At 59.2% G+C, this 56,353-nt stretch carries 53 protein-coding genes and 1 tRNA gene (2 of these 54 running past the window's edge); 27 read left to right on the top strand and 27 right to left on the bottom strand.

Annotated elements, in window-relative coordinates; all coding sequences use genetic code 11:
* The 5 genes from EQW76_RS23350 to EQW76_RS23330 form a co-directional block, all read right to left on the bottom strand.
* Positions 1 to 252, bottom strand: the beginning of a protein-coding gene (locus tag EQW76_RS23350) for a sll0787 family AIR synthase-like protein (RefSeq protein ID WP_142831569.1). It extends 723 nt beyond the left edge of the window; the window shows 252 of its 975 coding nt (coding positions 1-252); the start codon lies at positions 250 to 252; the stop codon falls past the left edge of the window.
* A gap of 2 nt (positions 253 to 254) precedes the next feature.
* Positions 255 to 797, bottom strand: a complete 543-nt coding sequence (locus EQW76_RS23345) for an MSMEG_0567/Sll0786 family nitrogen starvation N-acetyltransferase (RefSeq protein WP_142831559.1) — start codon at positions 795 to 797, stop codon at positions 255 to 257.
* Positions 794 to 1,912, bottom strand: a complete 1,119-nt coding sequence (locus tag EQW76_RS23340) for an MSMEG_0568 family radical SAM protein (protein WP_142831558.1) — start codon at positions 1,910 to 1,912, stop codon at positions 794 to 796. Before EQW76_RS23340 ends, EQW76_RS23345 begins: the two co-directional genes overlap by 4 nt.
* Entirely contained in the window at positions 1,839 to 2,882 is a 1,044-nt protein-coding gene (locus tag EQW76_RS23335) for a Nit6803 family nitrilase (RefSeq protein ID WP_142831557.1), read from the bottom strand. Before EQW76_RS23335 ends, EQW76_RS23340 begins: the two co-directional genes overlap by 74 nt.
* Before the next feature lie 83 nt (positions 2,883 to 2,965).
* Positions 2,966 to 3,448 (bottom strand): MSMEG_0572/Sll0783 family nitrogen starvation response protein, encoded by a 483-nt coding sequence (locus EQW76_RS23330; protein WP_142831556.1) that lies wholly within the window; start codon positions 3,446 to 3,448, stop codon positions 2,966 to 2,968.
* Positions 3,449 to 3,814: 366 nt separating this feature from the next.
* Here EQW76_RS23330 and EQW76_RS23325 point away from each other — a divergent pair, with 366 nt between their 5' ends.
* From EQW76_RS23325 to EQW76_RS23310, 4 genes are all read left to right on the top strand, one after another.
* Entirely contained in the window at positions 3,815 to 5,218 is a 1,404-nt protein-coding gene (locus EQW76_RS23325) for a PLP-dependent aminotransferase family protein (RefSeq protein ID WP_142831555.1), read from the top strand.
* Positions 5,219 to 5,365: 147 nt separating this feature from the next.
* Positions 5,366 to 7,087 carry a ubiquinone-dependent pyruvate dehydrogenase gene (poxB, locus tag EQW76_RS23320; RefSeq protein ID WP_142831554.1) on the top strand — a complete coding sequence of 574 codons (1,722 nt, stop codon included), beginning with the start codon at positions 5,366 to 5,368 and terminating at the stop codon, positions 7,085 to 7,087.
* 428 nt (positions 7,088 to 7,515) lie between these two features.
* Complete coding sequence (locus tag EQW76_RS23315) at positions 7,516 to 8,445, top strand: substrate-binding domain-containing protein (protein WP_142831553.1); 930 nt, start codon at positions 7,516 to 7,518, stop codon at positions 8,443 to 8,445.
* Between the two features lie 20 nt (positions 8,446 to 8,465).
* Positions 8,466 to 10,601, top strand: a complete 2,136-nt coding sequence (locus EQW76_RS23310; protein ID WP_143123268.1) for a methyl-accepting chemotaxis protein — start codon at positions 8,466 to 8,468, stop codon at positions 10,599 to 10,601.
* Between the two features lie 871 nt (positions 10,602 to 11,472).
* Here the strand turns inward: EQW76_RS23310 and EQW76_RS23305 are convergent.
* Complete coding sequence (locus tag EQW76_RS23305; protein ID WP_142831551.1) at positions 11,473 to 13,434, bottom strand: methyl-accepting chemotaxis protein; 1,962 nt, start codon at positions 13,432 to 13,434, stop codon at positions 11,473 to 11,475.
* A 965-nt stretch (positions 13,435 to 14,399) separates the two neighbouring features.
* Here EQW76_RS23305 and bcsA point away from each other — a divergent pair.
* The 4 genes from bcsA to EQW76_RS23285 are packed head-to-tail and all read left to right on the top strand — an operon-like array spanning position 14,400 to position 21,803.
* Positions 14,400 to 16,640 (top strand): UDP-forming cellulose synthase catalytic subunit, encoded by a 2,241-nt coding sequence (bcsA, locus tag EQW76_RS23300; protein WP_142831550.1) that lies wholly within the window; start codon positions 14,400 to 14,402, stop codon positions 16,638 to 16,640.
* Complete coding sequence (locus EQW76_RS23295) at positions 16,637 to 18,967, top strand: cellulose biosynthesis cyclic di-GMP-binding regulatory protein BcsB (protein WP_161991078.1); 2,331 nt, start codon at positions 16,637 to 16,639, stop codon at positions 18,965 to 18,967. The genes bcsA and EQW76_RS23295 overlap by 4 nt, the downstream gene beginning before the upstream one ends.
* A complete protein-coding gene (locus EQW76_RS23290) occupies positions 18,961 to 20,049 on the top strand; it encodes a glycosyl hydrolase family 8 (RefSeq protein WP_142831548.1) in 1,089 nt (362 codons plus the stop codon). The genes EQW76_RS23295 and EQW76_RS23290 overlap by 7 nt, the downstream gene beginning before the upstream one ends.
* A complete protein-coding gene (locus EQW76_RS23285; RefSeq protein WP_142831547.1) occupies positions 20,046 to 21,803 on the top strand; it encodes a hypothetical protein in 1,758 nt (585 codons plus the stop codon). The genes EQW76_RS23290 and EQW76_RS23285 overlap by 4 nt, the downstream gene beginning before the upstream one ends.
* Before the next feature lie 49 nt (positions 21,804 to 21,852).
* On the opposite strand, the gene EQW76_RS23280 is transcribed toward EQW76_RS23285, so the two are convergent.
* From EQW76_RS23280 to EQW76_RS23265, 4 genes are all read right to left on the bottom strand, one after another.
* Positions 21,853 to 22,644: a YdcF family protein gene (locus EQW76_RS23280; RefSeq protein WP_142831546.1), complete on the bottom strand. Its 792-nt coding sequence runs from the start codon at positions 22,642 to 22,644 to the stop codon at positions 21,853 to 21,855.
* 59 nt (positions 22,645 to 22,703) lie between these two features.
* Entirely contained in the window at positions 22,704 to 23,423 is a 720-nt protein-coding gene (locus EQW76_RS23275; protein WP_142831545.1) for a YoaK family protein, read from the bottom strand.
* 97 nt (positions 23,424 to 23,520) lie between these two features.
* Complete coding sequence (locus EQW76_RS23270; RefSeq protein WP_142831544.1) at positions 23,521 to 23,928, bottom strand: hypothetical protein; 408 nt, start codon at positions 23,926 to 23,928, stop codon at positions 23,521 to 23,523.
* Between the two features lie 272 nt (positions 23,929 to 24,200).
* A complete protein-coding gene (locus EQW76_RS23265; RefSeq protein WP_142831543.1) occupies positions 24,201 to 24,416 on the bottom strand; it encodes a hypothetical protein in 216 nt (71 codons plus the stop codon).
* A 256-nt stretch (positions 24,417 to 24,672) separates the two neighbouring features.
* Between EQW76_RS23265 and EQW76_RS23260 the strand changes: the two genes are divergently transcribed.
* The 3 genes from EQW76_RS23260 to EQW76_RS30175 all read left to right on the top strand — a co-directional run bounded on the left by EQW76_RS23260 (position 24,673) and on the right by EQW76_RS30175 (position 28,774).
* A complete protein-coding gene (locus EQW76_RS23260) occupies positions 24,673 to 25,257 on the top strand; it encodes a dual specificity protein phosphatase family protein (RefSeq protein ID WP_142831542.1) in 585 nt (194 codons plus the stop codon).
* A gap of 262 nt (positions 25,258 to 25,519) precedes the next feature.
* On the top strand, positions 25,520 to 26,926 hold the full coding sequence (locus tag EQW76_RS23255) for a glycosyltransferase family 39 protein (RefSeq protein WP_142831568.1): 1,407 nt from the start codon (positions 25,520 to 25,522) through the stop codon (positions 26,924 to 26,926).
* Between the two features lie 171 nt (positions 26,927 to 27,097).
* Positions 27,098 to 28,774: a flagellin gene (locus tag EQW76_RS30175; protein ID WP_142831541.1), complete on the top strand. Its 1,677-nt coding sequence runs from the start codon at positions 27,098 to 27,100 to the stop codon at positions 28,772 to 28,774.
* 299 nt (positions 28,775 to 29,073) lie between these two features.
* Here EQW76_RS30175 and EQW76_RS23245 read toward each other — a convergent pair whose 3' ends face one another.
* Both EQW76_RS23245 and EQW76_RS23240 read right to left on the bottom strand, forming a co-directional pair.
* The gene (locus EQW76_RS23245) at positions 29,074 to 29,487 is read right to left on the bottom strand and encodes a cupin domain-containing protein (protein ID WP_143123265.1); all 414 of its coding nucleotides are present in this window, start codon (positions 29,485 to 29,487) and stop codon (positions 29,074 to 29,076) included.
* A gap of 78 nt (positions 29,488 to 29,565) precedes the next feature.
* The gene (locus EQW76_RS23240; protein WP_142831539.1) at positions 29,566 to 30,528 is read right to left on the bottom strand and encodes a zinc-binding alcohol dehydrogenase family protein; all 963 of its coding nucleotides are present in this window, start codon (positions 30,526 to 30,528) and stop codon (positions 29,566 to 29,568) included.
* 236 nt (positions 30,529 to 30,764) lie between these two features.
* On the opposite strand from EQW76_RS23240, the gene EQW76_RS23235 reads away from it, so the two are divergent.
* Complete coding sequence (locus tag EQW76_RS23235) at positions 30,765 to 31,244, top strand: MarR family transcriptional regulator (RefSeq protein WP_142831567.1); 480 nt, start codon at positions 30,765 to 30,767, stop codon at positions 31,242 to 31,244.
* Between the two features lie 88 nt (positions 31,245 to 31,332).
* Here EQW76_RS23235 and EQW76_RS23230 read toward each other — a convergent pair.
* A tRNA-Ala gene (locus EQW76_RS23230) sits at positions 31,333 to 31,408 on the bottom strand.
* Between the two features lie 147 nt (positions 31,409 to 31,555).
* On the bottom strand, positions 31,556 to 31,945 hold the full coding sequence (locus tag EQW76_RS23225; protein WP_142831538.1) for a TIGR02300 family protein: 390 nt from the start codon (positions 31,943 to 31,945) through the stop codon (positions 31,556 to 31,558).
* 307 nt (positions 31,946 to 32,252) lie between these two features.
* On the opposite strand from EQW76_RS23225, the gene EQW76_RS23220 reads away from it, so the two are divergent.
* The 3 genes from EQW76_RS23220 to rpsA all read left to right on the top strand — a co-directional run bounded on the left by EQW76_RS23220 (position 32,253) and on the right by rpsA (position 35,430).
* Positions 32,253 to 32,897 (top strand): FMN-binding negative transcriptional regulator, encoded by a 645-nt coding sequence (locus EQW76_RS23220; protein WP_142831537.1) that lies wholly within the window; start codon positions 32,253 to 32,255, stop codon positions 32,895 to 32,897.
* Between the two features lie 26 nt (positions 32,898 to 32,923).
* Positions 32,924 to 33,556: a (d)CMP kinase gene (gene cmk / locus EQW76_RS23215; RefSeq protein ID WP_142831536.1), complete on the top strand. Its 633-nt coding sequence runs from the start codon at positions 32,924 to 32,926 to the stop codon at positions 33,554 to 33,556.
* 173 nt (positions 33,557 to 33,729) lie between these two features.
* Positions 33,730 to 35,430, top strand: coding sequence for a 30S ribosomal protein S1 (gene rpsA / locus EQW76_RS23210; protein WP_142831535.1), 1,701 nt, complete (start codon positions 33,730 to 33,732; stop codon positions 35,428 to 35,430).
* 102 nt (positions 35,431 to 35,532) lie between these two features.
* Here the strand turns inward: rpsA and EQW76_RS23205 are convergent, their stop codons facing one another.
* From EQW76_RS23205 to EQW76_RS23195, 3 genes are all read right to left on the bottom strand, one after another.
* Positions 35,533 to 37,146: a hypothetical protein gene (locus EQW76_RS23205; protein WP_142831534.1), complete on the bottom strand. Its 1,614-nt coding sequence runs from the start codon at positions 37,144 to 37,146 to the stop codon at positions 35,533 to 35,535.
* 232 nt (positions 37,147 to 37,378) lie between these two features.
* The gene (locus tag EQW76_RS23200) at positions 37,379 to 38,005 is read right to left on the bottom strand and encodes a ribonuclease D (RefSeq protein ID WP_142831533.1); all 627 of its coding nucleotides are present in this window, start codon (positions 38,003 to 38,005) and stop codon (positions 37,379 to 37,381) included.
* Between the two features lie 174 nt (positions 38,006 to 38,179).
* The gene (locus EQW76_RS23195) at positions 38,180 to 38,860 is read right to left on the bottom strand and encodes a sugar transferase (RefSeq protein WP_142831532.1); all 681 of its coding nucleotides are present in this window, start codon (positions 38,858 to 38,860) and stop codon (positions 38,180 to 38,182) included.
* 766 nt (positions 38,861 to 39,626) lie between these two features.
* Here EQW76_RS23195 and EQW76_RS23190 point away from each other — a divergent pair.
* Complete coding sequence (locus EQW76_RS23190; RefSeq protein ID WP_142831531.1) at positions 39,627 to 39,920, top strand: exopolysaccharide production repressor protein; 294 nt, start codon at positions 39,627 to 39,629, stop codon at positions 39,918 to 39,920.
* A 6-nt stretch (positions 39,921 to 39,926) separates the two neighbouring features.
* Here the strand turns inward: EQW76_RS23190 and EQW76_RS23185 are convergent, their stop codons facing one another.
* Positions 39,927 to 40,679: a metallophosphoesterase family protein gene (locus tag EQW76_RS23185; RefSeq protein WP_224129433.1), complete on the bottom strand. Its 753-nt coding sequence runs from the start codon at positions 40,677 to 40,679 to the stop codon at positions 39,927 to 39,929.
* Between the two features lie 306 nt (positions 40,680 to 40,985).
* Here EQW76_RS23185 and copC point away from each other — a divergent pair, with 306 nt between their 5' ends.
* Positions 40,986 to 41,354 (top strand): copper homeostasis periplasmic binding protein CopC, encoded by a 369-nt coding sequence (gene copC, locus EQW76_RS23180; RefSeq protein ID WP_142831529.1) that lies wholly within the window; start codon positions 40,986 to 40,988, stop codon positions 41,352 to 41,354.
* Entirely contained in the window at positions 41,351 to 42,238 is an 888-nt protein-coding gene (copD, locus tag EQW76_RS23175) for a copper homeostasis membrane protein CopD (RefSeq protein WP_142831528.1), read from the top strand. The genes copC and copD overlap by 4 nt, the downstream gene beginning before the upstream one ends.
* 11 nt (positions 42,239 to 42,249) lie before the next feature.
* Here the strand turns inward: copD and EQW76_RS23170 are convergent, their stop codons facing one another.
* The 4 genes from EQW76_RS23170 to EQW76_RS23155 form a co-directional block, all read right to left on the bottom strand.
* Positions 42,250 to 42,534 (bottom strand): hypothetical protein, encoded by a 285-nt coding sequence (locus EQW76_RS23170; protein ID WP_143123264.1) that lies wholly within the window; start codon positions 42,532 to 42,534, stop codon positions 42,250 to 42,252.
* A 287-nt stretch (positions 42,535 to 42,821) separates the two neighbouring features.
* Positions 42,822 to 44,939, bottom strand: coding sequence for a catalase (locus EQW76_RS23165; protein ID WP_142831526.1), 2,118 nt, complete (start codon positions 44,937 to 44,939; stop codon positions 42,822 to 42,824).
* A gap of 139 nt (positions 44,940 to 45,078) precedes the next feature.
* A complete protein-coding gene (locus EQW76_RS23160; RefSeq protein WP_142831525.1) occupies positions 45,079 to 45,693 on the bottom strand; it encodes a general stress protein in 615 nt (204 codons plus the stop codon).
* A gap of 40 nt (positions 45,694 to 45,733) precedes the next feature.
* Positions 45,734 to 46,051, bottom strand: a complete 318-nt coding sequence (locus EQW76_RS23155) for a PepSY domain-containing protein (protein WP_142831524.1) — start codon at positions 46,049 to 46,051, stop codon at positions 45,734 to 45,736.
* Positions 46,052 to 46,366: 315 nt separating this feature from the next.
* On the opposite strand from EQW76_RS23155, the gene EQW76_RS23150 reads away from it, so the two are divergent.
* Positions 46,367 to 46,948: a hypothetical protein gene (locus EQW76_RS23150; protein ID WP_142831523.1), complete on the top strand. Its 582-nt coding sequence runs from the start codon at positions 46,367 to 46,369 to the stop codon at positions 46,946 to 46,948.
* Between the two features lie 105 nt (positions 46,949 to 47,053).
* Here the strand turns inward: EQW76_RS23150 and tkt are convergent, their stop codons facing one another.
* Positions 47,054 to 49,099 carry a transketolase gene (gene tkt / locus EQW76_RS23145; protein WP_142831522.1) on the bottom strand — a complete coding sequence of 682 codons (2,046 nt, stop codon included), beginning with the start codon at positions 49,097 to 49,099 and terminating at the stop codon, positions 47,054 to 47,056.
* Positions 49,100 to 49,306: 207 nt separating this feature from the next.
* Between tkt and EQW76_RS29085 the strand changes: the two genes are divergently transcribed.
* From EQW76_RS29085 to EQW76_RS23130, 4 genes are all read left to right on the top strand, one after another.
* Positions 49,307 to 49,483, top strand: coding sequence for a hypothetical protein (locus tag EQW76_RS29085; RefSeq protein ID WP_153816513.1), 177 nt, complete (start codon positions 49,307 to 49,309; stop codon positions 49,481 to 49,483).
* 70 nt (positions 49,484 to 49,553) lie between these two features.
* Positions 49,554 to 49,760: a hypothetical protein gene (locus EQW76_RS23140; protein ID WP_111220849.1), complete on the top strand. Its 207-nt coding sequence runs from the start codon at positions 49,554 to 49,556 to the stop codon at positions 49,758 to 49,760.
* Between the two features lie 182 nt (positions 49,761 to 49,942).
* Positions 49,943 to 50,185 carry a DUF2188 domain-containing protein gene (locus EQW76_RS23135; RefSeq protein ID WP_111220850.1) on the top strand — a complete coding sequence of 81 codons (243 nt, stop codon included), beginning with the start codon at positions 49,943 to 49,945 and terminating at the stop codon, positions 50,183 to 50,185.
* A 158-nt stretch (positions 50,186 to 50,343) separates the two neighbouring features.
* Positions 50,344 to 51,018: a pentapeptide repeat-containing protein gene (locus EQW76_RS23130; protein WP_142831566.1), complete on the top strand. Its 675-nt coding sequence runs from the start codon at positions 50,344 to 50,346 to the stop codon at positions 51,016 to 51,018.
* A 29-nt stretch (positions 51,019 to 51,047) separates the two neighbouring features.
* On the opposite strand, the gene EQW76_RS23125 is transcribed toward EQW76_RS23130, so the two are convergent.
* Positions 51,048 to 51,524, bottom strand: coding sequence for a hypothetical protein (locus EQW76_RS23125; protein ID WP_142831521.1), 477 nt, complete (start codon positions 51,522 to 51,524; stop codon positions 51,048 to 51,050).
* A 136-nt stretch (positions 51,525 to 51,660) separates the two neighbouring features.
* On the opposite strand from EQW76_RS23125, the gene EQW76_RS23120 reads away from it, so the two are divergent.
* A complete protein-coding gene (locus EQW76_RS23120) occupies positions 51,661 to 52,296 on the top strand; it encodes a trimeric intracellular cation channel family protein (protein WP_142831520.1) in 636 nt (211 codons plus the stop codon).
* A 16-nt stretch (positions 52,297 to 52,312) separates the two neighbouring features.
* On the opposite strand, the gene irrA is transcribed toward EQW76_RS23120, so the two are convergent.
* Entirely contained in the window at positions 52,313 to 52,732 is a 420-nt protein-coding gene (gene irrA / locus EQW76_RS23115; protein WP_111220854.1) for an iron response transcriptional regulator IrrA, read from the bottom strand.
* Between the two features lie 298 nt (positions 52,733 to 53,030).
* Here irrA and fabA point away from each other — a divergent pair, with 298 nt between their 5' ends.
* From fabA to fabI, 3 genes are all read left to right on the top strand, one after another.
* Positions 53,031 to 53,546 (top strand): 3-hydroxyacyl-[acyl-carrier-protein] dehydratase FabA, encoded by a 516-nt coding sequence (fabA, locus tag EQW76_RS23110; protein ID WP_111220855.1) that lies wholly within the window; start codon positions 53,031 to 53,033, stop codon positions 53,544 to 53,546.
* Between the two features lie 67 nt (positions 53,547 to 53,613).
* A complete protein-coding gene (gene fabB / locus EQW76_RS23105; protein WP_142831519.1) occupies positions 53,614 to 54,837 on the top strand; it encodes a beta-ketoacyl-ACP synthase I in 1,224 nt (407 codons plus the stop codon).
* 4 nt (positions 54,838 to 54,841) lie between these two features.
* Positions 54,842 to 55,648: an enoyl-ACP reductase FabI gene (gene fabI, locus EQW76_RS23100; RefSeq protein ID WP_142831518.1), complete on the top strand. Its 807-nt coding sequence runs from the start codon at positions 54,842 to 54,844 to the stop codon at positions 55,646 to 55,648.
* Between the two features lie 49 nt (positions 55,649 to 55,697).
* Here the strand turns inward: fabI and EQW76_RS23095 are convergent, their stop codons facing one another.
* Together EQW76_RS23095 and EQW76_RS23090 are read right to left on the bottom strand one after the other, a co-directional pair.
* Positions 55,698 to 55,955: a helix-turn-helix transcriptional regulator gene (locus EQW76_RS23095; protein WP_142831517.1), complete on the bottom strand. Its 258-nt coding sequence runs from the start codon at positions 55,953 to 55,955 to the stop codon at positions 55,698 to 55,700.
* 185 nt (positions 55,956 to 56,140) lie between these two features.
* Positions 56,141 to 56,353: the final stretch of an AraC family transcriptional regulator gene (locus EQW76_RS23090; protein ID WP_142831516.1), read on the bottom strand. Its footprint extends 882 nt past the window's final position; only the last 213 of its 1,095 coding nucleotides appear in the window; its start codon lies beyond the right edge, outside the window — the gene reads right to left on this strand; it ends in the stop codon at positions 56,141 to 56,143.

Below are 56,353 nucleotides of genomic sequence, written 5' to 3'. Positions count from 1 at the left end.
CGATATATTGACCATGACGCCGCACCATCCTGCAAACCACGGATCGGCAGCGACGAAAGCGTTCATGAAGCCCTCGATGGCAAACAGCAGGTATTCGTTACCATCCGGCAAGGCCGCGCAGTCGTCGCCAACCGGGACGGATTGCGTCTTGACGCCGAGAGCCGCTGTGATGGCGTCGATATCGTGCTTGGCAGCGATGCCTTTGCTGGCCCCTAGTGTCTCGGCGATTGCCTTGAGATCGATGGCTGGCATCGTCACGCGGCCCTCTTTGCAAGAGCGACGAAACCGGCCTTTGGCGTCGTGCAAGGCGGATAGTAAGTGAGGTCCGCTTTCATGCGCAGATGCGGTTTTCCGTAAATTTCGAACTCCTCGACGACATCCCAGTGCAGGCGGCGGAAGAGCAGGCCGTTCTGGATCTGCACGTTGGCGAGAAACGTGTGGCAGCCCATGGCGTTGGCGGAGGATACGGCGAGCTTGATCAACGTTGCGCCCAGCGCGCCGATCCTGCGGAAATCTTCATGCACGGCAAGTCGCGAGCCCCACCAGAGGCCCGGTTCTGCCTGATGGATTCGCACCGACCCTACGAGCCGGTCGGCAGCTATGCCGAGCATCGACAGGGCGACGATGGAGATGGCGTGATTGTCGATCTCATCGCGATCGTCGCCATCGAAGAGTTTCTGCTCACGGCAGAAGACGTCGCGGCGAAGGGCATGGGCCTGGCGGCGCTCCCAGTCGGATGTCGCGAACTTCACCTGGAATTCACCGGTGCGGAAGGGTGCAAACGGTTCGATCATCATCTGGTCAGCATCCTTTCATAGGTCGAAAGAGCGGAGCAGGCGCCGCACTTGCCGCAGCCAGCCTTGATGTCGACCGCCTTTAGGCCGGTTTCGACGAGCATCTTCGACAGCGGCCCGAGGATCGAATGCATGAATTCCGGTTTCGGGGCAGGGTGGCTTTCGAGCGGCGTTCCGGAGATCGGCACGAAGGGCACGACAAAGGGATAGACACCGATCGCCACGAGCTCCCTGCAGATATCGAGGATCGCTTCGCGCGTGTCGCCGAGGCCCGCCAGGATATAGGTCGAGACCTGGCCGCGCCCGAAGACATCGACCGCTGCCTTGAACGAAGCCATGTATTTCCCGATGCTGACCTGCGCCTTGCCGGGCATGATCCGAGCCCGTAGCTCGGGTGTGACGACTTCCAGATGCATGCCGAGCGCATCGACGCCGGCGTCCTTCATGCGCGAAAACCAGATGTCGTCTTCCGGCGGTTCGCATTGAGCCTGGATCGGAATATCGACTGCGGCCTTGATGGCGCGGGCGCTTTCCGCAAGCACCGCAGCACCGCGGTCGTCGCCTTTCGGCGTGCCGGTCGTCATCACCATGTGCTTGACGCCATCGAGCTCGACGGCGGCCCTTGCGACCTCGGCCAGTTGCGCCGGGGTCTTGTGGGCGACGGTGCGGCCTGCCGCGAGTGACTGGCCAATGGCGCAGAACTGACAGGTTTTCGTCCGGCTCTGGTAGCGAATGCAGGTCTGCAGCACGGTTGTCGCCAGCACGTCGCGTCCATGAAGTACGGCGATCTGCGAGTAGGGGACGCCGTCTGCCGTCGACAAATCGTAGAAACGTGGACGCAGCGGAAAGGACACCTCGCCGATGACAACGCCATCGCGACTGATGCGGCTGTTTCCGGTCTCATCCGGCTTTTCCACGAGATAGGGGCTTTCGAACGCCGGCGCGGTGTGCACGGGGACCATCACCGTCATTCCGTCGATCGTCAGCGCCTTATGGTCGGAAGGACCGGCGCCACCGCGACGGCTTTCGTGACCGGCCTTCGGATCAACCAGCCTGGCGCCGAACGACTGCAGCTCGTTGATCAGGGTTTCCGTCGAAAGCTGAGGTGTGGTGTTCATCGATCGTGCTCCTTGCCGGTGCGGTTTCGAGAGAAAGATATGAGGTGACCATGGGGGAAGCGGGCCGATCGTCGATCACCAGATGCAGCAGCTCGGGGCGCGCGTAGTGACCGACCGAGTCCATCATTCGCTTGCGCTTGACGATCAGGCTCATGTCGAGATCGGCAATCAGGATGCCTTCACCCTCCGTAATCGGCGGAGCGAGGTGCTTGCCCTCGGGTGATATAATCGCCGTCATGCAGCCACCGCGCAGTGCTTTCTGCAGACCTTCGTCCGGTGTGATCGAGGCGATCTGTTCGTCTGACAGCCAGCCGGTGGAATTCACGACGAAACAGCCGCTTTCCAGCGCGTGGTGACGGATGGTCACCTCCATCTGGTCGGCAAAGATCGGGCCGACCATGGAACCCGGAAATTGCGCGATGTGAATTTCCTCGTGCTGGGCCATCAGCGCGTAGCGGGCGAGCGGATTGTAATGCTCCCAGCAGGCCAGCGCGCCAACACGACCGATGCTGCTGTCCACGACCTTCAGGCCGGACCCATCGCCTTGTCCCCATATCATCCGCTCGTGGAAGGTCGGGGTGATCTTGCGTCTCTTCAGAATGAGGGTGCCATCTGCGTCGAACACCAGCTGCGTATTGTAGAGCGTGCCCCGATCCCGCTCGTTGACGCCGAGAGCGACGACGATGCCGTGCTCGCGCGCGGCCGAGGCAACCGCATCCGTTGCGGGGCTCGGAACCGTAACGGCTTCCTCGTAGAGCCGGATATGCTCACGACCGGACAGGACTGGCGGTAGGACGAAGGAAAAATAGGGATACCAAGGGACGAACGTCTCGGGAAAGACGATCAGTTCGGCGCCCTTCGAGGCGGCATCGCGGATCGTTTCCAGCACGCGGGCGAGCGTCTTGTCCCGCGAGGTCAGGTCCGGTGCAATCTGCGCGGCTGCTGCCCGGACAGTTCTGCTTTTCTCCATGACGAATTCCTTGGATTGAGGGAAGGAGGCGAAGGCGATCCGCCTCCCGGGATGGACTGCCGAGATCGGCAGCGCTTGCTGGGTCAGAGCGTCCAGGTGTCGAGAATGACCGCGCCGGCGCGCCGGTGGATCAACATCAGGTCGAGCACATCCAGCGGACTGATGGGCGTGATCCCCGGGATCAGTGCCGGCTCTCCGTGGCCATAAAGGGCCTGCAGCGCGAAACGGCAGGCATAGACCTTGCCGCCTTCCTCGAGGAAGCCCTTGATCTGGTTATTGAAATTGAGGTGCCCCGGAAAAGCTTCGGCGCCGAGCTTGGGGAAGCCGCGCTGGATGCCGAGCGTCACGCCCGGGCCGTAGAGCAGAATGGACGTGTCGTAGCCCTTGCGCTTCAGGCGTTTGGCCTGCAGCAGGTTGACGAGGCCGATGGACCCTTCGAAGGCGACGGTGTGGAAGGTGACGAGCGCTTTTTCGCCCTCGTTGGCCTGGATGTCCTCAAAAACCTTCTCTTCGTAATCGACGAAAAAGTCTCCGTCGGCGTGGGCCGGTGCTGTGATTGCTGGCATGTTTGGCTCCTGTTTTGACGTCGGCCCTGCGATGGGCGCCATCTTTCATTTGCAAAGGACGTGCCAGTACGCTTTATGCCTAATATACGTTCAAAAGGGCCAAAATTGCAGTCAATAAACCAGTCAACTTGTCAATCCGAGCGATTGCCTCGTCATATCCAAGGCAATCGTCTGCCAAAAATCCGTGCTTATCGAACTACTTTTGGTGCAGTCAATATACAGTCACTAAAAGCTTGAGGCGTCGCGGGCGCGAGACTGGAAGGGCCTACGTGCGATATAATTACATTTTTACGTGGCTGGTGTGGTTGACACGGCGGATAGGGAAAGCAACAATCTGCAGTCAATCATGCAATACGACGAGCATCCATGAAAACCTGGCTTCCAGATCTCTCCCGCAGCAACGGTCCCCGCTATATGGTGATCGCCGACGTCATCGAAATGGATCTGAGGAGCGGCAAGCTTCTGGTCGGCGACAGGCTGCCTCCGCAACGCGAACTCGCAAAACAGCTTTCCATGGATTTCACGACGGTGGCGCGCGGTTATGTCGAGGCGCAGAAGCGCGGTCTTGTCACAACCCATGTGGGACGCGGGACCTTTGTGACGGGTGGACGGGAAAAAGAACGGCGCGGGTTCATCGCCGATGCCGCGCTCGATAGCCGGCGCACATCCGTCGTCGATTTCTCGATGAACATGCCGCCGGAGCCGGAAGATCCGGCTCTTCTCGCCCGCATGCAGGAAGGGCTTTCCGCTGTTGCCACCAACCTGATCCCGCTGTTGCGCTATCAAGGTTTCGGAGGTGCCGGGATCGACAAGGAAGCGGCGGCGTCTTGGCTTAGTCGGCGCGGTCTTGTGCCGTCCCAGGAGCGAATCTTCGTAACGCCCGGAGCACATCCGGCTCTTCTGGCGATTTTCGGGCTTCTCGCCAAGTCGGGCGAAACGGTGCTTTCGGAAAACATCACCTATCCCGGCATGCGTTCGATCGCAGCCCAGCTGCGCCTCAATCTGGTCGGCCTGCCAATGGACGAGCTGGGCATTATTCCTGCCGCATTCGCTGAGGTCTGCAAGACCGGCAAGCCGAAGGCGCTGTATCTCAATCCCACGCTGCAAAATCCGATGACGCTGACCATCCCCGAGAAGCGTCGGGAGGAAATCTGCGCGGTTGCTCGCAAATACCATGTCCCGATCGTCGAGGACGATGCCTACGGGTTCATTCCCCTGCACAGTCCGGCACCCCTTGCCGCCATGGCGCCGGATCTCACATGGCATATCGGCGGATTGGCAAAGTGCATCGGCGCCGGCCTTCGTCTTGCCTATGTCGTCGTGCCCGATACCAAGGCTGCCTGGCCCTTCGCCAGTGCCATGCGTGCCGCAAGCGTCATGGCGTCGCCGTTGTCTGCCGCCCTTGCCACACGCTGGATCGAGGACGGGACAGCCGACAGCATCCTTCGCTTCATCCGCAGCGAGGCCGCAGCCCGCCAGGCGCTTGTCGCGGAACTCCTGCCGCCTGGGAGCTACAAGAGCGATCCCATCAGTTTCAACATATGGCTTCCGCTCATCGGGGGATGGACACGTTCGACGTTCGGGACACATATGCGCTCGTCCGGCATCGGCGTCGTTGCCAGCGATGCATTCACCGTCGACGGTCCGGCCGAGGAAGCCGTTCGCGTCTGCCTCGGCGGCCCGATCCGTCGCGATACGCTGAAAGGCGCGCTGGAATTCATGGGGCATGCGCTCGAAGGCTCGCCCCAAACGGCCGGCGCTTTCTTCTGACCGACTTGCCGGCCGCAGCCCGGGCAAGCCTGAGCTTGGGGTTCCTGGCTATAATGCATCCCCGATATGCGTTTTACGCGCGTGCGAGCTGCCTTGCCGTCCAGCGGAACCCGCCTAGGTTATTTTGAAACCAGACAGGAGAGTTCGATGTCAAGAACGGTGGCCGATTACATCGCAGAGGCCCTCCAGCAGCAGGGGGTGAAGCGCATCTACGGCGTTGTCGGCGATTCCCTGAACGGCTTTACCGATTCTCTCAGGCGCCTGAAGACGATCGACTGGGTGCACGTCCGTCATGAGGAAGGTGCTGCATTCGCAGCCGGTGCCGAGGCGCATCTGACCGGCGAACTCGCCGTTTGCGCAGGCAGCTGCGGCCCCGGCAACTTGCACCTCATAAACGGCCTTTTCGACTGCCACCGCAGCGGGGTGCCGGTGCTCGCAATTGCAGCGCATATCCCGAGCTCGGAAATCGGTATCGATTACTTCCAGGCAACGCATCCCGAGCATCTGTTCAAGGAATGCAGCCACTATGTTGAGCTGGTATCGAATCCCGACCAGCTTCCGCAGATCCTTGCCCGGGCGATGAGGGTGGCGGTTGGCAGGAAAGGCGTGGCAGTCGTCGTCATTCCGGGGGACGTCGCCCTGAAGCAGACCAAGGCAGTCGTGCCGGCGTGGCTCACGCCGAAGATGCCGAAGGTGATCCCCGACGCGTCGGAGGTCGCCAAGCTCGTGGAAATCCTGAATTCCTCGAAAAAGGTGGCTTTGATGTGCGGCGCGGGGTGCGCCGGGCTGCATGACGAGGTCGTCGAGCTTGCAGCCCGGCTGAAAGCTCCGATCATCCACTCGCTCCGGGGCAAGGAATATCTGGAGTATGACAACCCCTACGATGTCGGCATGACCGGCCTCGTCGGCTTCTCCTCGGGCTACGCTGCGATGAAGGAGTGCGATGCATTGCTTCTGCTCGGCACCGATTTCCCCTACCGTCAGTTCTATCCCGAAAAGGCGCTGATCGCGCAGGTCGATGTCCGGCCGGAAGCGCTGGGCAACCGCTGCAGGCTGGATGTCGGCATACTGGGCGATGTCGCGTCGACCTTGAGGCTGCTGATGCCCCATCTGACGGAAAAGACCGACCGCCGCTTTCTCGACAATGCGCTTGCCCACTACGCGAAGGCGCGCAAGGAGCTCGATGCGCTGGCGGTGCCAGATCCGGAAAGCGGCACAATCCATCCGCAATATCTGACGCGGTTGGTCAGCGAACTGGCGGCTGAAGACGCCATTTTCACCTGCGACGTGGGAACCCCGATTGCCTGGACGGCTCGCTATCTCAAGATGAACGGCAAGCGCCGGCTGGTCGGCTCCTTCAACCACGGCTCGATGGCAAACGCCCTGCTGCATTCCATCGGTGCCCAGTCAGCTTTCCCAGAACGCCAGGTCATCTCGATGTCGGGGGATGGCGGCTTCACCATGATGATGGGCGACTTCATCACCCTTACCCAGATGCAGCTGCCTGTCAAAGTCATCGTCCTCAACAACGGTACGCTCGGCTTTGTCGAGATGGAAATGAAGGCGGGCGGGTTCCTCGATGTAGGCTGTGACCTCAAGAACCCCAACTTTGCGGCGATGGCTGAAGCCATGGGCATAAAGGGTATCCGGGTGGAGAGGCCGCTGGATCTCGAAGCAGCGTTGCGGGAGGCGCTGGCCCATGACGGTCCGGTGCTCGTCGACGTGGTCAGCGCCCGGCAGGAGCTTGTGATGCCACCGAAGACGACGTTCGGCGAGGCCTTCAATTTTGGTCTCTTCATGATGGCAGCCGTGCTGGACGGAAGAGCGAACCAGCTCGTGGACCTCGCCAAGGCCAACCTCAAACGATGATCGCCCCGGGTGCCTGCCGCAGACTATACCGTTTCAGGAGTGGAATGCGGCAGCCTGGTGTGAGCGCCGCAATCCGGTCTGCGTTATGCGCCGGATCTCTTTTGTTGTAGATATAGGCGCCGAAACACGAAGGCGCCCCAAATTTTGCAGATGATTTGACGCCTTTCCTGATGCTTACTGTAAGAGATAGTTAGTATCCGTCTTTATGTATTCAGTAATGAGTCTATGGAGGCGTATAATTTGTAATTTTTATAATTCTTCATGGTAATAATTCTCTTCAAAAATTGACTTTTATCATGAAACTACAACCACGAAGTCGTTTGTTATTTTTATAACATAAGTTTCAAGTTCGTTAAAAATTGAAATCAACATTTACTTAAATAATTTGAACCAGTGTGCGGAAAAGAACGTCGCAACTGGTGATTCACATGTGTAAAATTCGCCTCATCCTAACTATAGCTTGTCTCTATTCCAGTGCCGCCTCGGCTGAGACCATCGGTGTCTCCATGGCCAATATGGACAAGTTCCAGACTGCGCTTGCCGCCGGCATCACCGATCACGGTGCAAAGATCCCCGGGGTCAAGATCACGATGGAAAGCGCCGGTGGCGATGCCGCAAAGCAGATGGAAACCGTCAAAAAATTCGTCGCGGACAAGGTCGACGCGTTGATCGTCGGTCCCGCTGACGGTGACATGGGTGCCGAACTTTCCAAGATCGCCAGCGATGCAAAAATTCCGCTGGTCTACGTCAACAACGAGCCAGCCAACCTCGCCGAACTCCCGGAGAAGCAGACCCTCGTCGCCTCGGACGAGAAAGATTCCGGCACGCTCCAGACAAAGGAAGTGTGCCGGCAACTGCATGGCAAGGGCAATGTGGTCATCCTGATGGGGGAGCTGTTCCATGCGGCTGCTCGCAAGCGGACGGAAGATGTTGCCGAAGTGCTGGCGACGGATGACTGCAAGCAGATCCATGTCGTCGAGCGGCAGGCCGCAAACTGGTCGCCGCAGCTTGCCGAATTTCAAATGCAGGAATGGCTGACTGCCGGCGTCAAGTTCGATGCGGTGATTGCGAACAACGACGAGATGGCTCTGGGAGCAATCAAGGCCTTGAAGAAGGCCAACGTGCCGATGAACAAAGTGGTGGTCGCCGGGGTCGATGCCACCGATGACGCACTGGCCGCCATCGTGCGCGGTGATCTGGACGTTACGATCCTGCAAAACGCGGCAGGGCAGGGTTCAGGATCGGTGGACGCGGCGCTGAAACTGATAAAGGGCGAGAGCGTGCCGAAGACAATCTACATCCCGTTCGAACTCGTGACCGCCGACAACGTCGCCAAATATCTGCCTAAGAGCCAGTAAGAGAGCCAAGGATCAATCACATGAAAATCTGGAAAAAATTGGGTATCCGGACCCAAATTACCGTTGGCTTCCTGCCTCTTATCCTGCTGATGAGCGTATTGTCGCTGAGCGCGATCAACGGCATGAGCGGTCTCGCTTCGATGTTCACTTCCTACCGCGCCACCGCCGGACAGAGCGTCGCGGTCTCGGACTACAGCAACAGGCTGCACGAAATCCAGCTGGCCGCAGAAAGCTTCCGTACTAATCCCAGCGCCGACGTCGTCCAGTCTTTCAAGGAAGGCGTGAAGGCATTTTCGCTTGACGACCCGCGTCTGTCCGGCAACCAGGAACTGCAGCAGCAGATGGTCGAGATCCGCGCGGAGATCGGCACCTACAGCCAGGCCTTCGAAAAGATCGTCGCACTCCACACCAAGCGAGACGCGCTGATCGGCAAAGTCACCCAGTTCGGACCATGGACGAGCATAGCGCTGAACGACGTGATGCGCAGCGCGTGGAGACAGGGTGACGTCAGCACCCTTCATCTGGCGGGCGACGCTCTGGAGGCATTCAACCGAAGCCTCTATTTCTCCGAACGCTTCGTCCACGCCGACGATCTCCAGGCCTATGAAAGTGCACAGGCTGCGCTGAAGGAGGCGGTCGACCGCAATACGGCGCTCGGAAAAATCGCGCCCAACGAATTGCAGCAAAAGCGCATCGCCGGGGCAGCCCGCCTTATGCAAAACTACACCGCCCGTCTCGGCGACGTGAAGGATGTACTGCTCGCAAGCAACGCGATCCGGCAAAGCGAGCTCGATGTCCTTGCTCCGAAAATTGCCAGTGGTTTCAAAAGCCTGCAGTCAACGATCACCAACTCGCAAACGGCGCTGGACGGCTCGGTGGAAAGCACCGTGCAATCCGCCACGACGAAGACGCTGGTCATCAGCGCGATGCTCATTCTCGTTGGGTTGGTTCTCTCCTACGCCATCGGCCGCCTCATCTCTGCGGCAGTGCGCAGCATGGCGCTTGCCATGGAGAGGCTGGCACGCGGCGACGATACCATCGCCGTCGAAGGCACGGAATACCAGCACGAGCTAGGCGCCATGGCGCGATCGCTGAAAATCTTCCAGGAGACCGGCCGCGCCAAGCTGATCGCGGAAGCAAACGCCGAGCGCAGCCGCATTGCAGCGGAAGACGAAAGGCTCCGTCAGGAATCCGAGCGTCTGTCGGACGCACGCTCCATGGAGCACGCTTTCCAGCAGATTTCGGCCGGGCTCGACGCGCTGTCGCAAGGCGATCTGACTGTCCGCGTCGGCGCGGTGGATGCCCGCTACGAGACGATCCGCGACCATTTCAACAACTCCGTCGCATCTCTTGCAGAGGCAATCCAGTCGGTCATCCATGCCGTCAGCACGATCCGCTCCGGACTGAGCGAAATCTCCACGGCCTCGAATGATCTCGCACGGCGAACAGAGCAACAGGCAGCCTCGCTCGAGGAGACCGTTGCTGCACTCGGAGACGTGACGCGTGGCGTGAACGGAACTGCGGAGGGTGCAAGCCTTGCACAGACGACAGTTGCGACCGCCCGTATCAACGCCGAGAAGGGTGGCGAGATCGTCGCAAGCGCCATCGAGGCCATGACGGAAATCCAGGCTTCCTCGTCGAAGATCGGCAATATCATCAGCGTTATCGACGAAATCGCCTTCCAGACCAACCTGCTTGCGCTGAACGCCGGTGTCGAGGCAGCGCGCGCCGGTGAGGCCGGCAAGGGCTTTGCTGTCGTCGCACAGGAAGTCCGCGAGCTCGCCCAACGCTCCGCCAGCGCTGCAAAGGAGATCAAGACTTTGATTTCCGCCTCGTCGACGCAGGTGGCCACGGGTGTCAATCTCGTCAGCCAGTCCGGCGTTTCGCTTCGGGAAATCGTCCAGCAGGTCGTCGCGATGAGCGGAACCGTGGGTGAAATTGCGACGAGCGCACGCGAACAGGCCTCCAGCCTCCGCGAAGTTTCTGCCGCAGCGGACCAGATGGACAAGGTCACCCAGCAAAACGCCGCCATGGTGGAAGAAACGACCGCCGCAGCCCAAGGCCTGAGCCAGGAAACGGAAAATCTCGCCAACATGATCGGCCGCTTCCGCACCCAACGCTCCCACGGCCACCAACCCTTCGCCCTGGCATCGTAACCCCAGGCAGTCGCCCGGCTATCGAGGCCGGGCGAGCTTGCCCAGAGGTTATCGGGGAACAATTCCTTGCACGATCCGTGCTGCATTCTTCGAAGTAGATGGCCGACACTCGCCCGTCATCAAAAGTTCTTCAGCCGGGTGAATAGCATTTCAAGTGGTGAGCTCTGCGCCCACTTCCGCTACATGCAGCGCCAAAGCGCATCCGGAGCTTGGGTGACCGAGTTAACCAGCGGCACGCCTCAGGCAAAGCCGGGCTTGAAACCGATTGACCCTGCTCATGCCCGGTTAACCGCCGCTGCCGATGCCACCCTGAGAGCGTTCCGCTCGAAAAACCTAAACCTGCAAACATCGGCAGGACACTTGCTTCACTGCTCGCGGCACCACCAGGTCTCTCGACGTTATGGTGATAACTGCAGGCGATGCCGCGCCTCGGCTATCTCAACCTCGCTTCGGTCCTTCCCGGGCTTCTGGCTCGCCATGTCGTTATTTGCCGCGGTGCCCAACTAGCAGTCCCGCCGGCCGAGCATCGCCGGCAGAGCCGTTTCTGGCTTGGGGCCCTCATCACCAGTCCGTATTTATTCTACCATCGTCGTGACTGTCGCGTGGATCGGCTTGGCTGAAGGCGGCAGGCATTCGACTGCAACCTGAATGCCGCGCATTGCTGTCGTCGAGTGACGCGCTCGAGGGAGAGATCTTCCCGCACCCCAACAAGACGAAAGCAGCCCAAGGCTGCCGTGACTGCGATCAAAGCGGCTTTTGCGCACCGTAACACGACGCCTTTATGGTGGCGCGGGTGGAGAGATGAAACGCGAAGGGCCCGTATCGGTGATACGGGCCCTTCGGAGTGGCTGACATGCTCTTACGTTTGGGCTCAGAACTCTTCCCAGCTTTCGGCTTTGGCGGCGGTGTTGAGGCCGAAAGCTTTTGCGACCTGGCCTACCATGCGCCTTGCCGGGGAGGCCACAGGCTTCTGCCCTGCGTGGATCGGGGTTGGAGCATGGCTGGTGATTCTGCTTTTGGTGCTTGTCGTGGATGGAGCGCTGCGTCCGAGCTGGAACTGGCTGATCAACTGGCGAAGCTTGTCGGACTCGTCTGCTAGCGAGACGCTGGCCGCCGTGGCTTCCTCGACCATCGCCGCGTTTTGCTGGGTAACCTGGTCCATCTGGTTGACGGCCGTGTTGACTTCGGCAAGTCCGATCGACTGTTCCCGCGAGGACGTTGCGATAGCGTCGAGTTGGGTGTTGATCGAAATGACCTGGCCTTCGATGATCTTGAGGGCTTCGCCAGTGGCGGTCACCAGTTTGACGCCGCTTTCGACTTCGGTTGCCGAATTGCGGATCAGACCCTTGATTTCCTTTGCTGCCTGCGCTGAGCGTTGAGCCAGTTCACGCACTTCCTGCGCGACAACAGCAAAACCCTTGCCGGCCTCGCCGGCACGTGCGGCCTCGACGCCTGCATTCAGGGCGAGAAGGTTTGTCTGGAAGGCAATTTCGTCGATGACGCCGATGATGTTTGAGATCTGGGTGGAGGATTGCTCGATCCGCTGCATGGCATCGACAGCATTGGAGACAACCTCTCCGGATTGACGGGCTGACTGGTTGGCCTCGATTGCCACCGAGCGGGCTTCTTCGGCGCGCTTGGAGGAATTCGCGACATTGGTGGTGATCTGGTCGAGGGCTGCTGCAGTTTCTTCAAGGGCCGCAGCCTGCTGCTCGGTCCGCTTGGAAAGATCGTTGGCACTCTGGCTAAGCTCGCGGGAACCGCTGTCGATCGAGCCGGTTGCTTGGCTCACGGACGAAAGTGTCTCGCGGAGGCGTTCGACCGTGTTGTTGAAGTCCGACCGCAAGCCTTCGAAGGCAGCCGCAAACGGTTCGTTGAGCTGGAAGGTGAGGTCGCCGCTGGAGAGATGCTGCAAGCCTTCGCCAAGACCGGACGTAGCCTGAGCCATCTCGCTCGCACGCCTCTGGTCCGCCTCTGCAGTGCGGGCACGTTCGGCTTCGCTTGTGTTACGGACAGTGGCTGCTTCCTGCTCCAGCTGGAGGCTGCGCAGACCGTTGTCCTTGAAGACCTGAACGGCCTTAGCCATCGTTCCGACTTCGTCACGGCGCTCGGTACCGGCAACGTTCGCAGACAGATCGCCACCGGCGAGCGTCCCCATCGTCTCGGCGAGGCCCCGGATCGGCATCACAAGCCACGAACGGATTGCAAAGAAGCCAATCGTAAGGACAACCAGAAGTCCGCCGACAACACCGACGATGGTGAGAACTGCCGTGTGATTGGACGACACGGTGAGGTCGTCGCTGTTCTGGCTGCTTGCAGCAGAGATCGTGTCCACCATTTGCGTGAAACGCGGCAACAAGGTTGCGAAACCTGGCTGGCATTCCTTCAGGAATACTTCCTGGCTTGCCGAAATATCGTCCGCCGTCGTCGATTTCTTGGCGAGAGCAACCGTGTTGCCGCAGGTGTTATCGATCAACGCCAGGCTATCCGCCTTGAGGGACGGCGCGTCCTTGTATGAAGGCAGGGCTGCGATCGCCAGATCCATGTATTTGATAAAATTATCATGTTGGGTCTGGAATTCCTTCGAAGCCTTCGCGTTGGCTTCATCCGACCGGGCTATCAGCAAGTCGCCGATTGCAGCGCGTGAGCCCTGCAGGGCTCTGTTTGCGCGAGCGGAGTACAGCGCAGCAATTGTCTCGTGATCCAGAAGATTACTGTAGGCCGTATCGGTTGCCTTGATCTGGAAGGCAGCATAACTCGCCACCCCGATGGCAAAGACGCCAAACAACGCCATGATGGACAGGAATTTTCCAATAATCGAGATATTTTTCATGATAACGACCCGTCGCTTGCGCCATAATTCGTAAAATTATTTAAGAACCTTCTAGATGACTAAAATGAAGAATAAGTTTATTTTAACTTACGAACATACAGGGTCGATTAACCTTAAAGTCTCTGCTGTGTCCTTGATAAGCCGTCAAGGACGAAACCTCAGGCCGTGAAGACGATACTTTCTGTTTACTGCCGGAGCGGGTCTTTGATCACAGGAATGCGAGGCTGCAAAGCCGGCGGCGACGGGCAAGAAAGCAAGGCTGATATCGTCATCGTAGTTCGATATGTTCAACTGCTTTTTGAGAAGAAGAGCAGACATGTGACGCTGCCTTTTTGATGCCGAGAGATGAACGCTAAAGCGGTAGGGATGGCGTTGGGCCGTTTTATTTTCGAGCGATTGCCCCAATCAAAAGAAGCGTGCCGATCCTAAAATTTTTATATTTGCCTTACGAAATAACTCCGGACTTGGAGGTGAGCCAGGATCATTGGTGCTTGTTTAACTCTTGGATGGCAGAGTCCGGATATATGAGCGGTTGTTTAATGGGCCTATTCTAAAAATATAAATGCTTATTAAAGCGGCAAAAGATTAGTAGAAAGGCAGTCATTTTGAGCCGCAATTCATAGCTGATCTCAGTGATAAATTTGGTTCTGCTGGGCGCGGGAAAAACTATTGTGCTGCAACTATCTTTTTTCGTGTGATTTTGAGCCAAAACAACCATTGGAATTAACTACTTTTATAAAATAGCATTATCGAGAAAGTGGCTTCCAATTAAAAATTTTCATCCAAAAATACGCCTAAATTAGTAAAATTTCATTTTTTATGGCGGTTTATGCGACGCATATTCTAATGCGGTATTTTAGTAAAAATCGCTATAATTTTTAATCGATAATTTCCTGTTGAAGGATCGATTATTCTGGTCAATCATTTGTTAACACAAACAACTTGTTAACATATGAGGCGGCGTAATGAGTAAGATTGCGACATTTTTTCTATGGATGCTGAGTGCATTGTTTGCTGCATTCCTTATTACCCAGCCGTTGGGTAACTCGGTGCAGCTTTTTCTTTCTGTGAGCATCATTGTTGTTCTCTTGGTCATCAGCCTTTTGAAGCTGGATGGGATCTGGCGCCACATTTTCTTGGCTTTGGGTTCAATCGTCATTTTGAGGTACGCATACTGGCGTACGACAAGTACACTTCCCTCCATAGATGATCTGTACTCTTTCTTTCCGGCAATTATACTTTATCTCGCCGAGATGTACTGCGTCGTTATGCTCGCTATCAGCCTCTTTGTTATTTCTGATCCATTGGAGCGCGAAGATGCGCCACGGCTGAGCGACGAGGATGCCCCGAGCGTCGACGTCTTCGTGCCCTCCTACAACGAGAGCAGCGATATCCTGGCGCTGACGCTCTCGGCTGCAAAAGCCATGTATTATCCGCAGGACAAGCTGAAGGTTTTCCTGCTTGACGATGGTGGCACTGAACAGAAGCGGTTTTCCGACAATGCCGATGTCGCCGAGGCTGCGAAAGTCAGAGCCGCCATGCTCAAGGATCTCTGTGCCGATCTCGGCGTGACCTACATGACGCGCGCTGAAAACGTCCATGCCAAGGCCGGCAACCTGAACGCCGGACTAATGAACACCCATGGCGAACTGATCGTCGTCTTCGACGCCGATCATGCGCCGGAACGTAATTTCCTGCTCGAGACCGTTGGCTATTTCGCCAAAGACGAGAACCTGTTCCTGGTGCAGACGCCGCACTTCTTCTCGAACCCCGATCCGGTCGAGCACAATCTCAATACCTTCAAGACGATGCCTTCCGAGAACGAGATGTTCTACGGAAAGATCCAGAAGGGCCTCGATCGCTGGAATGCCTCGTTTTTCTGCGGTTCGGCGGCGGTTCTTCGTCGCGAAGCCCTGGAAGAAGTCGGCGGCTTCTCCGGTATCACCATCACGGAAGACTGCGAGACCGCGCTCGAATTGCATTCGCGTGGTTGGAACAGCGTCTATGTGGACAAGCCGCTGGTGTCCGGCCTCCAGCCCGAAACCTTCTCCAGCTTTATTGGACAGCGCACCCGGTGGTGCAGTGGCATGGTCCAGATCCTGCTGCTGAAGAACCCGCTGCTGAAAAGCGGACTGAGCTTCGCCCAGCGCATCTGCTACCTGTCCAGTGCCCTCTTCTGGTTCTTTCCCTTTGTCCGCGCAGTCTTCGTCATCGCACCGCTGCTCTTCATTCTGCTCAACATGAAGATCTTCGTTGCCTCATCCGAGGACTTCATCGCCCACACGATCACCTATCTCATCGTCAGCGAACTGATTCGCAATTATCTCTACGGCAGCGTTCGCTGGCCCTGGATTTCCGAACTCTATGAATATCTGCAGTCGGTCTATCTTTTCCGTGCCATCGTCGGCGTCGTGCTCCATCCGCGCAGGCCAACCTTCAACGTGACGGCAAAGGGCCAGAACACGACGGGCGAGCGCCTTTCCGAACTTTCGCTGCCCTATTTCGTGATCTTCGCCATCCTCGCCGGTACGCTCGCCTTCTCCGCCTATCGCTACAATACCGAGCCTGAAATCGGCAATCTGCTGCTGATCGTCGGCGCGTGGAACCTGCTCAATCTCATCATTGCCGGTGCTGCGCTTGGCGTCATCACCGAACGTCGCAACGATGTTTCCGGCATCGAACTGCCGTCCAAGGTCAACGTCGAACTGACCTTTGCCCAGGCCACCATCCACGGCGTTGTCAACAAGGCCTCGTCTGCCGGCGCCACTGTCACCTTGCCGAAGGGCGTCGCCCAGGCCATGCGCAAGGGCGACTACGGCAGGCTTTCGGTGGTCAAGCCAAGTTCAGGCATGATCGTCATATCCATGCCGATCACCGTCGCCGCCCAGCCGGCGCTCGACCAGCAGGTTCTGACGCTGAAATTCGATCCGGAACCGCACCACTACCCGGTCATCGCAGAATTGATCCTCAGCGATCTCAGCGATGTACGTGCGAACCGGTCGAGCAGACAAAAACGACGCAACATCATCGTCGCAACGGCCGTGCTGATGCGCTGGGCAGTGACCAGCCCGATCAAGGCTCTCGGATGGGCGATGGTCGGCGGTTCGGCAGGGGCCCGTCGCCAGCCGTCGCAGGACAAAGCTCCCGCCAACAACAACGTGGCCAAATCTTTCGTCGAAACAAACCTCAAGGAAGGTGCGAAATGAACTCCCTCGCTCGTTACAAGCTCGCCCTTGCCGGCGCTGCGTTCGCCGTGGTTTGCGACGCCTCGCTCGCCCATTCGCAACAGGCTTTTTCGCTGGGCACCGCACCTGCCGCCCATTCCTCGGACAAGATGTCCGTTGAAACCGACGACCGTAACCTTCGCCGCATTGGCGCCGACCGCCGCGGGATGTTCTTCAACGGGGAAAGCACCAGCAACGAATATCCGTTCTATGCGCTTCCCTCGGAAATCGCAGGCTCTGCGAAACTTGTTCTCTGGATGCAGACGGCAATTTCCGCTGCGCCGGAAAACTCCTCCATGCGCGTTTTCGTCAACGACCAGGATGTCGGTTCCATCAAGCTGCAGTCAGGCGCACCGTATCGCGTCGAGATGAAGGTGCCGAACGGCGTCATCCAGCCAGGCTACAATGCCGTCTCCATCCTTGTGGACCAGAAGCACCGCGTCGATTGCTCGATCGATGCAACTTACGAATTGTGGACGCAGATCGATCCAGAGCGCAGCGGATTTGTATTTTCCGAAGGCGGCAGGCTGATGGGCGACACGATGCCGGATCTGATCGCCCGCGGCGGCATGATCGATGGTCGCACCGCCATCCAGGGCTCGATCGCCCCCGGCGCAACCGGTACCGACTACAATCGCACCATCACGGCGATCGAAGCCTTGACGATCATCGGCAATTTCGACCGTCCTGCGGTATCGATCGGCCAGCAGGCGGCGGATGACCGCAGCATCGGCGTCGTCGTCGGAACCCGGGGCACCGTTGCCGAAATTCTCGGCCAGCAGGCAGATTCAATCCTCAAGGACGGTATCAACGTGCTGCCGGCCGGACACGGCAAGGGTCAGACCCTCGTGGTCACGGGCCGGACCGCAGCCGATGTCGATGCATCGCTTGAAATCCTCAAGGCCGAGGCGGAAAAGGGTCAGTCGGACGGGACCCCACAGGGGCTGAGGGCGCTGGCCAACAGCAAGGGTCGCCTGCTTTCGCCGGGCTCGACAGCGCCCTTGCGTAACCTCGGCCTGATTGCCGAACCATTTTCGGGCCGTCTCTACAAGCAGCAGATCAACTTTTCGATGCCGTCGGATTTCTATCCCGGCGACTATGGCTCCCTCGTCCTGCACCTGAGCGCACAGTATGCCGCAAATCTTTCGCGCGATGCGGAACTGATCGTCCGGGCAAACGACGAGACGGTCGCCGATATCAATCTCGGTTCCAGTCGCAGCGGCCTGATCGACGACCAGCGTCTTCCGGTGCCGCTCAGCAAGCTTCGTCCCGGCGAGAACACCATCCAGTTCGAAGCCCGGCTTCCCGTTCCTGCCGACGTGACCTGCGACCCCGTCGGCAAGGGGGGAGAAGACCGTCCGCGCCTGCTGGTGCTCGGCAAGAGCTTCCTCGAGGTTCCGCAATTCGCCCGCGTCGGCCGCTATCCGGATATTGCCGCCCTGGTCTCCGGCAGTGCCTTCGACGAGCGGGTGGGCAGTGCGCCGATCGCGCTTTATGTACCGAACCTCAACTCGACCGCGCTCAGTGCCGCCGCTTCGTTCATGGCCAAGATGGCTTATTCGTCCGGCCACATACTGCCGGTCAACGTCACCGCCACGGTACCGGATCTTCATCAGCCGAATGTCATGGCGTTCGGGACGTTCAGCCAGCTTCCTTCCGATGTTGTGACGCCGACGGGCCTCGATCTTTCGACCCGCATTACAAGCCCGGGACCGGCCATCAATGCGCCGACGCAAGAGGTCGCGTCTGCTCTTTCGTTCCGCGATACCAAAGACACAGCGCCGGCCACAGGCACCGATGGCGACGTCACCGGGCAAATGCTGGGATATGTCGGTCAGATCAAGACTGTCCTGACAGATCGCGTCGGGGCGCAGATCGACAAGCTGCGCCATGAAGTCTCGGCCATGGGCCAGCCGGAAGAAGTCCGCTACCAGCCCAAGGCGGAAACCGCCTTGCTGATTGCACAGAAAGACATGAAGGGCGCTGCCGGCGTCTGGACTGTTGTCGCATCGCCATCCGAACAGGGGCTGACGGCAACCGTCGATGCCATCATGGACCGGTCGACCTGGACCCGGCTGAATGGATCCGTGCAGGCATTTTCGACGACCGGACAGGTCATCGACGAGATCGCGCCGAGCAAGGTTGCGCTGTTTCAGACCCAGCCTGCGAATGCGGGTAATCTGCGGCTGATCGTTGCCGGCTGGTTTTCCCACCACGTACTGGAATACACGCTTGCACAGATCATCGCCGCACTTCTCCTCGGTGCCTCGACATTCCTGCTGCTGAAGCTGGGGCGTCCGAAATGGTAAAGGCAAAACTGCTGGTCAGGTCCCTGTTGATTGTCGGGACCCTGGCCGGCTCGGCGGGCATCAGTCACGGACAGGACGAAGGGCTGATCGCGGACGACCTGGTTACGGGATCGTGGCTTCTCTACCGGAGCGACTACATCACGCCTGAAGGCCGTGTGATCGATACCCGAGCCGGCGGGGTAAGCCACAGCGAAGGGCAGGGATACGGCATGTTGATTGCCGCATCCACGGGCGATCGCCGCATGTTCGATCGCATGTGGAACTGGACAAAGGCCAATCTCTATGTCCGGGGCGACGGATTGGCGGCCTGGCGATGGGATCCCAATGCGACCCCACGGGTCACGGACGGCAACAACGCTACGGACGGAGACCTGCTGATCGGCTGGGCGCTGGCCCGCGCTGCACAGAAATGGCAGGACGCAGCCTATGCCCGGGACGCCAAGGCAGTGGCCGAGGCCATCTCCAGCCGGCTGGTTATTGAGACGAGCTTTGGCAAGGCGCTTCTGCCGGGATCGAAGGGCTTCGGCGCCAACGAACAGCCGGATGGGCCTGTCGTCAATCTTTCCTACTGGGTCTACCCGGCCATCAAGGAGCTTGGCGATCTCTCGGCGGGGTTCCCAGCAACCCAGCTGATCGCGACCGGCCTGTCACTCACCAGGATGGCGCGTTTCGGTCCCGCCGAGTTGCCATCCGACTGGATATCGCTGAAGGGGCGGACACCTCAACCGGCAGCAGGCTACGCCGCGCAATTCGGCCAGGATGCCATCCGGGTGCCGATGTATGTGGCCTGGTTCTCGAGGGACTACCCCGACATTCTCGAGAAATTCAATGCTGCGTTTGAGCAGCGTAGCGGTGGCAAGCCTGCCGTCATCGACCTTGACACGGCGGATCCTGTCGCCGTGTTGCCCGATCCTGGATATCGCGCTGTCGTCGACCTCGTCGCTTGCAGCCTCGGCGCTGAGAAGACGGCCGTACATGCCGCCGCTTTTCAGCCGACCGATTACTATCCATCGACCTTGCATCTCCTCAGTCTCATCGCACTTGCAGAAAGGTATCCAAGATGTCTGCCCGATCTTCAATGACAACAGTCCTGCTTTGCAGTTGCGCATTCTTGCTGCTTCCGAACTTCGCTCACGTCTCGACCACAAGCGCCGAGGACCTCGGGGCTGGCTGGGTCAACAGCGTCGTCCCAGCGGCACAAAGCGCAACTGTAGTGATGCCGGATGCCGTTTCCAACACGGTTACGCCGGCTCCGGCGACGAAGCCAATCGTACAACCCGTCATCCTGCCTGATGCAAAACCGCAGCAGTCGCAGGCGGTTATCGTCAATGTCGAGCCGGGTCAAAATCCGTTTACGCCAGCCTCCGGCGCTGCATCGCCAGCGGCTGCCCCGGTGGTCAGGACGCCCGTGCCGCAGCAGTTTCCTGTCGGTAGCCCATCGGTCGCCGGTACTCCAAAAGACGTGACCGTTTCCGGACCCCAGCCCGGATCCTCGGAGATCAAGGTCGATGACACGGCGCTGCGCTACTATGCCAAGACCCGCGACCTGAAGCGGCTCGGCGCAGAGCTACGCCGGCTGAAAGGGCTTTACCCAACCTGGGAGGCGTCCGAAGACCTCTTCAGTGCACAAACGACGACCGTCAACGAACAGCCTTTGTGGGATATGTACGGAGCCGGCAATTTCACCGGCATGCGAGCCGAAATTGCGCGCCTGGCCGGCAGCAATCCGGAATGGAAGCCGTCTAACGACCTGATGACCAAGCTGGCGATCGGCGAAACGCGCAAGCTGATCGACCGCATCTACCAGCAGGGCAACTGGGCCCAGGTCGTCGCCACGGCGCAGCAGCAGCCGCAGCTGCTGGCGTGCAGCGAAATGAACACGATGTGGCAGGTTGGCGAGGCGCTCGCAAAAACCGGCGACATGGCCCGTTCCTTCGACCTCTACAAGTATATCCTGACCGAGTGCGACGGAGCACCGGAACGGCTGGCCACCATGCAGAAGGCAAGCGCTCTCCTGCCGCCTGCGGGCGCCAACTCGCTGATGGCGTTCGCACGCATCGGGCCTGACGGGACATCCGAGTTTGCCAACTTCACCTTCGACAATCTACGCAAGGAAATGGGATTGTTTGCCAGCGGCGATCATCTGGCGCAGAGCCCGACGGAAAGCGAGCTTCAGGCTTTCGGCGCTTATGTCCAGTCTGCAAAATCCGCGGCCGATGCGGGCCTGTTCGGATGGTATTATTACAGCCAGCAGCAGTGGCAGGCAGCCAATGCCTGGTTTGTTGCCGGCACGCGTTACGGCCCCGACATGAAAAATGTCGAAGGCGTCATCCTGACCTTGCGAAACCTGGACAAGGTTCAGGATGCATTGGCCCTGGCATCGCGCTTTGCGGACAAGTCGGACGACATACGCAAGGAATATATCGAGATCGTTGCGGGTGAACTGACCGACAAGGATTCCAAGCTGCAACTCAATGAAAAGGACATTGCGACCTTCAAGGACCATGTCTTCGCCGCCAAGTCTGCCCTTGGCGCGCAGGCGCTCGGTTGGAAACTGCTGAAAGACAAGGGCACGAAGGAAGCACAACCGCTTTTCGCGCAGTCTGTCGAGTGGGAGCCGACGGAGGGGGGTGTCATCGGCGAGGCGGTTCTTGCGAGCAGAAGCAAGGATTTCACCAAGGTTGCCGCACTCAAGCGCGAATATGCAGATCGCTTTCCGGGCTTGAACGACTTCAAAACCTTCGTGCCCAAGAAGCCAAAACGCGTCGTCAGAACCGTTTCGGCAAAGCCTACACCACAAAAGCGCGTCGTCGGTTCGAAGAACTGGCCGTTCTGAGCGGCCACTTCGCGTCGAAGCAGGTTGGAAGCGATGAATACCTCCGCGCTCAGGGCGCCGGATAGAGGGCGGAGGTACGGCCTGTGAGATAGTAGCCGGCAAGGCCGATCCACTCGCGTCCGGCAATGCCGAGGAGCTCGCTGTTGAGCGATGGCTGGGTTGCGTCGAGCCCCAGTGTGTCTTTGCCGCCCGAGCGATAGTCCACCGGCCAGGGGACGACCGGGATGTCGAGTTTGCGGAAAATCCCCATTGCGCGCGGCATGTGGAAGCCGGAGGTGATCAGCAGGCAATTGCTGAGACCGTTGCTGGCCAGCAGCGCCCTGGTGTTGACGGCGTTTTCGTAGGTTGTCCGCGAGCTGCGGTCCTCGATGAGGCGGGCTTTGTCGATGCCGAAGGCTGTAAACATCCGCTCGCCTATGATCGCATCGCCTTCGAGATGGCCGGTGATGGTGCCGTCGCCGCCGGAGATCAGAACGCGCGAGCGGGGATATTTCATCGCCAACCGGAGCGCCTCGACGAATCGATCGCCGGCTGCATTGAGATCGTAGCCGCCTCGACCGGTGGTGACCTCGGTAGCAAATCCGCCGCCGAGGACGATCATGCATTCGAGTGTGGCGGGATCGGCGACGGGGCGGGGGAAGCGGTCTTCAAGGGTCTCGATCAGTACCGAGCCGGCCGAGGTGAACAGCGTGACGAAAAGGATCGATACCGACAGCGCGGAGGAGACGATGCCCAGTCGATGGCGCCGGAGGAGTGCTGCAAGCAGCGCCAAGAGGCCGAAAAAGAAGGCGAGCGACAGAGGCTGGCACAGGATCCAGACGAGTTTGGAAATCACGAACATGCAGGCACTCCGGCAGCGACGCGCCTTCCTAACAGATTTTACTGTGTGAAAAAGCCCTGTTAGGGCGCCCGTCCCGCAGCCAGGGCCTGGCGGGCGACGCGCTGCCGATAGCGGTGCTGCAGGGCAGGAGGGATGATGAGTGTCACAAAGGCGGCGATAAGCGCCATGACAGCCACGAACAACAGGGCCTTGGCTGCAAATTGATGCACCAGCAACGCGCCGACGACGGCGCCGGCCAGCATTCCGATCCAGGGGACGATCTGTATCGTCCACGCGAAATCCCTGTCGCCGACCATCAGGCGGCCGATGCCGCGACCGAAACGCGACAGCGCACCGGTGACATAGGTCAGGCCGATCGGCAGCCCCTCGACATGTTCGACCGTCGCATTGATCATGCCCATCGCCAGCACCACGAGATAGAATTGCGTCACGACGTTGGACGGGGATGCGAAGGTGGAGGCGAGCGACAAGAGGACGCTGACCCACCCGAGAACGACGAAGGCCGGCCGGCTGGCGGCATGGGCGAGCACGACGCCGAGCGCGTTACCGCCGACGAAAATCAGGATTGCCGCCAGAAGCACGAGACCATGCCGGGTTTGGCCATTGCCTAGAGCGATGGCCGCCCTGGTTGTATTGCCGGTCATGAACGAGACGAAGTCGCCGCTCAGCACAAGGCCGACGGCATCCGTCATACCGGCGATGAAGGAAATCAGGCCGACGAGCGCAAGGCCCGTCGTCTTCCGGCGTATCTTGATCAGGCGGCGTCGATAGAGGGTCATGGCGTTTCTGCGGCTACGGATGGTGCATGCTATTCCGGCCATGGTTGGGAGGCCAGAAGAAATTGCGGACGCGGCGCTGAGAACTGGGGATCGCCGGTCAGTCCTCGACGTGCACGTCTATGCGTTTGCCCGTTGTGCCATGGCCGTAGATATCGACCTTGATATGGACATCGCCGGCAATGATCCGTTCGGCCGCGTCGCCTTCGATCTCGCCATCGGCCAGCATCGCCTCCATGAGCTGGCGATTGGCGGGGCTGGCGAAAAAGGTATCGGTTTCGTCGTCCGCGTCCATCAGATGAAAGTGGTGATAATTGGCCCGATCCTGGCGGATAATCTGCCACGGCTCGGAGAGGCGGTCACCGTTCGAATTGATGATGTCGACGGCGCTGATAAAGGCCCGGTAGCTCTCGATGAGCTGGCCGCGGTCGGTCGAGATGGAAGACTGCGCGCCGACCGGCAGCGTCAGCACGGTCGAGAACAACAGCGTTGCGGCAAAGAGCTTCATGATTTCCCCCTCGAAAGACCATGCGTAATGCATATGCAACCGGAAAGCCATCGACGGTATGCGCCTCTCTCCCTTGAGCCGGACGAAGGCGCGTGATGCGGAGTTTGCCTTGAGGGGTTTAGCTGTAAAGTGAGGCCGCCACCTTCGACCTTGCGGTGTGCAGGCGACGGCCTCGGGCCCGACCAAAGGCCTATAGGGATACGACCATCGCGCTAAATTAGTTTCAGCCGTTTAACGGTTTTGCTGTTTCCGCGTCAGGATACCTGCAGACGTCAATCCTGGCCGCGACCGCGAAAGGCTTTCGGTGTTTCGTTTGCCTCATGGCAGCGGGCGAGCGTCTCGAGCCATTCTCCGAGAGCCGCGGGTACCTCGACGGCGCCAACCTCCAGCGCTTCGACCCAGGACAGGTCGCATTGCAGGGCACTTGCCAGGTTGATGGGTGTCCAGCGGATATGCAGCAGACACTCGTTGAAGCGGGCAGGCGTCATCAGTCGGTCCTCCGTGAGGTTGTTGATAGCGATTCGGTCATGGATGCCCCGGCCCGACCCGCAGACCTATCGATAACCGATCCGTGCGGCATGAGCATGGATTATTCATGTCGCAGTTTAGCCGAGGTGCCGTAGACGACAGTCAAGCATGCAGGCGCAGCAATGACATAAAAGCTTCGTATTATCTTTAATCTCTTGTTGGATTCGACGGCTAGGCTGCGGAAAGGTGCAGTAAAAGAATAGCATCGGGGAAAGAATGGCAATTCTCGGACGTATTCGTAAAATAATGCGCCATGCGGTTGCCTGTTTTCTAGTTGGTCTCCTGTTTTTCGGCGGACATCTCGCCTTGCTGCAGGCAACGGGAAATTTCCATACGGTGATCCCCGGCCAGTTGTACCGCTCCGCGCAGCCCTCGGGTGCGCAACTTGAGAGCTATGTTCACCAGTACGGCATAAAGACGATCGTCAATCTTCGCGGTAGCAACGACCAGCCATGGTACCGGGAGGAGACGGCCGTCGCCCGGCGTCTCGGGGTGCAGCATATCGATTTCGGCATGTCGGCGACGAAAATCCTGAGAGTGGACAAGGCCGTTGCCCTGATCGACATCATGAAGACAGCCTCAAGGCCGATCCTGGTGCATTGCATGTCCGGCGCCGACAGAACCGGCCTGTTTTCGCTGATCTACAGCTACGAGGTCGCGGGTGTTCCCGAGGATGTTGCGGAATGGCAGTTGTCCGTGCTGTTCGGACATATCGGCGTTCCATATCTGTCAGCCAGCTTCGCCATGGACCGCAGCTGGAAGGATCTCGAGCATCATCTGGACGTCAGGGAAGGCGGCTGAATTCACATGCTGCTGGACGTTTTGCCGTCTGGTTGTAACATTGGATTGCTAATAAGGTCGGCAGCAGCAATCTCCAGCGGTTTACTCTATGTTTTCTCACATTCTCCGGTTGGCGACCGGTCGTGGCGTGCCTTCTGACTATGCCGACCGGACGGTCGATCGTGCCGCCGGGAATGACGTTGCTCTACCGGCGGATTGGACCGTAGCGCACGCAGCGCCGTTCTCGATTCCGTCTTTATCGGTCTATTCCGCCCTTCTTGTCATGGTCGCACTTACCTTGTGGCGGATCGTGACCCTTTCATTCGATACGACGGATCTATTCGTCGACGAGGCACAGTACTGGCTGTGGTCGCAGAGCCTCGACTTCGGCTATTATTCGAAGCCGCCGATGATCGCCTGGATCCTCAGAGCGATGTTGGAGATTTCCGGCTCGAGTAGCATCTTCTGGATCAGGATCTGCGGGCCGCTGCTGCATCTCGCAACCGGGCTGGCGCTGATGCAGGTCGCATTGCGGCTGTTCGACAGGGAGATCGCTGTCTGGGCCGGCGTCACCTACATCACACTGCCGGGTGTGGCGCTGTCGTCGGTGTTCTTCTCGACGGATGTGCCGCTGCTGTTTTTCCTCGCGGTCGCTCTTGCGGCCTACGTGGTGCTGACCGGCAGGCGATCCGTGACGATTGCCGTTGCGCTTGGCCTTGCCGTTGCAGGCGCCTTCCTGTCGAAATACGCGATCCTGTTTCTGTTGCCGGGTGGCCTGATCGCAATTGCGTGCGTCCCAAAGGCGCGCATCGCGTGGCGCGACGCCTGGATCGCTGTGGCTGTGGCCAGTGCCGGCTGCCTGCCAAACATCTGGTGGAACCTCGAAAACCGGATGGTCACCGTCAAGCATACCGAGAATATTGCCCACTGGGGACGGCTCAATCCGCACCTGTCGGGCGGGCTGGAATTTTTCGGTGCCCAGTTCGGCGTGGTTGGACCGATCGTGTTTGCGGCGATCCTCATCGCCGGCTACCGGGTGCTGAGGCGGGGAGGCGAGTGGCGCGAGCAGATGCTGGTCTGGCTGTCCCTGCCGATCATAGCACTGATCTCCCTGCAGGCGACCCTTGCCAAGGCCTATGCCAACTGGGCGGCCACGGCCTATGTCGCCGGCACGCTGCTCGCCGTCTGGACCCTGCGGCGCGTCTGGCCGCAGGGCCTCAAATGGTCGTTGCTGCTGAACGGGACGGTATCCTGCCTGGTGGCAACGGCGCCAGTGTTTGCCATACCCGTCAGCGAGAGCGGTGCTTCTATTGTGCTGGATCGCTATCTCGGCCGCAGCAAGGTCAGCAACGATGCTGCCGCACTCGCCCGAACGCTTGGACTAAGGGATATCGTCAGCGACGACAGGGATATTCTTGCCGACATGTTCTATACGTTGCGGGCGCGGGGATATAGCATCTACGCCAGCGGCGACCCTGATGCGCCGCAGAGTTATTACGATCAGAAGTTCCCGGTGCCGAAGTCCCTGCACGGTTCCGTGCTCTTCGTATCCACTCATCCGAACGCTTGTCCGACCGGACCCCAGGCGCCGGCGGCGACCTGGCAACCGCAGACGGGCAACTATCGCGGCAAGACGATCTATGCCTACAGGCTGGATGCGTCCTGTCTGGCCACCGGTGGCGGCCTGTAGGCCGACAAAAGGGGCGATGTGCCCTCGGGTGGCAGTCGCATCGGCTATATCATCCAGTTTCCCCGTACTTCATTGGAAGTTAACACAAATTGGCGATTCTGCATCTTATGGCTGCATGATGCTCCCTTTTTCTAAAACTATTGATTTTTCGGTTCGATACCTGGGGGTTGTATGTCGTCGATCAAGACGAACCTGTCTGCGATGGCGGCTTTGCGGACGCTGGGGAGCGTTACGCAACAGCTGACCTCAACGGAGAAGCGTGTCTCCTCCGGTTTGAAAGTCGCTTCCGCATCCGACAATGCCACCTATTGGTCCGTTGCCACCACCATGCGTTCGGACCGGGGTGCGACGTCTGCCGTGGCCGATGCGCTCGGCGTGGCATCTGCCACCGTCGACACTGCCTATGCCGGGATGACGTCGGTGCTCGATACGCTTTCCGCATTCAAGGCAAAGCTCGTGACGGCCAAGGAAGGCAGCGTTGACAAGAGCAAAGTCCAGGATGAACTCGATCAGTTGAAGCAGCAGGTCGCAAGCGTCGCCACCAGCGCCAGCTTCAACGGCGTCAACATGCTGAGCTATAGCCAGGCGGCAAACCTTAAAACCACCAATTCGGTAACGACATCGGTTCCGGCAGCCTTCGTTCGTTCCGCCGACGGCACGGTGTCCATCAGCGATAGCGACATCGACATGACGAAGACCATCCTCTTCAACACAGGTGGCGGCGGGTTGCTGCAAAGCGACAGCGACGCGCTGGGCCTTGCCACCCTTGGCAGCTTTTCCGGCGGCAGCATCGGCGCGGTGGCCGGCCATCAGGACTTCAATTTCACCGGCGCGCAAACATTCGGCGCCAGCGATGCCGTTTCCTTCGACCTCACGCTCGATGCCAGCGACGCGTCTGCCGGCAACAGCTACTCGATCACGATCGATAGAAGTGTCGTCACGGCTGCCCTTGGCGCTGTGGCAAACGGCAAGATCGCGACCGGACAGGACATGGCGGCGGTGCTCAACAAGGCATTCCAGCTGGCCGGCGCACCGGCCTCCTCTGGGGGCGGAACCACGAGCTTTGAAATCGCCACACGGCATGCAACGGGCCTTGCGGGCTCCAGCGTGTCCACCAGCAATCTGGTATCCACTCTCAGTGGAGGGTCGGGCCTGGGCCTGGAGAGTGCGCCAACGGCGTCTGTGCAAAATGTTTATCCGCAGGTCGATTTCAGTTTCGGAAGTCGCTTTGCAGTTCCGGAAGGCCAGTCGTTCTCTTTCAGTTTCGCAATAGACGGCAGTTCGCAGCAGACCATCAGCGTCGACCGCGCCACCGTCGATGCAGCGCTCGGCACGTCTGCCAACGGGATCGTTTCTACGGCAGACGACATGGCGGCTGTGCTTGGTGCTGCCGGCCAGCAGAAGGGACTTCTGGCAACCGCGAGCGGCGGGTCGGTGACGCTGTCAGGCGACAAGGCCCGGTATCCGACGGCCGGTGTCGGCATGACTGTGTCTGCGCCACAGAAGCACACCGCCGGTGCAATCGACTTCAATTTCACCGATATCGACATCACCACCGCCGGGGCCGATGTCGACTATTATATCAGCGGCCTCGATGCGATGCAGAACAGGGTGACGGCCGCCGCTGCACTGCTCGGTTCGCTGCAATCGTCGATCGGCGTCCAGTCCGATTTCGAAAACTCATTGATGGACAGTATCGACCGGGGCGTTGGTCGGCTTGTCGATGCGGATATGGAAACCGAATCATCCAAACTGGCGGCACAGCAAACCCAGCAGCAGTTGGCCGTGCAGTCGCTGTCCATAGCCAATCAGGCACCGCAGAGACTGCTGTCGCTTTTCCGCGGCTGATGCACATACAGCCGACGCGGCAGAACAGCCCATTCCGCGAATATGCAGGATCAAGCAAACGTGAAGCCATATGCCGGCTATCGGGCGCCAACCAGCGCGCGAAATGCTCATTCGTCAGCTTCGGCTCATTTTAGCATGGCATTCGAGTGTCTCGCCTCTGCCCCACACAGGCGAAAAAAAGCGCAAGAGCCGTATCTCTTCGCTCGAGGCTGACGACACCCCCCGGATTCGTCAGCCTCTTCTTTGTTCTGCTCCGAGTGAGCTCATGCCGGCCAAGTCGAGCACCATGTCTGGATCGCCTAGCGCGGGACAAAGTCCTCAAGATGCGGCAGCAGGACGACGCTTTCTTTCTCATTCGGATCGGTTCGGGCTATGACAACCGTCGCTGCCGTATCGCTCAGATTGGCGGGCAGATGCGGGACGCCTGCGGGGATGTAAAACATCTCGCCCTGTCGCACCACAACATGCTGTTCCAACTGTTCGCCAAACCAGCACTGCGTCTCGCCGGAAAGTGCGTAGATCGCCGTCTCGTGCTCGGCGTGCAGATGTGCCTTGGCCCGTCCGCCCGCCGGAATAGTCAGCAGATGCATGCAGATCCGGGTCGAGCCGACCGTCTCGGCGGCAATCCCTTCAAAATACTCCAATCCCTGCTTGCCGGCATAGGTGGTTTCCGGTCGGACAACGCGGCATGTGGGCTTAGACAAAGCATTCATTCGACGTCGCTCCCTAGTGTTTAAGTTCTGGGTGCCGATGGGCCTCTGATCTTTTCAATCCAACCGGCGAGCTACACTTCAGCCGGAGCCGGACATCGTAAATACCGTGCGGCAAGTGCTTTCGTCCAGCGGATATGCCTCGTCGAATTCAGAGAAGGGAACGGGCTTGAACGCGACCTGGAACCTGCCTCCAGCCGCTGCTTTCAAGACTTCGCCGAGGACGTGCAGGAAGCGCTTGGGGGGCACGCTGCCGATCCCGCTGCCCATCAGGTCGATTGCGGACGACCGCAGGATCGATGCGGAAAGATCGATATCCGAACCCGCGATTGAACCGACCTGGACAAACCGCATTGGCGCCGGGCTGGTTTCCGCCTTTGTAGACAGAATCGCTTCCGCGCTCTTCCCCCAGAGGTAGTCGATAACGACGTCCACGCCGGAGCGAAGCTCCTGTCTCAGGCTCTCCTTTAATGCTTCCTGATCACCGCTGAGTGGAATGATGACATCGGCACCGAGCGCTTCCAGTTCGCGCAGGCTGTCCTTGTTTCCACGGCCTGTGGCGATGACCTTTCGGGCGCCGAGATGCTTGGCGATCTGGATCGCCAGCCGCCCGGATGTCCCGGCTGCGCCGTTGACCAGCACCGTTTCGCCGGGTTGCAATCTTGCGCGTTCGCTGTAGGCCGCCCATGACGACATGCCCGGATTGGCGATTGCTGCAGCGGTCAAGTCATCAAGATCATCGGCAAGCGGGATGCATTGATTGGCGGCAATGACGGCCACATCAGCCATCGCGCCGACAGGGGGACGCGGCAGCACGAAATAGACACGTTGCCCGTCATCCAAAGTCCCCACACCGTCAATGCCCACGCCGAAGGGAAACTGGCCGACAGCACTGTAGTGATGCCCGGATGCCCGGCTCTTGGTAACCTGGCTGACGGCCGAGGCAGTGACTTTGACGCGGACTTCGCCTGCGGAGGCAACGGGTTCCGGAATGTCTGTCAGGATGGGCGGTTGCCCGGAAGCTGTAACGATCGCGGCTTTCATAGATTTTGTCCTTTGATTGTGCCGGGGCTATCTCGGCCGGATAAGCACTGAGGGCCGCGGCCCAACGCCGAGTGCGGCGCCCGGGGGGCTTCCCGATTTCGGCGTCGCTGAAGACGCCGGGTCATTTTCCCACGAGATAGCGCGCATTGGTGAACCCTGTTTAGCGCAGGCGGCAAAACGATTTGTCATCGGCACTCAATTGCGTGTATTATGCATGTATCAGAGGGATTGCTACGATGTCAAATAAAAACGTGCATAATACACTTAATGGAAAAGTTCTCCGCGAACTCCACGGCGCGCTGCTCGATATTGTCAGCGTGATGAACCGTCCTCAGCGGGACGAGGCCATGGTCAAAAAGGCAGGAATCTCGCTTGATCGCGCTCTTTTCCCACTGCTCGTCATGATCGAGAGGCTGGGACCCATAGGTGTCATCGAATTGGCCGACCGGGTAGGACGGGACTACACCACCGTCAGTCGCCAGGTTGCCAAGCTTGAGAGCCTCGGGCTGGCCGACCGCAAGGAGAACCCTTCCGACCGCCGATCGAGACAAGCCACGATCACCGCTGCCGGCAAGGCAATGACCGACCAAGTCGACCTGGCCCGGGAGAAAATTGGCCGGGCAATCTTCAGCACATGGGCAGAAGAGGACGTCGCCAATCTCGTACGCCTGATGCGACAACTGGCAGATGCGATGAATGCCGAATTCGAGGATTGATCAGGCGAGATCCGGTCCGCCTGCGATGATCGCGGTTGGCGGAATGATGAAATTGCGATGTTGTGAATGATTTGTTCTTGGGAAAATTTGGTGGAGCTAAGCGGGATCGAACCGCTGACCTCTTGCATGCCATGCAAGCGCTCTCCCAGCTGAGCTATAGCCCCATCGAAATGGTCCGGTCTGGCCGGCCTGGGTCCCCGTGGAGCGCTTCGCTCGTTGGGGTGGCGGCTTATTACGTCTGGTAAATTCAGATAGCAAGCCGAAAAATCAGGGCCCGCGCACTTTTCTTTGCGCGGGCCGGAGCGGGTCGATCAGACCTCGTCGTCATCGCCCGTAACGCCGATGATGTCGCTCATATCGTCGTCATCGTCGTCTTCGTCGGGCGCCAGGAATGTGTCGTCGTCATCGTCGTCGCCGTCGATCTCGACGTCGTCGTCACCGATATCCGGGATGTCGTCGCCAGCCGCGGCTTCGTCGGCTTCTTCCAGCGAAACCAGTTCGACTTCTGGGTTTTCAACGTCGACTTCCGCGACCTCTTCCTCTTCCGGAACTTCCTTCACGGCAGCTGCGGTTTCCTCGAAGAAGGACAGGGGCCAAGACTTGCCACTGTAGGGAGAAACCACTGGGTCCCGGTTCAGGTCGTAGAATTTCTTGCCGGAGTCCGGGTCGGTCCGCTTCGTTCCAAGTTCCGCTTTCGCCACTGTCATAGCCTCGTGAATGGCCGAAGAGATATTCGGCAGTGCCGTGCAAGCCGGCGTTTCATAGGGAAATTATTAGCCGGTCCCCATAGTCGTTATGGCCGTTTCTGTCAAAGCCTAACTTCGCCAAAGGCCTTTCCGGGCTCATCGGAATGCCCGCAAAGGCTTGAAATTTGCTCTTATCGAGCGGTCGCGATCCTTCATAAAACCTTGGTTGATGACTGGTCGGCAACGGCCAAACCGTGATAAATCGCGCCACGTTTGCCGCGTCGTCCCGCACGGCCGGATACACACTTCGCCAAGGGTTGCCATGTACCAGCCGCCGCATTTCCGGGAAGACCGCATCGATATCCAGCACGGGCTGATCCGCGCCCATCCGCTCGGGTTGCTGATCTCCTCGGGCGCCGATGGTCCGGTTGCCAATCCCATACCGTTTCATCTCGATCCGTCCTTTGGGAGCAAGGGCCGGCTGCAGGCGCATGTGGCGCGCGCCAACGGCCAGTGGCGGGAGATCCGTGACGGCGCACCGGTGCTGGTCGTCTTCCAGGGGCCGCATGCCTACATCACCCCGTCCTGGTACCGCACCAAGCTGGAAACCGGCAAGGTCGTGCCGACCTGGAATTACGCCATCGTGCAGGTGCGCGGTCCGGCACGGGTCATAGAGGATGGCGCCTGGATCCGCGCCCAGGTCGAGGCATTGACCCGCGACCAGGAAGGACCGCGTGCAGAGCCCTGGGCGGTCGGCGATGCGCCCGACACTTATATTGCGTCCCAGATCAAGGGCATCGTCGGCATCGAGATCGATATCGCCGAGATCGACGGCAAGTGGAAAGTCAGCCAGAACCGTTCTGAAGCCGACCGCAATGGCGTCGCGCAAGGGTTGATGGCCGAGCCGGACGTTGCGAACGACGCGGAGGCCATGGCCGCCATGGTAAACGAACGCGGCAAGCCGTGAGCAATCTTAGACAGCAGGAGCAAGGCATGATCATCGCCATCGACGGGCCGGCCGCTGCCGGCAAGGGAACGCTGTCGCGCCGGATTGCCGAGACCTATGGCTTCCACCATCTCGACACGGGCCTGACCTACCGCGCGACGGCGAAGGCGTTGCTCGATGCCGGCCAGCCTCTGGACGACGAGGCGGTGGCCGCAGCCGTGGCGGCAGGGCTCGACCTCAACGCGCTCGACCGGTCGGTCCTGTCGCGCCACGAGATCGGCGAGGCGGCCTCGAAGGTTGCCGTCATGCCGACGGTGCGCCGGGCGCTGGTGGAAGCGCAGCGGCAGTTTTCGCGGATGTTGCCGGGCACCGTGATTGACGGCCGCGATATCGGTACCGTCGTCTGTCCGGACGCGCCGGTGAAATTCTACGTGACGGCATCGGCCGACATCCGCGCCCGTCGGCGGTTTGACGAGATCGTCGCGAATGGCGTCACAGCGGATTACGAGGCGATTTTCGAGGACGTGAAGCGCCGCGACGAGCGCGACATGGGAAGGGCCGACAGCCCTTTGCGTCCCGCTGCAGACGCGCACTTGCTTGATACGTCGGAAATGAGTATAGAGGCGGCGTTTCAGGCGGCTAAAACCATCATCGATGCTGCCCTGAACCGACATGCCTGAATTAAAGTCGGCGTCACGTGGTTGCCACGGGGCGCTTTTGCATCAAGCAAAGCCTGGGTTTCCGTCCCCGCGCCGGATTGTCCTCTTCGAGAGGGCGGACTGGATCCAGGTTCATCAGAACAACCCACCGGCGCCCAGTGTCCGAGACCATCCGGGACACGCCAGGAGATTTTATGTCTGTAGCTGCCACCTCGCATGAGGATTTTGCCTCCCTGCTCGAAGAGTCTTTTGCCAAGAACGATCTGGCTGAAGGCTACGTTACCAAGGGTATCGTCACCGCCATCGAAAAAGATGTTGCGGTTGTCGACGTCGGCCTCAAGGTCGAAGGACGCATCGCGCTCAAGGAATTCGGCGCCCGCTCCAAGGGTAGCGAACTGAAAGTCGGCGACGAAGTCGAAGTTTACGTCGAACGCATCGAAAATGCGCTGGGCGAAGCTGTTCTGTCGCGCGAAAAGGCTCGCCGCGAAGAGAGCTGGGTCAAGCTCGAAGCCAAGTTCGAAGCCGGAGAGCGCGTCGAAGGCGTGATCTTCAACCAGGTCAAGGGCGGCTTCACCGTCGATCTCGACGGTGCCATCGCCTTCCTGCCACGTTCGCAGGTAGACATCCGCCCGATCCGCGACGTCACGCCGCTGATGCACAACCCGCAGCCCTTCGAAATCCTCAAGATGGACAAGCGTCGCGGCAACATCGTTGTCTCGCGTCGTACCGTTCTCGAAGAATCCCGCGCTGAACAGCGTTCGGAAATCGTCCAGAACCTCGAAGAAGGCCAGGTTGTCGACGGCGTCGTCAAGAACATCACCGATTACGGTGCGTTCGTCGACCTCGGCGGTATCGATGGTCTGCTGCACGTGACCGACATGGCATGGCGCCGCGTCAACCATCCGTCGGAAATCCTGTCTATTGGCCAGCAGGTCAAGGTTCAGATCATCCGCATCAACCAGGAAACTCATCGTATCTCGCTCGGCATGAAGCAGCTCGAGTCGGATCCTTGGGATGGCATCCAAGCCAAGTATCCTGAAGGCAAGAAGATCTCCGGCACCGTCACGAACATCACCGACTACGGTGCATTCGTCGAACTGGAACCCGGCATCGAAGGCCTGATCCACATCTCGGAAATGTCCTGGACCAAGAAGAACGTACACCCCGGCAAGATCCTGTCGACGACGCAGGAAGTCGAAGTGGTCGTTCTCGAAGTCGACCCGACCAAGCGCCGTATCTCGCTTGGCCTCAAGCAGACCCTCGAAAACCCATGGCAGGCTTTTGCCCATAACCACCCGGCTGGCACCGAAGTCGAAGGCGAAGTCAAGAACAAGACCGAATTCGGCCTGTTCATCGGCCTCGACGGCGACGTCGATGGCATGGTGCACCTCTCCGACCTCGACTGGAACCGTCCAGGCGAACAGGTCATCGAAGAGTACAACAAGGGTGACATGGTCAAGGCCGTGGTTCTCGACGTCGACATCGAGAAGGAGCGTATCTCGCTCGGCATCAAGCAGCTCGGCAAGGACGCCGTTGGCGACGCAGCTACCTCGGGCGAACTCCGCAAGAATGCGGTTGTCTCGTGCGAAGTGACTGCAGTCAACGAAGGCGGCATTGAAGTGAAGCTCGTCGAGCACGAAGACGTTTCTTCGTTCATCCGTCGCGCCGACCTGTCGCGGGATCGTGACGAGCAGCGTCCTGAGCGTTTCTCGGTCGGTCAGATCGTCGACGCCCGCGTCACCAACTTCTCCAAGAAGGACCGCAAGATCATGCTGTCCATCAAGGCGCTCGAAATCGCTGAAGAGAAGGAAGCCGTCGCACAGTTCGGTTCGTCCGACTCCGGCGCTTCGCTCGGCGACATCCTCGGCGCGGCTCTGAAGAACCGCGGCGAATAATTCTCGCAAGTCTTGCTGAATTAAGAAACCCGCCGGAGCGATCCGGCGGGTTTTTTGTGTCCGGCGTATAAGCCGGATTTGTCGGAGCCTGTCGCGAAACGCTCAGGCGCCCATGCGCTGGTAGAGATCGTAACCGGCGCTGGGTACCGGCTCGGTGGATGTCGGGCGGGGCGGAGCTGTCAGCGACGAGCGGCTGACCGGAGGCAAATCAGCGGAAACTTCGGAATTTGACCCGGCTTCCAGCATGTCGAGCGCCTCTTCGGCGGGGGTTTCCGGCTCTTCCTCGGGTTCGGCGTCCTCTTGCGGCTGGTGGCCAGGATATTCGTGCTCGTCGTCATCGACGGCGTCGACGCGGTCGATGCGGAGGGCTTCCTTGTTCTTGACGACATCATCGCCCGGCGCATAGGGCACGGTGACGAAGGCAACGGCGAGGCCCGGCGGGACGGCAGCAGGGGCGTGCTGCAGGGCCACCGGCGGTAAGGCTTCAGGCTGGTCGGACTGTGAATTGGCAACGGCGACCGCTAGTGCCTGCTCCGCTGCCACGGTTTGTGGCGTGAGCGAGACGGGTATGGCGTTGGCGAGAGGAGGTGTCCGCTCCGGCGCGGTCGCTGCGCCGGGTACCCGCAGGTTCTGCAGTTCCGTGCCGTCTATCATGTCTGCGATCAGCGCCTGGGCAATAGCCTTGTCGGCCAGCGGCGCGGCTTCAGCCAAGGTCTGCAGCAAATCGGTGCCGGTTGCCTGGACCAACCGGTCAAAGACGGCCTTTAGCCCCTCCTTGATGTCGCTACGGATCTGCTGGTTGGCGCGCGGCATGCTTTCGTCCGGCGTCAAAGTCGGGACGGCCGTCTTTGTGGGGTCTGCTGAAGGTGCCGGTGCGGCAACGGTCTGTGCTTGTGGCGCCTGTGGTGCTTGGGCGGCTGCAGTGTTTGCCGGCGCCGTCGAGGGCTGGGCGGTCGCGGCAGGCACCGAAGGATTTCGCAGTTGTTGGTCTGTCGGGTCCTTCAGGGCAATGGTGGCAGTTTCCGGCGGATGCGGATCGACAGTAGTTTCCGGTGGTTGGAGTTGCACGATGTCTGCAGGAGCGGTGGCGGCAGACGTCGCGGCGGCAGGTTGGCCAGGCTGCGGAGGAACGGTGCTCGGGAGGGCGGCCGTCTGCGTGGCTCCGTTGCGCAAAGGCAAAGGTAGCGCTGCGGCTGCCGTTTCGGCCTGGCTGTTGTTCTGCCCGTAGGAGGCAACGACCGACTTGGTTGCCAGATCTTTTTCCTTGTAGCGGACGACTTCGAGATAGGCGATGAGTTGCGCTGCCTCAGCGCCGGCCGGATCGTGAAGTGCGGCAGCCACCAGCGTCAAGGGCGCCGTCTGTCCCTTCGCGGCCAGTTGCTGCTGCAACGCTGCCATCTGCTTTGGCGGCAGTTCGGTCATGGTGTCTGCGAGCCTCAGCGCATAGGCGGCCTTGCTCTCGCCGGGTGCCTGCGGCAATGCGAGGGACTGGCTGACAGCGTCGATGACGGCAAACAAGCTGTCGAGCATCCTGGCACGTGCATTGAGCAGGAGGATATTCAGCTTGCCTTCCACCCCGGCGCTGGCAGCCAGTGACAAGGCAACCGCTGCATCCGGCTCGGACGAAAGCCCGGACAGCATCTCCGTTACGACAACGACCTCGCGCTGCGGGGCGACGGGACTTGCGCTGGAAACCGCGGCAACGGGAGGCAACATCGGCATGCTCCATATCGGACAGCTGAAAATGGACACAATAACGGAAACAAAAACAGGGCTGCTTATGCAGACATGGCATCCCAGAGCCAGATAACGGCTGCGCGGCGCATCATGGCGCCTGTCGAATGCGAGTAGTTACCGATAAAATATCGCCAAGAGCGTTAACAAGCCGTTAAGGAAGCGAAATCCATCGCCGATAATTCCGCATTGCACACGAAAAGACTTCGTATGCCTAGCTGTGGGCGAAAATATCGGTGTCTTGCCAACCGAGCAAATCCAGCTTGGCCCGGGTCGGCAGGAATTCGAAACAGGCTTGCGCATGCTCCATTCGTCCGTCGCGAACCAGGCGATAAGTCAGCTTGTCGCGAAGCGCATGAAGGTGGAGCACGTCTGAGGCCGCATATTCGAGCTGGGCCTGCGAAAGCTTGTCTGCGGCCCAGTCGGTCTGCTGCTGTGCCTTGGACACGTCGACCTCCAGCATTTCCTTGAGATTGTCCTTCAGGCCGTGGCGATCGGTGTAGGTGCGGCAGAGGCGTGAGGCTATCTTGGTGCAGAACACAGAAACGGTGGTAACGCCGAACGTATGGAACAGCACGGCAATATCGAATCGGCCGTAGTGAAAGATCTTCTGGCGGGTCGGGTCTGCGAGCATGGCAACGAGGTTGGGAGCATCCGTTTGCCCGGCGGCGATCCGGATGACGTCGGCGCTGCCGTCGCCAGGCGAAAGCTGCACGACGCAGAGGCGATCGCGGCGCGGTATCAGGCCCAGTGTTTCGGTATCGATTGCGATCGCGTCAGAATATCGCGCTGCGGCCACGTCGGAAAGGTCGCCTTCGTGATAGCGGATGGTCGTTGCCATGATGTCTCCGGTCTGGTCGTCCACTTGCGAGCTTTGAGACCGCTATAGCGCAGAGACACTGCCGGGGATACCTCTCGAGGGCACTGGACGAAGAGGTTGGTCGTGGGGCTTAGCCCTCAGACACAGAAAATGCCGGCAAATCGCCATGCCGGCATTTTCAATTGCAGAGGTCGATCAGTAGCTGCCGCGGGAGAGGCATACAGCCGGGATCGTCTTGGCGATGATTGTCACGTCGCTCAAGAGAGACCAGTTCTTCACATAGTGCGTGTCGAGACCAACACGTTCTGCGTAGGACACATCGTTGCGCCCGCTGACCTGCCAGAGACCTGTCAGACCCGGACGAGCCTTCAGATAGTAGACTGCAGAGCTTTCATAGAGCATCAATTCGTCTTCCACGACGGGACGTGGACCAACAATGCTCATTTCACCACGGATGATGTTCAGCAGCTGCGGCAATTCGTCGAGGCTGAGCTTGCGGAGCACCGCGCCGACAGGCGTAACCCTAGGATCGTCCTGGAGCTTGCGGGTTGCCAGCCATTCTTCGCGCGCTTTTGGGTTGGCGTCGAGATGCTTGCGCAGCACCTGATCGCCATCGACGACCATCGTGCGGAACTTCAGGCACTTAAATGTGCGACCGTTGTGGCCGATACGAGAATGCCCGTAAAGCGCAGGGCCCTTGTTCGTAAACTTGACCAATGCAACCAGCATCAGGAAAACCGGGCTGAGAAACAGCAGGGCCATCGATGCCAGCGCGAGGTCGAATCCCCGCTTCAGAATACCGCCTGTCGGTGGATGAGTGCCGGAACTTGCGGCGTTGAAAAAAGCCGGATCGGCCGATCTCGTCGCATACTTCATAGATTGCTCCACTTTTGTTGGCGATTGGTCGGATACGTCAGGGGAGGGTAGATAGGGCTCCATGTTCAAGAGTATATCGCAGGACATGGTTTTTTTAAGCCAAATTTTTGTAACACGTGTGGCGACGTGAAAAATCGTGGCGTTTGTCGATAGTATAGAAATTTTCAAGCGCAAATTTTCGGTTTTTATGCTTAGAAAAGTTGCTTAATTTTTTGCTAAAATTGCTTTTATAATGACATTATACAAAATTTATCCCAAAAAGCGCGTAAAAGTCGGAAATATATACGTTGTCGCCATCCGCATAATCGCAAGATATATTGTCTGCCGCCTTTCAATCGTTTCAAATTCTAATCGTTTTTGCTGCAATGCATCTATTTTGTTGCGACGCACTCTTGCGCCATCGGCATCGTCACTTTGTAATAATATTTGATTGAAGGTGACTTTTGCACGCCAATGTGACCGCGATTGGTGCCTGTCTGCTGCGAGAGTTGAGGTTTAGAAAATGGCAGGAAAATGACGAATATTAATTCGAGCGACTTCATTCGCCGTTAATATTGATGCAACTTAACGTCGTGTCGATCGGCGTAAAAATGCTTGGGCTACACCAAAAATTCATGATCGCAGGGCATCATAAATCCGCGACTGAAGAACAGCATGTGATTGAATTATACCGCTTTCTAAAATATATTCATTTTCCGGGAGCGGGAAGAACTGCAGCGATGTATTCGGTCGGCTTATCAACGAAATTTACTTCAAGGTGACATTCATGAGTGCGCCACGCGTGTTCGCGGGCATGTTCGTTACGATCATCGTCTTTGCAATCGTGACTTATTGCATGACCGGATCTCTCGTCATAACCGTACTGGAATCAATTGCTGCGGCTATCTTGCTGCAACTCGGCTATTTTCTGTGCATTGGCTATCTTGTGTGGAAGCAGGCGAAGCGCGCAGCGGCCAGCGGCGCCACCGATCTCATCAACAGCGCCGAAAGCCTTCGCGACGACAAGATCTCCCATTTGCCGTCCACGCCTTTCAACCAGCCTGGTCCGTTGGGCCATTAACAACGCTCAGGTCGACATGACGTTGACCGTGCCCTCGTAAAATCGTGCCACCGACAAACTTCCGGAGTGAAATGCGCCGGTATCGAGATTGAGGCGACGACCACGCGCTTCAGGCGATTTCACCTGTGTGTGGCCATGCACGACGAGCTTTGGAAGTGGCGTGCGGCTTTTCAGGAAGCGCCCTCGGATGAAGACGAGATCCTGATCGGTCTGGTCGGCTATGGACAAGTGCGGATCTATGCCGGCGTGAACGAAAAGCACGCTCGGGGTGTCCAGCATGATCGGCAGGTCTCTCAGAAATGCGATGTGATCCGCAGGCAGCGAGGCGCGGATAAAGTCGTCGAGCTTCTTGGGCGAAGGATATTGCCGCGCCAGGTGATTGCTATCCAGCCCGTAAGATAGAAGCGTGGCCTCGGCGCCCATGGCCAGCCACTGCGTCAAGGTGATCTCGCCGTCGACATATGCCAGCATCGCTGTTTCATGGTTGCCGGTGAGGCAGATGCGGTCGAAACCCTCCGGCGCCGGGGTCATGAGATGGCTGACGACCCTGGCCGAATCCGGGCCACGATCAATGTAGTCGCCGAGCGTAATCATCAGCTTGCGCCCGGGAAATTGCGCTGCGTCGGCGGTGATCAATGCCTCGATGGCGGTCAGCAGATCGTAGCGACCGTGTATATCGCCGATCGCGTAAGTGGGTACTCCTGCTATATCGCGAAACTCACGTCGACGCTGACTTTCCTGCATTCCATTGCCTGCCATAAAATGCCTTCACGGTCCTGGGTTATTCGCCATCGCGGCGCCGGTTCGCTGACATGCTACTCGCTTGGCCCTCAAATGACCGCCACTTTCTTTGCAGCCTTGGGTATATCACCTGCAATCCTCCATCTGCGCCCTTGGTGCAAGGGCTTGCGGCAAAGCGTCACCATGGGGAGCGCAACGATATCATTCGATTGACAGGGGCTTTTGACGCTCCTACCGGCTTTTCGTGCAGTTTTGGTTTTCCGGACCGACTAGCTGCACCTTCACGTTCCGTGAGCGTTGTTTCATCTGTCGCAAGGAGTCGTCATGACCAATCGTAGCGTCGCTTCAGCTCTCCTGTTTCTCTGCACGCTCGGCGTCGCTGGCCAGGCGTCGGCGCATGCCCATCTCAAGACTTCGCTGCCGGCGGATAAGAGTACCGTTGCATCGGCGCCTTCGGCGGTGACGATGACGTTCACCGAAAGCCTAAATCTCAAATTTTCGGGCATCAAGCTGATCGGGCCGGAAAAGGCTGCGGTGAAAACAGGGGACGCGAGCCTTAGCGATGAAGACAAGGGTCTGACCGTGCCTGTCGCCGGTCCGCTTACGGCTGGACCCTACACCGTCGAATGGCATGTGCTGTCCAGCGATGGGCACAAGACCAGCGGCTCCTTCACTTTCACCGTCAAGCCTTGATCGAACCATCGACAGCGATCCAAATCTGCCGCTTTCTGCATGACAGCGCCCTGTTGCTGTTGTGGGGTACGGCTGCTTTCGTCGCGTTTCTCATGCCACCCTCGCTGGCCGCCCAGATGCTGCGGCGGCTCGGCGTCTTTCCGCTGGCTGCAGCCGGGGTGGCGGTTCTGACGACAGTGGCAGCATTACCGTTACAGGCAGCAGCTCTGGGTAATGGGTGGCCCGATGCCGTGGACGGGGCAACAGTGTATGCCGTCCTCGTCGCAAGTCCGTTCGCTCTTTTCTTTCAGGCGCAGGCGGTGGCAGGGTTACTTCTAATGCTGGCCTTCATCCGCCGCGCTGACAGGCGAATGGGGACCGTGGCCCTTGCGTCAGCGCTTGGCCTCGCGGGGCTGGCCCTGACCGGGCATGCCTCCATGGAAGATGGCCTGCTCCGGATTGCCCATCGGCTCAACGATATCGTCCACCTTCTCGCCGGCGGGGCATGGCTAGGAGCATTGATCCCGTTTGTGGTCGTGCTGAGGATGCTTGCGGTGCCCGAATATCATACCGCGGCGCAAGTTGCGCTGCGGCGTTTTTCGAACGTCGGACACGGCGCCGTCTTTCTGGTGTTGGCGACGGGGATCGTCAATTCCATCATGACGCTCGGCCGCTGGCCAACTGACTGGTCATCGCCATACCTGCTGATCCTGACGATGAAGATCGCTGCTGTCGGCATGATGACATGTCTTGCTATCGTCAACCGCTATGTGTTCGTTCCGGCGATCGCTGAAAACCCGGACGCCGCGTTGCGGTCAATCCGGCGGGCTAGCTTGGTCGAGATCCTGCTGGGTGTTGCCGCTATCGGGCTGGTAGCCGTGTTCGGCACGCTCGATCCGACTTGACCGTACGGGCTTCAACGTTCGCATCTTTGCGAGAGATAATGGTTGTCGTCGTCGCAGCGGGTGAAGCCACTCGCCGGTGAGGCGCCGGAGGCCGAAATCGACCCGGTGATCCGGGGCTCAGGCGAGGGGTCACGGTGTACGAAGCCCATTCCCGCCAGCATCACGACGGCTGCGACGACCACGACAATCTCGCCGAACGAAAGCTTGTGCGCGGCAACGTGTTCGCGATAATCCTTTTCGCGATTGCCTGCAGGTTCGTCCCGGTGGGGCTGCTCGAAAAAATCACAACATGCCATATCAATATCTCCCAGCGCTTAAGGTCGCTTTGATGCAAGGCCGACCGCAAACCAGCGGGTGAGGCTGGTCATGGCGCTTGCAGGCGTCATGTGTGATCGGGGCGTGGGTTATTGAAGGGCGGAAAACGAAACGGACGGTTCGGAAAATCTGACTAATATGGATAGGTACGACGAAATAGGGCTTTTTTCGTAACAATCGTGCCCATTGCAATATCCATTGCGGAAAATAAAAAGGCCACGCAGCCTTGAAATGGCTGCGTGGCCTATCTTGAAACGATCCCGAAGCCTTACGGCAACTTGACGGAAGGCTCGCGGCCCCAGACGCGGAGCTTGCCGATTTCCTCGAAGAAGCCGGTCAGATCCCCGGTTCCGGAGAGACTGATCGTGCCTTCGTCGAGCGCATCGGCGATGCCGGCCTTCTGCATCAACGGAAGAGCTGCATCGACATAGCCAATGTATTTGCAGTGAGAGAAGGCATCGGCCACGAAGTCGCGTGCCGTTGCTTCCCGTACCAGCTCTTCCGTGCCTTCCGGTGAGGTCAACAGCATGACGGCATCATAGAGAACAGATGGTCCGCCATCGATCATCTGATGCGCGGCCAGCCACTTGCCATCGGATGCGGTGACACCGCCAACCTTCGGCGCGATCACCTCGAAGTCTGCCTTGGCATCGACCACTGCGGCAACGACTGCCTTGACCATGGCGGCATCGACGCCGTCGGTCACAAGAATCCCCAGCTTGCGACCCTCGAAGCGCATCGGGCCCTTTCTGGCAATGCTGAGCGAGGGCAACTCTTCGAGGTCCTGGCGTGTCGCGACAGCGGCATCGGCCGGCTTCGGCATCGTCTGCAGACCGAGCTTGCGGGCAACCGTCGATGCCAGTGTCTCGTCGATATTGAAGAGGTGCGAGACGACCCGCTCGCGGATGACCGGCGTCATGACCTTGCTGAGTTCGAAGGTGATGGCCGCCACGATATGGCGCTGCTCGGGCGGCGTCTGGCTGATGTAGAACTGCCGCGCCTGGCTGTAATGGTCGGCAAAGCTTTCCGGACGCAGCCGAACCTTCTGGCCCTGCTCCTCGGACGCAAAGTGACGATAGCCCGAGGTCGGCGATTCCCGCGCACCTTCACCCCAGGAATTCGGCTGGTAGTTGGCACGACCCTTTGGGTTGTGCATCGCCATGTGGCCGTCCTGCTGGAAATTGTTGAACGGACATTTCGGCGCATTGATCGGGATATGAGCGAAGTTCGGGCCACCCAGGCGCTTCAGCTGCGTATCGAGATAAGAGAAGTTGCGGCCCTGCAGCAGCGGATCGTTGCTGAAATCGATACCGGGCGGCACGTTCTGGGTCATGAAGGCGACCTGTTCGGTCTCGGCAAAGAAGTTGTCGGGCATCCGGTCCAGCACAAGGCGGCCGACGGGTACCGGCTTCAGGATCTCTTCCGGGATGAGCTTCGTCGCATCGAGCACATCGAAGTCGAATTTATCGGCAAAGTCCTGGTCGAAGAGCTGCACCTGCAGTTCCCACTCAGGGAAGTTGCCGGACTGGATGGCCTGGTAGAGATCGCGGCGGTGGAAATCCGGATCGGCGCCGTTGATCTTGACCGCTTCGTTCCAGGCGACCGATTGCAGGCCGAGTTTCGGCTTCCAATGGAACTTGACGAAGGTCGATTTGTTTTCGGCGTTGACGAAGCGGAAGGTGTGGACGCCGAACCCTTCCATGAACCGGAAGGAACGGGGAAGGCCACGGTCGGACATCACCCACATGATCATGTGCATGCTTTCAGGCGTCAGGCTGATGAAGTCCCAGAAATTGTCGTGGGCCGACTGCGCCTGTGGGAAGCCCTTGTCAGGCTCGGGCTTGACGGCGTGGATGACGTCGGGAAACTTGATGGCGTCTTGGATGAAGAACACCGGGATGTTGTTGCCAACCAGATCCCAGTTGCCCTCCTTGGTATAGATCTTGACGGCAAAGCCGCGCACGTCGCGGGCAAGGTCAAACGAGCCCTTGCTGCCGGCAACCGTCGAAAAACGCACGAAAGCCGGTGTCTTTTCGCCAGGCCGCTGGAACAGGTCGGCTCGCGTGTAGTCGGCCAGCGACTCATAGGTTTCGAAATAGCCGTGGGCACCATAGCCGCGCGCGTGGACGACGCGTTCAGGGATGCGCTCGTGGTCGAAATGGAAGATTTTTTCGCGGAAATGAAAGTCGTCGATCAGTGCCGGGCCGCGCGCTCCGACCTTGAGAGTGTTCTGGTCATCCGAGACGGGGCCGCCCTGGGACGTTGTCAGAACAGGCGTATCGCCTTCGGCATACTGGTGAAGCTCGCCACCGTTACCGCGCTGCAGCGTCTGGTCATGAATTGTCACCTTGTCAGAGACAAAGGTCTGGGTTGGTTTTCTAGCCATCTGGGTTCTCCGGTCGGGGGTAGGTCCAAGCTCAACCTAGACCTCGCGACATCGTTCCCTATTTTCTCAAAATAGCCCGATGCCCGAAAACCACGAAAGCCGGCCACGGGGGCCGGCTTTCCTTTGGATGATAAGACGATCAAATGCGGGGATTGTTAGTACCGTAGCGATTGCGCTCGGCATCGATTTCCGACTGCGAATAGGGGTCGAGCGTGTCGTCGAAGCGGTTCCAGCCCTCGGCGGTATAGGCCGTGCGACGGTCCGTCAGGTTTACACGCTTGGAGCGGTCAAGGATCGCTTCAGCTGAAACGGCTTCGTCCTCTTCGACCTGCGCGGTGACCAGAGTGCCGCCACGGCGGACACCTTCAGCGTAGACATGGGCGTCTTTTTCCGGCACGCCGGAACTGATGAGGGCGCCAACGACACCGCCGGCCGCACCGCCTACCACTGCACCCGCAACGGCGCCCGTCAGCGTGGCGACAAGCCAACCGGCTGCGACAACCGGGCCGACGCCTGGGATGGCAAGCATGCCGAGGCCTGCGAGCAATCCGCCGGCACCACCGGCAACTGCGCCAATGCCAACGCCGGTTCCGGCGCCTTCAGCTGCATTGTTACCCTGATCCTCAACCTTGCGCCCGTCGGCAGTGTTGGAAACGATGCTGATGTTCTTCGATGCAATACCGGCGCTTTCGAGCTGGCCAACCGCAGTCTTTGCATCATCATAGTTGTCGAACAGACCTGTGACAGTTCTCATGGTGGTTTCCTTCCGAATGTTATTATTGTTGAGGACGGGATTACTTTGCCTGGACGACGTTGCCCTGGTAATCGAGCGACACCTGAACTGGCTTGGCATCCTTATTTGCGCTGGCACGCCAGATGCCCTGGTCGTCGAGCTTGAGGTCGGCGACATCTGCAAAGCCGGCCGCTTCGATGCGCGACTTCGCCTGCGATTCCGTGAAGCTGTTCTTGCCCTGGACCGGTGCACCGGCGTTGGTGGTTTCAGGCGTGGCGACTGCCGGTGTATCCTGCGAGGTTGTCGGTGTCTGGCTCTGCGCAAAGGCAACCGAAGTCGTCATCAGGGCAGCAATCGACGTCAGCAAAATCTTCTTCATCGGGGTTTCCTCGTCTGTCTTGTTTTGTTTGTTGCCCTCTCACAACCAGTTCGCTGTTGAGTTGTTCCAAGCCGAAATTGAACTAATTGCGTGGGCCCAACGGTATGGGGAGTTTGCCAGCAAGCCCTCCAAGACTGACGCAAAGTGCACGTCAACCCTCTGGGATAGCTCGGATTTCCGTTTGATCAAGCGATAGGTCGGGGGACGTGAACCCGTTTACAAGCGGGCATTCGCGGCGTCCGGGCGAGAAATATTCGGGCTCAGAAATGCCCGCAAAACAGCAACGATCAAATGACCGTCATTGCGTGAAACATTATGGTTCACATCACGTTTACGCTGTCGACAAGGATGGTGGACCAGATGAACCCCACCCAGCAGAGACAGAATTTTCGCGCCAATTCCAGCAAGCAGTCAGATGCAGACACGTTGCGAGAGGCGCGCGATCTGGTAGACCAGTATCTGCGCTATCTAAAGCTGGCGGATCTGGGGCTCGACGTCGTCGACATCGACGATCTCCCGTTCCGCAAACAATTGCTTGTCAGCGCGGTGCGTCTGCTGATCGCAACGGAATCCTCGGCAACCACCCGCCAGCAGCTGCGCAAGGTCGGGCTGACTCTCGCTTCATTCCAGGACGATATCGGCCAGCGAATGACCATGCGTCCGCTTCCAGCGGAGGAAAGGATGAGCGAGCAAGAGCTGCAGGCGGCAATGAAAAAACATCGCCATCTGATCGCGAGATTTGATCGCGCTTTCGCGGCGATGGCCACGGAGCGCGTTCGCCTGGACGATCTGTTCCAGCAGTCGATGCGCATGGCCGAGCGCCGGGAAAGCAATGCCGCGGCAGCATCTCGCCGGCCAGCCTACGAGGCGGGTGGGACGTATTCGCCATACCTCTGACTTCGGTAATATGGTCGAGAGACGACAGACTTAATTCCTCAACGAAAATGCCGCCTCACCGGGCGGCATTTTCTATTCGGGAGATTGGGAGTTTTCTTCAGCGGTTCAAGCAGCGAGGGCAGCAACCACGTCGCGGCCGGCGCGGGCGACGGCTTCGGTGTTGATATCGAACTTGCGGTAGACATCCTCGATTTTGCCGGATGCGCCGAAGTCGTGCATGCCGACGAAACGACCGTCGAGACCGAGATACCTGTCCCAGCTATCCTGCACGGCAGCCTCGACCGCAACGCGTGCGCGCGTCTCGCCGAGCACCGATGCCTTGTAGGCGGCATCCTGGGCTTCGAACAGCAGCTTGCAGGGCATGGAGACGACGGCGGTCGGAATACCCTCGGCCTGCAGTAGGTCGCGCGCTTCGACGGCCAGATGCAGTTCGGATCCCGTCGCAAAAATCGTCAGCTTGCGGGGACCGCCCTCAGCCTCCAGCAGCACGTAGCCGCCCTTGGCCGAGAGGTTTTCCGTGCCGGGATCGCGGCGTAGCAGAGGCATCGGCTGGCGTGACAGGGCAATCAGCGCTGCCTGGCGCGGTGCGTCGAGAATCGCCTCCCAGCATTCGGCCGTTTCGATCGGATCGCCCGGACGGTAGACAGCAAGCTTCGGGATGGCACGCAGCGCGCTCAGATGCTCGACCGGCTGATGCGTCGGACCGTCTTCGCCGAGGCCAATCGAATCGTGGGTCATGACGAAGATGGTGCGGATATCCATCATCGCTGCCAGGCGGATTGCCGGGCGGCAATAGTCGGAGAAGGTCAGGAAGGTGCCGCCGTAGGGCACCAGTCCGCCATGCAGGGCTATGCCGTTCATCGCCGCAGCCATGCCGTGCTCCCGAACGCCGTAGTGGACATAGGAGCCGTCGAACTGGCCGGCCGGGATTTCAACCTGGTTCTTCGCCTTGGTGTTGTTGGATGGTGTCAGGTCAGCCGAGCCGCCGAGCATCTCCGGAATTGCATCGAACAGATGGTTGAGGACGATGCCGCTTGCCTGTCGCGTGGCGAGATCCTTGTCGCTGCCAAGCAGCTCTGTCTTGGCGTCGGTGACTGCCTGCTTCCAGCCGGCCGGCAGCTCGCCTTTCATGCGGCGGTCGAAATCTTCGCCCAGCCCATCGGGGGCTGCCTTGACGCGGTCGGCCCAGGCCATGCGAGCATCGCGCCCCTTGGCGCCGATCGCCCTCCAGGCATCCAGCAGTGGCTGCGGGATTTCGAAAGGTGCTGCATCCCACTTCAGCAGACGGCGCGCGCCGGCAATTTCTTCTTCGCCGGGTGCATCGCTGTGCGCCTTCTGGGTGCCCGCCTTGGTCGGGAAGCCGAAGCCGATGACGGTCTTGCAAGAGATCATCGACGGCTTGTCGGTCACCTTCTGTGCTTCGACGATTGCTGCGCGGATAGCATCGGTGTCGTGACCGTCGATTTCCTGCACATGCCAGTTCGACGCCCGGAAGCGTGCTGCCTGATCATCGGACTCGGACAAGTTGACTGCACCGTCGATCGTGATCGAATTGTTGTCGAAGAACGCGATCAGGCGGCCTAGCTTGCGGTGGCCGGCAAGCGAGATTGCCTCGTGGCTGATGCCTTCCATCAGGCAACCGTCGCCCATGAATACATAGGTGAAGTGGTCGACCAGGGCATCGCCGAATTTGGCATTCATGATGCGTTCGGCAAAAGCCAGGCCCACGGAATTGGCGAGACCCTGGCCAAGCGGACCTGTGGTGGTCTCGATGCCGGGGGCATGGTGGTATTCGGGGTGACCTGGCGTGCGGCTGTCGATCTGGCGAAAGTTCTTGATTTCGTCGATGGTCATTTCCTTGACGCCGGTCAGGTAGAGGAGGCTGTAGAGCAGCATCGAGCCATGGCCGTTGGAGATCAGGAAACGGTCGCGGTCAAACCAGTGCGGGTCTGCTGCATCGAACTTCATGAACTCGGAAAAAAGCACCGTGGCGATATCGGCCATGCCCATCGGCATGCCCGGATGGCCGCTTTTTGCTTTCTGCACCGCATCCATCGACAGGAAACGGATGCAATCGGCCATGTCGCGCAGGTGCTGGTCGCGCGGGGCAGGAACGGTTTTTTCGGTCTGGACCGGGGATTGGGTTGCCATGGTGATGCTCCAAATTTCGTTCGCTGGGAATGGTTTTGCCGCGCGACAGGGCCGGGGCTCGTCTATTGGTAGATATAGCCAGGCTGTGGAATTCAACCGTCCTCCGCAAAAGGTGAACGGCTAGGGATGGCAGGGGGGAGGCGTATTTCTCCACGATTGGGCATGCGACGCCTATCATTTGACCAGATTGTCTTGTAGTCGGGCTCCATGACATTAAAACGATCCGACACACGCGATACCAGCCTTCGCGACATCTGGAACATGCATGAATTTGCACGCCGCGATCTTCTTGACAAAAAGCAGATCGGTCGGCTGAAGATGTTGATGGGTCCCGTCCAGGAACGTCAGGACGCCAATCTCGATCACGCGAGCCGCTGGTGGTGATTCTGATGGCCTGCCGGCGTGACACCGGCGCTTGAAAATGCACTATGTTCAGCCTTGAGCCGGAGCCGTCATGGATAACGTCGAAATCAACAGCCGCAGCGAATTCGCACTCTGGGCTATCCAGCGGGCGCAGGAAATCGTTCGCAATGAAGGCTCGGCGCTGGCGCTGTCTGCCCGCGATATGGACGAGGAAGCCTTGCAGCGCACCGGCGGCGCGCTCGGCAAGGCGATCTCCGATGCCATGCTCGAAGTGTTTGACGGGCTGATGGTGGAATAGGGCCCCTCCGGTCTGACGACAATTTCCGGATGCAATCGCAGCATCCACATTGTCCAGTCGCCGTTGAAGCCCTATTTCCGATAGGCGTGGAAGACGACTACCGGGCAAGCCGCAAGGATTTAAGCTTTCCGGCGTGCAAAGTAGGCTAAGCTGCGCGACATCTGGAATTAGGAAAATATGTCATGCACGTTACGTATCATGTTGCCGAACACGACGAAGGCTGGGGTTATCGACTGGGCGACGTATGGTCTGAAACATTCCCTGATCATGCGCAGGCCCTGAAAGCTGCCAAGGACGCGGCAAAGCGTCAGCAGATCGGCGGCCAGGATGCGGAGATCGCCTATCAGGCGGCGGACGGAAGCTGGAAGACCGAGTCGGCCAGCGGCGGCGACCGTCCGGAAGCGGACGTCAAGGATGATGGCTGATCGACAGACAGGCGCAAAAGCCGGAGGCTGGAGCGTTGGAAATCAGGTGACATGGGTGTGGCATGGTTGTTGATACGCCGGTAGTTTCATTGAGACAGGGGATGCCTTTGGCTCAAGCCATCGGCGGCAAAGGCCGTCGCCACCCCGTGCCGCTTGCCATGTTCGCACTTGCTGCCTCGCTGGCGTTTTCTTGCGCGCCGGGCGCCCGGGCTGCCGATTGCGACAGCATGCCGGAGCCAGGTCTCGATTGGAGCGAATGCAGCAAGAAGAATATCATGCTTGACGGCAGCAACCTCAAGGATGCCAACCTTTCCGGCGCCGATCTGTCTGTCACCGGGCTTCCGAACTCGAACCTGGACGGGGCGCAGCTCGAAAAAGCCAACCTTATGCGCGCCTGGTTTACCGGCTCGACGATGAAGAAGGCGGACTTTGCGCGGGTCCAGGCCTACCGCAGCGGTTTTTCCAAGGTGTCGGCCGATGGTGCGTCTTTTGCCAGTGCCGAACTGCAGAGAGCCAATTTTTCCGGAGCGAAACTGACCGGGGCCGACTTCCAGAAGGCGGAACTCGGACGGGCGAACTTCGACAAGGTGGTGCTGGGCGATACGAATTTTACCCTCGCCAACCTATCGCGTGCCCATTTCGATGCTGCCAGCGTCGAGGGGCCGATAAACTTCGACAGGGCATTCATGTTCCTGACCGATATCGAAGGTCTGGATCTCTCAAATGCGCGCGGTCTGCTGCAGCCGCAGATCGATCTGTCCTGCGGCGACGACAAGACTAAGCTGCCGCCCGCCCTGAAAAAGCCGGCCGGCTGGCCCTGCCACGCGGACTGAGACCTCGAAGACGCCAATGGCGCCTGCGCCTACTTCTTGAAGATCGTCGTGAACTTGGTACCGCGCACGCGCACCGTGATCTGGCATGGTTCGGTGTCCGTGCGGTCGCAGAAACGCGGATGCATCTTCATCACAAGCACCATGTTGCCGAACCGCATGATGAAGTCGTAGCTGTAGATCTGCGCGGTGGCGATCATCAGGTAGCCGCCGGTGTCGACCTGGATGTAGAAGTTGTGCGGGCAACCTTCATCGGTGCAGTCGGGGCCTTTTTCGCCCTTGCAGGTGATTTCACCTTCGTTGATGACGATATCGCCGCGCTTGTCGTTGTTGATGTCCTGCTCTGTCGCAAATCCATCGCCAAAGGTGACGCCGGCGCCGCAACGCTTGGTGAAATGCTCCTTTTCGAAAGCGACGGGATCGGTCAGGAGCGCCTGCTGGGCGCTGGCGACTGCGGGCATGACCACGAACGCCATGACATTCAAAAATGCCAGAAACAAAAATCTCACAAAATCACCTCGCAATAACGGGCTCCGACACAGGCGCGTGGCAGTCCGGGCTGCAAGTTAGTCCTTCCTCCTTGCGCGGCCCTGACTGCCGTGATCCACTGCGGCATTTGCAGCAGACCTGTTCGTGGGGCCATTCATGTCGCTACTGTCGTTCCTCGATTATGCAGGCGTTGCCGTCTTCGCCGCGACCGGCGCCCTGTCTGCATCACGCAAGCAGCTCGACCTGATCGGATTTCTGTTTCTGGCGGCGGTGACAGGGATCGGCGGTGGCACGCTGCGCGACATCGTGCTCGGCAGGCTGCCGGTCTTCTGGGTGCTCAATCCGACCTATATCCTCGTCTGCTGCGTCATCGGCGTCGTCGTGTTCTTCACGGCGCATCTGCTAGAGTCGCGATACAAGCTGCTGATCTGGCTCGATGCCGTCGGGCTGGCGGCCTATTGCGTGATGGGCGCCGCCAAGGGCCTGGCAGCCACGGGTTCGCCGACGGTTGCCATCGTCACCGGCACATTGACGGCCACCTTCGGCGGCATCCTGCGCGATATGATCAGCAACGAGCCGTCAGTGCTGCTGCGTCCGGAGATCTATGTGACGGCTGCGCTCATCGGCGCATGCGTCTTTGTTGCCGCCAATTCGACGCCAATGCCGCTGTATGCCGCCTCTGCGCTCGGGGTGATCGCGGCGTTCGGGGTTCGCGGCGGAGCTTTGTGGTTCGGTTGGACTTTTCGCGGCTATCGCCCAAGGCCCGGACGTCATCCGGACGATGTCTTATAGAAGGATTGACTGGCAGCTAGCGCTGGATCGGACGCAGGCGGATGACCACGTCGACATGGGCGATTTCCATGCCTTCCGGTGGCTCCGGAAGATTGTCGATGACAAGATTGCTGATTGGAATGTCGAGGACTTCGTTGTGTCCTTCAACGAAGAAGTGGTGATGGTCCGACACGTTGGTGTCGAAATAGGTGCGGGCGCTCTCGACGGCGAGTACGCGGATAAGGCCCGCCTCGGTAAACTGGTGCAGCGTATTGTAAACGGTAGCCAGAGACACCGGCACCTTTGCGGCGACGGCTTCCTCGTGCAGTTCCTCGACGGTGAGGTGACGGTCGCCCTTGGCAAACAGCAGATCGCCCAGCGCGACTCGCTGCCGGGTCGGCCGCAGGCCCGCCATGCGCAGTCTGGTCTCGATCGGCAATTCGGCTGCAAACGCCATCAAACGGACTCCAAAGTCGTCGTGTCGACTATTCTTGAGTGCTTCATATATCTTTTGCTTGCCCGGCTTTCAATAGTTCGAGTGGGGACATTGACGGGCAAAAAGCCGCAATGTCCGGCTTTTAGAGCATTTGCCTCTGGCAGCAGCCTTGGGCTTCCTGTATGCGACCACCACATAAAGGTGAAACGTGCCCGATCAGTGGGCGGGAATGGACAAGCCAATGCTAGAGCTTCAATTCCTGCCGATCTTACACTAACCTCACTCGCCAAAGGCATTCATGCGGGGGAAACGGATTTTTATGACGACGAAACCATCCAGCTTCAACTACGAGGAAATCCTGAGCTGCGGTCGCGGCGAATTGTTCGGCCCAGGTAACGCACAATTGCCGTTGCCGCCGATGCTGATGGTTCACCGCATTACCGATATCTCGGAAACTGGTGGTGCCTTCGACAAGGGATACGTGCGCGCGGAATACGACGTGCGTCCGGACGACTGGTATTTCCCGTGCCATTTTGCCGGCAATCCGATCATGCCAGGCTGCCTCGGTCTCGACGGCATGTGGCAGTTGACGGGCTTCTATCTCGGCTGGCTCGGAGAACCGGGCCGTGGCATGGCGCTTTCGACCGGTGAAGTGAAGTTCAAGGGCATGGTCCGCCCGGCGACGAAACTTCTGCAATTCGGCATTGATTTCAAGCGCGTTATGCGCGGTCGCATGGTGCTTGGCATCGCCGATGGCTGGATGAAGGCCGATGGCGAGGAAATCTACCGGGCAACCGACCTCAGGGTCGGGTTGGCCAAGGAAAAGGCGGAGTGATTGGCGTTCACGCGCGCGATCCTCTATCCACTGCATGCAATTCGACACTAACAAAAAGGTCCAACACATGAGACGGGTTGTTGTCACAGGTCTTGGTATTGTCTCTTCCATCGGAAACGATGCCGCCGAAGTCACTGCTGCGCTGCGCGAGACCAAGTCCGGCATCTCGTTCTCGCCCGATTTTGCCGAGCACGGTTTCAGATGCCACGTCTGGGGCAAGCCGTCGCTAGATCCGACCGATCTGGTCGACCGTCGCGCCATGCGCTTCCTGTCGCAGGGCGGTGCGTGGAACCACGTGGCCATGAAGCAGGCAATCGCTGATTCAGGCCTCGAGGATTCGGACATCGGTGGCAACGAGCGCACCGGCATCATCATGGGCTCCGGCGGGCCTTCGACGCGCACGCTGATCGAAGCGGCCGACATCACCATCAAGAACAACAGCCCGAAGCGCATCGGCCCGTTCGCGGTTCCGAAGGCGATGTCATCGACCGCGTCGGCGACCCTTGCCACCTGGTTCAAGATCCACGGCGTCAACTACTCGATCTCGTCCGCCTGCTCGACCTCCGCCCATTGCATCGGCAATGCGATGGAGATGATCCAGTGGGGCAAGCAGGACGTGATGTTTGCCGGCGGCCACGAAGATCTCGACTGGACTATGTCCAACCTGTTCGATGCCATGGGCGCGATGTCGTCAAAGTACAACGACACCCCGTCGACCGCGTCACGCGCCTATGACGTCAGCCGGGACGGCTTCGTCATTGCCGGCGGTGCCGGTGTGCTGGTGCTCGAAGAACTCGAGCATGCCAAGGCGCGCGGCGCCAAGATCTACTGCGAGATCACCGGATATGGTGCCACCTCGGATGGCTACGACATGGTCGCACCGTCGGGCGAGGGTGCCATTCGCTGCATGCGCCAGGCGCTGAAGACGGTGGACGGCGAGGTCGACTACATCAACACTCACGGGACCTCTACGCCGGTGGGCGACAGCAAGGAAATCGGCGCGATCCGCGAAGTGTTCGGCGACAAAATTCCGCCGATCCAATCCACGAAGTCGCAGACCGGCCATTCGCTCGGTGCAGCCGGCGTCCAGGAGTCGATCTACTCGATCCTGATGATGCAGGAGCGCTTCATCGGCGAGAGCGCCCACATCACAGAACTCGACCCGGAATTTGACGGCGTTCCGATCGTGCGTAAGCGCATCGACAACGCCCGGATGGATACCGTGCTTTCCAACTCCTTCGGCTTCGGCGGGACCAACGCTACGCTCGTGTTCCAGCGCCACAACGGATAAATCAATGACCGGAATAATGCAGGGTAAGCGCGGACTCATCATGGGTGTCGCGAACAATCATTCCATCGCCTGGGGCATCGCGAAGGCGCTGGCTGCCCAGGGGGCGGAATTGGCCTTCACCTTCCAGGGTGATGCGCTGGGCAAGCGGGTAAAGCCGCTCGCCGCCGAACTCGGTTCGGACTTCATCCTGCCCTGCGATGTAGAGGATATTGCCTCGGTCGATAGCGTTATCGATGCCCTGAAGAGCCGCTGGGGCAGCGTCGATTTCGTCGTCCATGCCATTGGCTTTTCCGACAAGAACGAACTCAAGGGTCTCTATGCCAATACCACGCGCGATAACTTTTCGCGGACCATGGTAATCTCCTGTTTTTCCTTCACCGAAATCGCCAAGCGGGTTGCCACGCTGATGACCGAAGGCGGCAGCATGCTGACGCTGACCTATAACGGCTCGTCGCGCGTGATCCCGAACTACAATGTCATGGGTGTTGCAAAGGCAGCGCTCGAAGCATCGGTGCGCTATCTGGCGGCCGATTACGGTCCGCGCGGGATCCGCGTCAACGCCATCTCGGCCGGCCCTATCCGTACGCTTGCAGGCGCCGGTATTGCCGATGCCCGCGCCATCCTGTCGTGGAACCAGCACAACGCGCCGCTGCGCAAGACCGTGACGATCGATAATGTCGGCAGTTCGGCGCTGTATCTTCTGTCGGATCTTTCCGCAGGCGTGACGGGCGAAATCCATCACGTCGATTCCGGCTTCAACATCACCTCGATGCCGACGCTGGAAACGCTGACGCGGGCTGAAATCGACTGATACCAAACATCAGACCGGCGCAGTACTGCGTCGGTCTATACGGCGGGGCCTATCTTGGCTGTTCCGGACCTATGGCTATATGGCCATGCAGCACGGCGATGGTCACTGCGTGCAGCCGGTTGCTTGCTCCCAGTTTCTCCTCAACCGTCTTCATCAGCTGCTCGATTTCTGGTTCGGGCAGCTCCAGCGTACGGCCGATCTCCTCCAGCCGATGGCCGTCGGCTATCAGTTGCAAGATATCTTTTTCACGAGATGTGAGTTTGGGCGACGGAGGCGTAGATTCCGTCGACGGAAAGATTCTAGGCATGGCGGTCCGCTAAATGAGGGGGCGCAAGATCTTTTACCGGCGCTACGCCCAAGGCGACCGACGCGATAATGACTGGCTGAAAGCGCTGAATACTATGGAGAGGCTCATCTGTCGTTAACGACGGGCGCCAGAAATTTATCTTTCTGCGCAACAGTTCATGGCTGTAGTCGCCTATCAAGACGACGTCATGAAATCTTCCTGATTTGTGTAGGCGCGTCAAGGTCATCTCCCCGCGATTCCTGCAGTCTGCTGCTTTCTTCGGCATTGACGTTGCGCAAAGTCTTGGGCGAAGCGCCGAACCAGCGATAGACCGACCGCGTGAAAGCGCTGGGCGCCGAATATCCCAGTCGATAGGAAATGGTGGTAATGGAAAGGTTGCCGTCGCGCAGCAAGGCGAG

Origin of the sequence: Rhizobium sp. rho-13.1 (assembly GCF_007000305.1) — a bacterium.
In the GTDB taxonomy this organism is placed as follows: domain Bacteria; phylum Pseudomonadota; class Alphaproteobacteria; order Rhizobiales; family Rhizobiaceae; genus Rhizobium; species Rhizobium rhododendri.
This window is presented reverse-complemented; position numbering and strand designations above follow the sequence as displayed.

Bases quoted from the DNA above. Each gene is read 5' to 3' on its own strand.
- EQW76_RS23345 (WP_142831559.1), bottom strand. From the start codon at position 797: ATGATGATCGAACCGTTTGCACCCTTCCGCACCGGTGAATTCCAGGTG.
- EQW76_RS23340 (WP_142831558.1), bottom strand. From the start codon at position 1,912: ATGAACACCACACCTCAGCTTTCGACGGAAACCCTGATCAACGAGCTG.
- EQW76_RS23335 (WP_142831557.1), bottom strand. From the start codon at position 2,882: ATGGAGAAAAGCAGAACTGTCCGGGCAGCAGCCGCGCAGATTGCACCG.
- EQW76_RS23330 (WP_142831556.1), bottom strand. From the start codon at position 3,448: ATGCCAGCAATCACAGCACCGGCCCACGCCGACGGAGACTTTTTCGTC.
- EQW76_RS23325 (WP_142831555.1), top strand. From the start codon at position 3,815: ATGAAAACCTGGCTTCCAGATCTCTCCCGCAGCAACGGTCCCCGCTAT.
- poxB (WP_142831554.1), top strand. From the start codon at position 5,366: ATGTCAAGAACGGTGGCCGATTACATCGCAGAGGCCCTCCAGCAGCAG.
- EQW76_RS23315 (WP_142831553.1), top strand. From the start codon at position 7,516: ATGTGTAAAATTCGCCTCATCCTAACTATAGCTTGTCTCTATTCCAGT.
- EQW76_RS23310 (WP_143123268.1), top strand. From the start codon at position 8,466: ATGAAAATCTGGAAAAAATTGGGTATCCGGACCCAAATTACCGTTGGC.
- EQW76_RS23305 (WP_142831551.1), bottom strand. From the start codon at position 13,434: ATGAAAAATATCTCGATTATTGGAAAATTCCTGTCCATCATGGCGTTG.
- bcsA (WP_142831550.1), top strand. From the start codon at position 14,400: ATGAGTAAGATTGCGACATTTTTTCTATGGATGCTGAGTGCATTGTTT.
- EQW76_RS23295 (WP_161991078.1), top strand. From the start codon at position 16,637: ATGAACTCCCTCGCTCGTTACAAGCTCGCCCTTGCCGGCGCTGCGTTC.
- EQW76_RS23290 (WP_142831548.1), top strand. From the start codon at position 18,961: ATGGTAAAGGCAAAACTGCTGGTCAGGTCCCTGTTGATTGTCGGGACC.
- EQW76_RS23285 (WP_142831547.1), top strand. From the start codon at position 20,046: ATGACAACAGTCCTGCTTTGCAGTTGCGCATTCTTGCTGCTTCCGAAC.
- EQW76_RS23280 (WP_142831546.1), bottom strand. From the start codon at position 22,644: ATGTTCGTGATTTCCAAACTCGTCTGGATCCTGTGCCAGCCTCTGTCG.
- EQW76_RS23275 (WP_142831545.1), bottom strand. From the start codon at position 23,423: ATGACCCTCTATCGACGCCGCCTGATCAAGATACGCCGGAAGACGACG.
- EQW76_RS23270 (WP_142831544.1), bottom strand. From the start codon at position 23,928: ATGAAGCTCTTTGCCGCAACGCTGTTGTTCTCGACCGTGCTGACGCTG.
- EQW76_RS23265 (WP_142831543.1), bottom strand. From the start codon at position 24,416: ATGACGCCTGCCCGCTTCAACGAGTGTCTGCTGCATATCCGCTGGACA.
- EQW76_RS23260 (WP_142831542.1), top strand. From the start codon at position 24,673: ATGGCAATTCTCGGACGTATTCGTAAAATAATGCGCCATGCGGTTGCC.
- EQW76_RS23255 (WP_142831568.1), top strand. From the start codon at position 25,520: ATGGTCGCACTTACCTTGTGGCGGATCGTGACCCTTTCATTCGATACG.
- EQW76_RS30175 (WP_142831541.1), top strand. From the start codon at position 27,098: ATGTCGTCGATCAAGACGAACCTGTCTGCGATGGCGGCTTTGCGGACG.
- EQW76_RS23245 (WP_143123265.1), bottom strand. From the start codon at position 29,487: ATGAATGCTTTGTCTAAGCCCACATGCCGCGTTGTCCGACCGGAAACC.
- EQW76_RS23240 (WP_142831539.1), bottom strand. From the start codon at position 30,528: ATGAAAGCCGCGATCGTTACAGCTTCCGGGCAACCGCCCATCCTGACA.
- EQW76_RS23235 (WP_142831567.1), top strand. From the start codon at position 30,765: ATGTCAAATAAAAACGTGCATAATACACTTAATGGAAAAGTTCTCCGC.
- EQW76_RS23220 (WP_142831537.1), top strand. From the start codon at position 32,253: ATGTACCAGCCGCCGCATTTCCGGGAAGACCGCATCGATATCCAGCAC.
- cmk (WP_142831536.1), top strand. From the start codon at position 32,924: ATGATCATCGCCATCGACGGGCCGGCCGCTGCCGGCAAGGGAACGCTG.
- rpsA (WP_142831535.1), top strand. From the start codon at position 33,730: ATGTCTGTAGCTGCCACCTCGCATGAGGATTTTGCCTCCCTGCTCGAA.
- EQW76_RS23205 (WP_142831534.1), bottom strand. From the start codon at position 37,146: ATGTTGCCTCCCGTTGCCGCGGTTTCCAGCGCAAGTCCCGTCGCCCCG.
- EQW76_RS23200 (WP_142831533.1), bottom strand. From the start codon at position 38,005: ATGGCAACGACCATCCGCTATCACGAAGGCGACCTTTCCGACGTGGCC.
- EQW76_RS23195 (WP_142831532.1), bottom strand. From the start codon at position 38,860: ATGAAGTATGCGACGAGATCGGCCGATCCGGCTTTTTTCAACGCCGCA.
- EQW76_RS23190 (WP_142831531.1), top strand. From the start codon at position 39,627: ATGAGTGCGCCACGCGTGTTCGCGGGCATGTTCGTTACGATCATCGTC.
- EQW76_RS23185 (WP_224129433.1), bottom strand. From the start codon at position 40,679: ATGGCAGGCAATGGAATGCAGGAAAGTCAGCGTCGACGTGAGTTTCGC.
- copC (WP_142831529.1), top strand. From the start codon at position 40,986: ATGACCAATCGTAGCGTCGCTTCAGCTCTCCTGTTTCTCTGCACGCTC.
- EQW76_RS23170 (WP_143123264.1), bottom strand. From the start codon at position 42,534: ATGGCATGTTGTGATTTTTTCGAGCAGCCCCACCGGGACGAACCTGCA.
- EQW76_RS23165 (WP_142831526.1), bottom strand. From the start codon at position 44,939: ATGGCTAGAAAACCAACCCAGACCTTTGTCTCTGACAAGGTGACAATT.
- EQW76_RS23160 (WP_142831525.1), bottom strand. From the start codon at position 45,693: ATGAGAACTGTCACAGGTCTGTTCGACAACTATGATGATGCAAAGACT.
- EQW76_RS23155 (WP_142831524.1), bottom strand. From the start codon at position 46,051: ATGAAGAAGATTTTGCTGACGTCGATTGCTGCCCTGATGACGACTTCG.
- EQW76_RS23150 (WP_142831523.1), top strand. From the start codon at position 46,367: ATGGTTCACATCACGTTTACGCTGTCGACAAGGATGGTGGACCAGATG.
- tkt (WP_142831522.1), bottom strand. From the start codon at position 49,099: ATGGCAACCCAATCCCCGGTCCAGACCGAAAAAACCGTTCCTGCCCCG.
- EQW76_RS29085 (WP_153816513.1), top strand. From the start codon at position 49,307: ATGACATTAAAACGATCCGACACACGCGATACCAGCCTTCGCGACATC.
- EQW76_RS23140 (WP_111220849.1), top strand. From the start codon at position 49,554: ATGGATAACGTCGAAATCAACAGCCGCAGCGAATTCGCACTCTGGGCT.
- EQW76_RS23135 (WP_111220850.1), top strand. From the start codon at position 49,943: ATGCACGTTACGTATCATGTTGCCGAACACGACGAAGGCTGGGGTTAT.
- EQW76_RS23130 (WP_142831566.1), top strand. From the start codon at position 50,344: ATGTTCGCACTTGCTGCCTCGCTGGCGTTTTCTTGCGCGCCGGGCGCC.
- EQW76_RS23120 (WP_142831520.1), top strand. From the start codon at position 51,661: ATGTCGCTACTGTCGTTCCTCGATTATGCAGGCGTTGCCGTCTTCGCC.
- irrA (WP_111220854.1), bottom strand. From the start codon at position 52,732: ATGGCGTTTGCAGCCGAATTGCCGATCGAGACCAGACTGCGCATGGCG.
- fabA (WP_111220855.1), top strand. From the start codon at position 53,031: ATGACGACGAAACCATCCAGCTTCAACTACGAGGAAATCCTGAGCTGC.
- fabB (WP_142831519.1), top strand. From the start codon at position 53,614: ATGAGACGGGTTGTTGTCACAGGTCTTGGTATTGTCTCTTCCATCGGA.
- fabI (WP_142831518.1), top strand. From the start codon at position 54,842: ATGACCGGAATAATGCAGGGTAAGCGCGGACTCATCATGGGTGTCGCG.
- EQW76_RS23095 (WP_142831517.1), bottom strand. From the start codon at position 55,955: ATGCCTAGAATCTTTCCGTCGACGGAATCTACGCCTCCGTCGCCCAAA.